Genomic DNA, 54829 nt, shown 5'->3' with positions numbered 1-54829 from the left:
GCCTGCTGTCCTCGCCCGAGACCAAGCCGACCGACCTCTCCCGTCCCGGCCACGTGGTGCCGCTGCGGGCCAAGGCCGGTGGCGTGCTGCGCCGCCCCGGGCACACCGAGGCCGCGATCGACCTGTCCGTGCTGGCCGGCCTGCGCCCCGCGGGCGTGCTGTGCGAGATGGTCAACGACGACGGCACCATGCAGCGCCGCCCCGACCTCGAGAAGTTCGCCGTCGAGCACGACCTGGCCCTGATCAGCATCACCGAGCTGATCGCCTACCGCCGGCACCAGGAGACCCAGGTCGAGCGGGTCGTCGAGACCCGGCTGCCGACCGAGCACGGCCTGTTCACCGCCGTCGGCTACCGCGCCCTGACCGATGACGGCGAGCACGTCGCGCTGGTCTACGGCGACCTCGGCGACGGCGAGGACGTGCTGGTCCGGGTCCACTCGGAGTGCCTGACCGGGGACGTCTTCGGCTCGCAGCGCTGCGACTGCGGCCCGCAGCTGGACGCCGCCCTGCAGAAGGTGGCCGAGGCGGGCCGGGGCGTCGTGCTCTACATGCGCGGGCACGAGGGCCGGGGGATCGGGCTGCTGCACAAGCTGCAGGCCTACCAGCTGCAGGATCGCGGCTTCGACACCGTCGACGCGAACCTCGAGCTGGGTCTGCCGGCCGACGCCCGCGACTACGGCACGGGTGCCCAGATCCTGTACGACCTGGGTGTGCGCTCGATGCGGCTGCTGACCAACAACCCGGCCAAGCGGGCCGGTCTGGAAGGCTACGGCCTGACGATCACGGGCCGCGAGGCGCTGCCGGTGCGGCTGCACCCCGAGAACGTGCACTACCTGCGGACCAAGCGCGACCGCATGGGCCACCTGTTCGAGGCGTTGGGCTGATTTTCCCGTGTGCCGCGGGTGATTATTGACTAAGAGGGGGCGACATGGCCGGTTTCGGTGATCCGAAGATGGAGACGGTCGACGCGGCCGGGCTGCGGCTCGGCATCGTCGGCGCGCGCTGGCACTCCGACCTGATCGACCACATGATCGACCGGGCTCGGGCCGCGGCCGAGGAATGCGGGGTCACGGACGTCGTGGTGACCCGCGTCGCGGGCTCGGTCGAGCTGCCCGTCGTGGCCCAGGCGCTGGCCCGGACGTGCGACGCCGTGGTCGCCCTGGGCGTGGTGATCAAGGGCGAGACCGACCACTACGCCTACGTGAACGAGTCGGTGACCTCGGGCCTGACCCGGGTCGCGCTCGACGAGCGGACCCCGGTCGGCCACGGTGTGCTGACGGTCCACAGCCTGGGGCAGGCCCGCGACCGGGCCGGCCTGGAGGACTCGGTGGAGGACAAGGGCTGGCAGGCCACGGTGGCCGTGCTCGACGCCGCCCTCGTCCTCCGCGAGCTCGCCAAGAACTAGCTGGTCAGCCGGACGTTCCGGTTGATGGGGGCGGCCCCGGTCACCACCATGGTGAGCCGGGCCGAGCCCCGCTCGAACGGCGCCCCGAGCACACTGGCGGTGACCCGGGTGATGTTGAGGATGCTGCCGTTGCGGCACGAGAACTCGTCGAACCCGGTGCCGCTCGCGGTCAGGCCGTCGTCGCGGGTCTGGGTGATCGCGACGGTGGCCGTGCCGTCGACGTCGACCGGGCAGGTTATGCCGAAGTTGACGTCGACCGCGGCCCCGCGGGCGGCGAGCGTCGTCCAGAACAGCTGGATCTCGGTCGAGGCGTCGGCCCGGGCGGGTGCGGGGCCCAGCGCGAGGATCAGGACGGCGGACAGGGCAGTGGCGATGATTTTGCGCATCAGCTGATCCGAATCGTCTCGTCGAACGAAATCACGTCGCAGTCGGTGTCGTCGCAGACCGTGCGCACGGTGGTCGCCGTGGCCTGGCCGACGATGAAGATCGCGCCGATCGGGTTGCGCTCGACGCGCAGCTCGACGGGCTGGGCGGCGCCGGTGCAGTCCACCTTCTTCTGGCGGCTGCCCTGGGCGATGCGGTCCTCGTTGGCCGCGGTCACCGTGACATCGACCTTGATGGTGGCGCCGGCCGGGCAGGTGGCGCTCAGCGTCACCACGACCCGCTCGCCCTGAGCGGCGCGGTCGCTGGTGACGATGCGGGTGGTGGACGGCCCGGTGTCGGCCTGCGCGCCCCCAGCGAGCAGGGCCGACCCGGTGATCAGAGCGGCCAGGACGGCCAGAAATGCGATAAAACGACGCATAACGGTCCTCTCAGCGATGCAAGAGGGCCGCCTCCCCGTTTCGGCGGTTCACCCCCGTGCCCGCCGTTGCACCATGTCATGTCGCATCGACGCCGCGCCACATCTTTCTATCTAAATGTCTCTACGTGCAGTCGAGCCAGTTCGCACGGCCGGTTCTCAGAGGCGGCCGGCTTCGATGATCCGGGCCAGGAACTGGCGGGTGCGGGGCTCCACGGGATCACCCAGGACCTGCGAAGGCGGGCCCTGTTCGAGCACGCGGCCCTTGTCGAGGAATGCCACCCGGTCGGCCACCTGACGCGCGAAGCCCATCTCGTGGGTGGCCAGCACCATGGTCATGCCCTCGCCCTTGAGCTCGCGGATCATGGTGAGCACCTCGCCCACCAGTTCCGGGTCGAGTGCGGAGGTCACCTCGTCCAGCAGCAGCAGACGCGGGCTGTTGACCAGGGCCCGCACGATCGCCACGCGCTGCTGCTGGCCGCCCGAGAGGTTGTCCGGATAGCTGCCCGCCTTGTCGGCCAGGCCGACCCGGTTCAGCCACTCCATCGCCTGGTCCCGCGCTTCGGCGGCCGGGCGCTTGTGGACCCGTACGGGAGCCAGGGTGATGTTGTCGAGAACGGTCATGTGCGGGAACAGGTTGTACGACTGGAAGACCAGGCCGATCTTCTGGCGTACGGAGTCGGGGTCGACCCGCGGGTCGGTGATGTCCTCGCCGTCGAGGCGGATCACGCCGTCGTCGATCTCGGCCAGCAGGTTCACGCAGCGCAGCAGCGTCGACTTGCCCGAACCGGAAGCGCCGATCAGCGCCACCACCTCGTGCTCGCCGACGTCGAGGGTGAGCCCGTCGAGCACCACGTGCGAGCCGAACGTCTTGCGGACGTCCGTGCAGGAAAGCACCATCTCAGGTCCCCGCGTTCTGCCGTCGGGCCGCCCGCAGCGTCACCCAGTCGGTGACGGCGATCAGCGGCAGGGCCAGTAGCACGAAGAGCACGCCGGCGACCACGTACGGGGTGAAGTTGGCGGTCTGGGCCACGCCGATCTGGGCCATCCGGATCGCGTCGATCGGCCCGGCCAGCGAGATCAGCCCGACGTCCTTCTGCAGGGCGACGGTGTCGTTCAGCAGCGGCGGAGCCACCCGGCGGACGGCCTGGGGCAGCACCACGAACCGCATCGACTGCCGATAGCTGAGCCCGAGCGAGCGCGCGGCCGCGATCTGGCTCGGATGCACCGACTCGATGCCGGCCCGGAACACCTCGGCCAGGTACGCGCCATAGGTGATCACGATGGCCGCCCCGCCGAGCACGGTGACGCTCGGCGTGCCCTCGAGCCGCAGACCCGGGATGCCGAAGGCCATCAGATAGATCACGATGATCAGCGGCAGACCCCGGAACGAGTACGTGTAGAGGGTCGCCAGCGCCCGCACCGGGAAGAACACCGGCCCCCGCAACGTGCGCAGCACGGCGATGAGCAGCCCCAGCGCCAGCGCCGCGAGCGCGCAGAACACGAGCATGCGCAGGTTGAGCCAGAGCCCCTCGAGGATCTCGGGCAGCCACTCGCGGGCGATCCGCGGGTCGAAGAACGACTGGCGCACCCGGTCCCACCCGGGAGCGCCGGTGACCAGCACGCCCAGCAGCGTGCCGACGATCGCGGTGGAGAGCGCGGCGAGCAGCACGGACCGGACCGCCTTCCGGCGGCGGAAGGTGATCCGGCCCTGCTGAATCGCGCTTGGTTCGTATTGCGAAGGGCTCACTGGAGTTCGGGGGCTCCGCCGCTGCCGGCCAGCCAGGTCTTCTCCAGCACGGCCAGGGTGCCGTCCTGCCGCAGCTGGTCGACCGCCGTGCTGACGCAACCGGTCAGCGCCGAGCCCTTGTCGAGCACCAGCCCGAACTGCTCGGGCACGCCCACCTGGGGCAGCTGGCCGACGATGACGCCGTTGTCGAGCTCGGCCCCGGTCATGTAGAACGCGGTCGGCAGGTCGACCACGATGCCGTCGACGGTGCCGTTGACCAGCGCCGCCTTGGCGTCGTCGTTGTTGTTGAAGACGGACGGCTGGGTGCTCGGCTTGATCAGGTCGGTGACCGCCTGATAGCTGGTCGTGCCGACCTGGGCCCCGAGCTTGGCGCTCTTGAGGTCGGCCAGCGACTTGGCGCCGGCGATCTTCGAGCCCTTGGTCGTGATCACCGTCTGCCGGACCAGGTAGTACGGCGACGAGAAGTCGACCGCGTTACGCCGTTCGGGGGTGATCGAGAACTGGTTGATGTCGAAGTCGTAGGCCTTCGGGCCGGGCGCGATGGCGTTGTTGAACGTCACAGAGGTCCAGATCACGTTGTCCTGCGAGTATCCCAGCCGTTGGGCGACCTGGTACGCGACGGCGGACTCGAAGCCCTTGCCGTTCTTCGGGTCGTTGTCGGAATACCACGGCTCGTAGGCCGGTGTGTCGGTGCCGATCGTCAACTTGCCGGCGGTCTTCGTGGCGAGGCCACCAGCAGGGCAAACGTCCCCGGACGCGCTCGCGGAGGCGGTGGGGGCGGCGATCTGGTCGACGGGCGAGCAGCCCACGAGGGCGGCGAGCGCGAGAACGGCGCCGCCGGTGGTGAGAAGGGTGAATCGGCTGACCATGCCCGGGAGCCTAGAACACGTCTCACCTGCTGGGGGCGTTCGTCGCCATCCCGTGACGAGTTGGCAAAATGCTCCCCGTGAAGACGTTCGAAGAGTTGTTCGCCGAGCTCCAGGCGAAGGCGGCGGAGGGAACCCCCGGTTCGTCCACCGTCGCGGCTTTGGAGCGCGGAGTCCACTTCATCGGGAAGAAGGTCGTCGAAGAGGCGGCCGAGTCCTGGATGGCCGCCGAGCACGAAGGCCCCGAGCGGGCCGCCGAGGAGATCTCCCAGCTGCTCTACCAGGCCCAGGTCCTGATGATCGCGACCGGGCTCGACCTCAAGGACGTCTATCGACATCTGTGACGTGCCACTCCGCTCTTGATCAAGCGACCAGAAGGAGCACGTCCGAGATGCTGCGCATCGCCGTCCCCAACAAAGGGACCCTGTCCCAGCCCGCCTCGCAGATGCTGCGCGACGCGGGTTACCGCCAGCGCACCGACCCCAAAGACCTGATCTGCCGCGACGAGGCCAACAACGTCGAGTTCTTCTACCTGCGGCCGCGCGACATCGCCACCTACGTGGGGTCGGGCGACCTCGACCTCGGCATCACCGGCCGCGACCTGCTGGTCGACTCCGGCGTCCCGGCGGCCGAGGTGCTCGACCTCAACTTCGGCGGGGCCACGTTCCGGTGGGCCGCGCCGTCCGGCTCGATCGCCTCGGCCGACGAGATCGGCGGCAAGCGCATCGCCACCGCGTACCCCGGGGTGGTCGAGCGTTACCTGGCCGAGCACGAGCTCAAGGCCGACGTCGTCCGGCTCGACGGCGCGGTCGAGAACGCGGTCCGCCTGGGCGTGGCCGACCTGATCGCCGACGTGGTCGAGACCGGCGCCACGCTGCGTCAGGCCGGCCTGGTCACGCTGGGCGAGCCGCTGCTGCGCTCGTCGGCCGTCCTGATCGGCCGGGCCGACCACGACAACGCGTTCGCGGCCCAGCTCGTCCGGCGGCTGCAGGGCGTGCTGGTGGCCCGCAGCTACGTGATGCTGGCCTACGACGTACGGGCCGATCTGCTCGACCAGGCCACCGGGCTGACCCCGGGCATCGAGTCGCCCACGGTCTCGCCGCTGCACCGCGAGGGCTGGGTGGCCGTGCAGGCCATGGTGCCGCGGGCCGATGTGCACAAGGTGATGGACGAGCTCTACGAGCTGGGCGCCCGCGCCATTCTGGTCACCGACATCGCGAATTGCCGGCTGTGAAGGGGGCGGGGAGCGTGAGTAGCCTGAAGGTCGTGGACGAGCAGACGGTGACGTACCGCCCCAAGAAGATCCGGTGGGTGGCGATCCCGGTCGCGGCCGCGGTCATGGTGCTGTTCACCGTGCTGAGCTTCGGCCTCACGGGGTCGGCCGGTTTCGGCAACTCCGGCTCGTTCCAGCGCGGCGACCAGGCCGCCATGATCGGTCTGGGCATCCTGATCGGGCTCGGGGTGCTGGCCTTCCTGCGGCCCCGGGTGATCGCCGACGCCGAGCACATCAGGGTCCGTAACGTCGTCGGCGGCTACGACCTGCCCTGGTCGGTGGTGCGCAAGGTGCGCTTCGACCGGAACTCGCCGTGGGCCCAGCTCGAGCTGCTCGACGACGAGCAGATCTCGGTGCACGCCCTGCAGGCAGCCGACAAGGACTACGCCGTCGACGGCGTGCGCACCCTGCGCAAGCTGCACGCCGAGGCCGTGGACGCTTGAACAATTACACCTGGTAGAGTTGACGCGTCGACCACGCCCGCATCTCGAATGCAGGCGCGAAAGAGGAGCCCGCTGGTTCCCACCCGAAGCCTTCGACACGAAGGCCGGGTCCGGTCACCTGGACGCCGAAGCGATTCGGCGTCCGGGGCGCGTCCTCACGGGCGTCGATGACCGGTCGAGCGGGCCTCAGCATGCGCTGGGGCCTTCTGCTTTCCCGGCGCCCAGTTGTCCTGGGGCGCGGGGCCGACCGACATTGGCAGCAAAGTAACCGTTCTGAGGAGGCCCCATCAGCGTCGAACCACGCGTTAACGAACAGATCCGTGCTCGTGAGGTCCGATTGGTCGGCCCTGAGGGTGAGCAGGTGGGCATCGTCCCGCTCGAGCGCGCCCTGCAGCTGGCCGCGGATGTCGATCTGGATCTGGTCGAGGTTGCTCCCATGGCGCGGCCGCCGGTGTGCAAGCTCATGGACTTCGGCAAGTTCAAGTACGAGAGCGCACTGAAGGCACGCGAAGCACGGCGCAACCAGCAGCAGACCGTCATCAAGGAAATGAAGCTCCGTCCGAAGATCGACCCGCACGACTACGAGACCAAAAAGGGTCACGTGGTGCGGTTCCTCAAGGCGGGCGACAAGGTCAAGGTGACGATCATGTTCCGCGGTCGCGAGCAGAGCCGCCCCGAGCTGGGATTCCGGCTCCTGCGCAGGCTCAGCGAAGAGATCTCGGAGCTGGGATTCGTGGAAGCCAGCCCGAAGCAGGACGGCCGAAACATGATCATGGTGCTGGCGCCGCACCGCGCGACCAAGGCCGCGGCCGTGGCCGCCGTCGCCACCAAGCCGGGCCGTGAGCCCCGCGAGGGCGAAGCCCCGGTCGAGGCCGAGGCACCCGCCACCACCACCGCAGAATAGACAGCTTTTCCGCATGCCTCGGGGGGCCGATGGGCCCCCTGACGTGCGCCAAAGTTCAGAAAGAGGCTCCAAGTGCCTAAGTTCAAGCCCCACACCGGCACCGGCAAGCGGGTGAAGGTCACCGGTAAGGGCAAGATCGTCCGCGAGAAGGCCGGCAAGCGCCACCTCCTCGAGGGCAAGTCCTCGCACGTCACTCGGCGCATGACCGGCACCACGGTCGTCTCCGAGGCCGACCTGCCGCGCGTGAAGAAGCTTCTCGGCCGCTGACGCCGCCACACCCGTTCCCCTGTTAGGAGTACCGAAATGGCACGCGTCAAGCGGGCAGTGAACGCCCAGAAGAAGCGTCGCACGTTGCTGGAGACCGCCAGCGGATACCGCGGTCAGCGCTCCCGCCTTTACCGCAAGGCCAAGGAGCAGGTGCTGCACTCGATGCAGTACTCGTACCGCGACCGCCGTGACCGCAAGGGCGACTTCCGCCAGCTGTGGATCACGCGCATCAACGCGGGCGCCCGGGCCAACGGCCTGACCTACAACCGTCTCATCCAGGGTCTTCGCCTGGCCGAGATCGAGGTCGACCGCAAGATCCTGGCCGACCTCGCGGTGAACGACGCGGCGGCTTTCGCCGCGATCGTCGAGGTGGCCAAGGCGGCGGTGGCTGCTGAGGGCACCGGCGGCGCTCCGAAGGCCGCGTAAGTAAGCACTTTCGGCAGGCGTCTCCCAGACTTGGGAGGCGCCTGCTGGCCTTTCTACCCCCAAGACTGGACCGGTTGATGACGTTCACCGCTCGTACCCCCCGAGTCGCTGCGGCCCGCAAATTGCAGCGGCGCCGGGACCGCGATCAGTCCGGCCGGTTTCTGGCTGAGGGGCCGCAGGCGGTGCGGGAGGCGCTCGCGGCGGGCGTGGTGCTCGAGCTGTTCGCGACCGCCGAGGCGATCGAGCGGCACGCCGACCTGGCCGCGCACGCCGAGGTCGTGTCCGAGATCAGCGAGGACGGCTTGGCCGCGCTCGCGGAGACCGTACAGCCGCAGGGGTTGGTGGCGGTGTGCGAGCAGATCGACGTGCCGTTGAAGGAGGCGCTGGCCAAGAAGCCGCGTCTGGTCGCGGTGGTGGCCGAGATCCGCGACCCCGGCAACGCGGGCACGATTCTGCGGACCGCCGACGCGGCCGGAGCGGGCGCGGTGATCTTCGCCGGGGACGCGGTTGACCCCTACAACGGGAAATGCGTCCGCGCGTCGGCCGGCTCGTTGTTTCATGTAGATGTGGTCCGTTCCCCGCTCGACGTCGTGACACCGCTGCGTGATGCCGGTCTGCAGGTGCTCGCCACCAGCGGCTACGGCGCCGACGACCTCGACTCCCTGGCCGACGACGGCGTGCTCGCCGCCCCCACCGCCTGGCTGTTCGGCTCGGAGGCCCACGGCCTGCCGGCCGCGCTGCTCGACGCGGCCGACCGGCCGGTGCGCGTGCCGATCTACGGCGGGGCCGAGAGCCTGAACCTGGCCGCGGCAGCCGCCGTCTGTCTCTACGCGTCGGCCCGGGCGCAGCGCTGATGCGGGCCATCGTCTACGACGCCGTCGGGGCGGCGCCGCGGGTCGCCGTGGTGCCCGAGCCGCACTGCCCGCCCGACGGCGCCGTGATCGAGGTGCGCGCGACCGGCCTGTGCCGCTCCGACTGGCACGCCTGGCGCGGGCACGACCCGGTGCCGCTGCCGCACATCCCGGGCCACGAGTTCGCCGGCGAGATCGTCGCCGTCGGCCCGTCCGTCCGCGGGTTCGGGCTGGGGGAGCGGGTGACCGCGCCCTTCGTCAACGGCTGCGGCCGCTGCGAGTTCTGCACGACCGGCCGGGCCCAGATCTGCCCCGACCAGACCCAGCCCGGCTTCACCCACCCCGGCTCGTTCGCCGAGCGGGTGGTCGTGCGGGCCGCCGACACCAACCTGGTCCGCCTGCCCGACAGCGTCAGCTTCGTGGCCGCGGCCGCGCTGGGCTGCCGGTTCGCCACCGCGTTCCGGGCCCTGACCGGGCACGGACCGGTGCCCGACGACGCTGTGATCGCGGTCTACGGCTGCGGCGGCGTCGGCCTGTCGGCGATCATGATCGCGACCGCGCTGGGCTTCAAGGTGCTCGCGGTCGACCCGTCGCCCGCGGCCAACTCGATGGCGGCCGCGCTGGGCGCGGTCATCGTGCACGAGATCGACCAGGAAGCGCACATCGCGATCGACGCCTACGGCTCGGCCGCCACCGCCGAGGCCTCGGTCCGCAGCCTGCGCCGGGGCGGCCGGCACGTGCAGGTCGGCCTGATGCTCGGCGTGGACGCCCACGCCCCGCTGCCCTGGGATCTGGTCGTCGCCCGCGAACTGCACGTGGTCGGCTCGCACGGCATGGCCGCGGCCGACTACCCGCCGATGATCGACCTGGTCGCCCGGGGCCGGCTCGACCCGGGCCGCCTGGTCGGCTCGGTGATCCCGCTCGAGGCGGCCGGCGTCGCGCTGACGACGATGGACTCGCCCATCCCGGGCCACGCCGGTATCACCGTCGCCGAGCGCCAGGCCTGACCGGTATGATTCGACCCGTGCCAGGACTTCCGAAGCTGTTTAGCCGGCCCGCTGGTCGCGGGCCGCGGGTCTGACACGTCCCGATCTCCCTGACCGGCGGGCTGCGGCTCAGCCGTGCCTCCGTAGACTGCCTTGGCATTCCAGGTGAGGGAGACCATGTCCTACCGCAACGATCCGTATGACCCCAAGCAGGCCGCCCTGCTCGACCCGGCCGCGCTCGAGGCCGCCGTCGACGCCGCCCGTCAGGCCTTCGACGCCGCGTCCGACCTGGACGAACTGGCCGCGCTGAAGTCGGCCCACCTCGGCGACCGCGGCCCCGTGTCGCTGGCCCGGCGCGAGATCGGCTCGCTGCCGCCGGCCGCCAAGTCCGACGCCGGCAAGCGGGTCAACCTGGCCCGCCAGTCCGTGCAGGGCGCCTACGACTCCCGTCAGGCCGAGCTCGAGATCGAGCGCGCGGCCCGGGTCCTTGTCGAGGAGCGCGTCGACGTCACCCTGCCGTGGAACCGGCGCCCGCGCGGCGCCCGCCACCCGCTGACCACGCTGATGGAGCACATGGGCGACCTGTTCGCCGGCATGGGCTACGACATCGTCGAGGGCCCCGAGCTCGAACTCGAGTGGGCCAACTTCGACGCGCTCAACATCGGGCCCGACAACGCGGTCCGCGGGTCCATGGACACGTTCTATGTCGACCTGCCCGGCCTGGTCATGCGGACGCACACCTCGCCCGGCCAGGTGCGCACGATGCTCACCCGGCAGCCACCGATCTATGTGGTCAGCCCGGGCCGGGCCTACCGCTCGGACGAGCTCGACGCGACCCACAGCCCGGTCTTCCACCAGATCGAGGGCCTGGTCGTCGACGAGGGCATCACGATGGCCCACCTGCGGGGCACGCTCGACCACTTCGCCAAGGCGATGTTCGGCCCCGACGCGCGTACCCGCTGGCGGCCGCACTACTTCCCGTTCACGGAACCGAGCGCCGAGTTCGACGTCTGGTTCGCCCAGCACCGCGACGGCCCGCGCTGGGTCGAGTGGGGCGGCTGCGGCATGGTCAACCCCAAGGTGCTGGTCGCGGCCGGCATCGACCCCGAGCGCTACTCGGGCTTCGCGTTCGGCATGGGCGTCGAGCGCACCCTGATGTTCCGCAACGGCGTCAGCGACATGCGCGACATGGTCGAGGGCGACGTGCGGTTCACCACGAACTTCGGAATGGCGGTCTGACAACCATGAAGACGTCTTTGTCATGGCTGCGGGAGTTCGTCGAGCTGCCGGCCGGCCTCACCACCGAGCAGCTCGACGACGCCCTGACCAACGCGGGCATGGAGGTCGAGTCGATCGTCGACCAGGCCGCCACTGTCCGCGGTGACCTCGTGGTGGGCCGGGTGCTGACCATCGAGGAGCTGACCGGGTTCAAGAAGCCGATCCGCTTCACCACGGTCGACGTGGGCCGGGCCGAACCGCAAGAGATCGTCTGTGGGGCCCGCAACTTCAGCGAGGGTGACCTGGTGGCGGTCATCCTGCCGGGTGGCGAGCTGCCCGGCGGCTTCAAGATCGGCGCTCGGAAGACGTACGGCCGCAATTCGAACGGCATGATCTGCTCGGCGGCCGAGCTGGGGCTGAGCGGCGACCACGACGGCATCATCGTGCTCGCGCCCGACACTGCGAAGCCGGGCGACGACGCACGCCCGGTCGTGGGTCTGGCCGACGTGCTGGTCGAGGTCGAGATCACGCCCGACCGCGGGTACGAGATGAGCCTGCGTGGCCTGGCCCGCGAGCTGTCGTACGCGTTCGACGCCGCCTACACCGACCCGGCCTCGATCGTCACGGCCCCCGGCGGCACGGCCGAGGTTCCGTACGAGGTGAAGCTCGAAGACACGGTCGGCTGCGACCGGTTCTCGGCCCGGGTGGTGCGCGGCATCGACCCGAACGCGGCCTCGCCACTGTGGATGCAGCAGCGCCTGGTCGCCGCGGGCATCCGCACGATCTCGCTGCCGGTCGACATCACCAACTACCTGATGCTCGAACTCGGTCAGCCGATGCACGTGTTCGACCTCAACCGGCTCAGCGGCGGCCTGGTCGTGCGCCGGGCCCGGCCGGGCGAGAAGCTGACCACGCTCGACGGCGTGGCCCGCGTGCTCGACGCCGAAGACATGGTCATCTGCGACGACACCGGCCCGATCTCGCTGGCCGCGGTCATGGGCGGCGAGACCAGCGAGTGGCAGCCGGACACGGTCGACGTGCTGCTCGAGGCCGCCCACTGGGATCCGGTGATGGTCGGCCGCACGGCCCGCCGCCACAAGCTGTTCAGCGAGGCCGCCAAGCGCTGGGAACGCGGCGTCGACCCGCAGCTCACCCTGGTCGCGCTCGAGCGGGCCGTCCAGATCCTGACCGAGCACGCCGGCGGCACGGCCGACGAGCGCGTGCTCGACCTCGACCACGTGGTCGCCCCGGCCTCGATCGCGCTCGACCCGGCCCTGCCCGCGCGCCGGATCGGCCTGGCCTACGACACCGAGCAGGTCACCGCGCTGCTCTCGCGGATCGGCGGCACGGTTACCGGCGTCGACCCGCTCGAGGTCACCCCGCCGTCCTGGCGGCCCGACCTGCTGGCCCCGATCGACCTGGTCGAAGAGGTGGCCCGGCTCGGCGGCTACAACGACATCCCGTCGCTGCTGCCCCCGGCCCGCGGCGGCAGCGGCATCACCCCGCAGCAGCGGCGCCGGCGCACGGTCGGCCGGGCCCTGGCCGAGAACGGCTACACCGAGGTGCTTTCGTACCCGTTCGTGGCGCCCGCGGCGGCCGACCAGCTCGGTTACCCGGCCGACGACCCGCGGCGCAGCGCCGTGCGGCTCACCAACCCGCTGTCGGAGCAGGAGCCGCTGTTGCGCACGTCGCTGCTGCCGACCCTGCTGGGCACGCTCAAGCGCAACCTGGGCCGCGGCCACCGCGACCTGGCGCTGTTCGAGACGGGCACGGTGTTCCTGCCCGGTCTGACCGAGATCGCCCCGCCGCCGATGGGTGTCGACCGCCGCCCGACCGACGAGGAGTGGGCCGCGGCCAACACGATCGTGCCCGCCCAGCCCTGGCACCTGGCCGTCGCCCTCACCGGCGACGCCGAGCCCGCCGGCTGGTGGGGCCCGGGCCGCGCGGCCTCGTGGGCCGACGCGGTCGAGGCGGCCCGCATCGCGCTGGCCGCGGCCGGCGTCACGCCCGACCGGATCACGGTCGGCGCCGACGAGCTGGCCCCGTGGCACCCCGGCCGCTGCGCCGCGATCTCGGTCGACGGCACGGTCGTGGGCCACGCGGGCGAGCTCCACCCGGCGGTGGTCTCGGCCTACGAGCTGCCCAAGCGCACCAGCGTGATGGAGCTCGACCTCGACGCGCTGCCGCTGCCCCCGGTCACCCAGGCCAAGCGGATCTCGTCGTTCCCGCCGGCGCTGATCGACGTGGCCCTGATCGTCAACCGGGCCACCTCGGCCGCCTCGGTCGAGGCCGCCCTGGCCGACGGCGCGGGCGAACTGCTCGAGTCGGTGTCCCTGTTCGACCTGTACGAGTCGGACCAGCTCGGCGAGGACAAGAAGTCCCTGGCCTACAAGCTGACCTTCCGCGCCCCCGACCGCACGCTGACCACGGAAGAGACGCTGGCGGCCCGTGACGCGGCGGTGGCGGCGGTGGCCGCCCGTTTCGGCGCCACCCTGCGCGGCGCCTGAGAGAGCGTGAGAGCGCCGGGCCGCGCAGGCCCGGCGCTCCTCAGGCCCAGGGCGCGTGGATGATCTTGTCGACCGCAATCGTCATGACGACCCGCACCTGGTCCCGGCCGCCGAACCACGGGTACGGGCCGCCGAGGTATTTCTGGGCGAGTTCCTCGATGTTCTCGGCGCCGCCCTTCGGGGTCACGTCGACCACCCGGCCCTTGACCGAGTAGTAGTCGGACACGTTCTTCGGGTTCGCGACGATGACGGAGACGCGCGGGTCCCGCTCGACGTTGCGGACCTTGCGGAAGCCCTCCACCGTGTTGATCACGATGTGCTCGCCGTCGGTGCCGACCCAGGTCTCGGTCAGCTGCGGCGACCCGTCCGGGTCGGTGGTCGCGATGAAGCAGGGGCTGGCCTCGCGCAGCAGTTCCAGCAGGCCATCAGGCAAGATCGTCACGCCGCCGACAGTACGCCGATCTTGTCCGCGCGCACCTCGACCGGCGTGCCGGCGGCGGGGTGGCCGAAGACCTCGGCGGCGCTGCCGCCGCGCAGGAGCAGCTCGTAGAACGGCTCGCCCCAGCCCGAGCTGCCCGGCGCGAACGACATGGCGTCGGCGGGCACGGCGAAGACGCCGTCACTGATCACGGCCTCGGCCGTGCGGGCGCCGATGCGTACGGAAACGGTTGTCCCTGATTGGGCCGGCGGCTCGTGCCACGAGGTTTTGAGGTTGCCGTAACCGTCGGTGTAGACGAGCGCGTTGCCCGGCGGCTCGGGCAGCGTGAGCTCCCCCGTAATCGGCCACCACCGTGATCAGCATGCCCGCAGATCAACCGGCTCAGTCAGTCGTGTACCCGCCATTGACGGTGATGCGCTCGCCGGTGATGAAGCGGGAGGCGTCGGAGGCCACGAAGGCGACCACGTCGGCGATCTCTTGCGGGGTGCCGATCCGGCGCAGCGGCACCCCGGCCACGTAGTCCGCGGTGTCGGCCTCGGTGAGCGGGCCGTGCCGTTCGACCGGGATCCAGCCCGGCGCGACCACATTGACCGTCACGTTGTGGACGCCCAGTTCACGGGCCCAGGTGCGGGCCAACGTGAGCTGGGCGCCCTTGGCCGCGTTGTAGGCCGAGAACTGCGGCAGCGCCCGCTCCACCATCTCGGAGCCGATGTGGATGAAACGCCCGCCGCCCAGCCGCCGCATGTGGGGGAGCGTGGCCTGCAGCAGCAGGGTCGGGCTCTTCACAAAGAACGTGAGCTGGTCGAGGTGGTCCTGCCAGGTGGTCTCCTCGGCCTTGACGGCCGGTTGCGGTCCGGTCGCATTGGCCACCACCACCTGTACGGGACCGAGCGTGCGCTCCACCTCGGCCGCGAGCTGCCGCACCTCGTCCTCGTCAGTGACGTCGGCCCGAAAAGCAAAAGCCTTCCCACCCGTACGCTCGATGTCGGCCACGACCTCGGCCGCGCCCTCAGCATCCGAGCGGTAGTTGACCGCCACCGCCCACCCGTCGCTCGCCAGGCGTCGCCCGATGTGCGCGCCGAGCCCGCGCGAGGCCCCCGTGACCAGGGCACTTCCCGAGATCGTCATGCGCCGACGGTACTGGAATGACTGCAACGTCACGCCCGCGGCGGCGATCATCCATGGCACGCTGTGAGGCGTGACATCGCGGCCTCTGCGGAAACTCGGGTTCCTGACCATCGGGCTGTTCGAGCGGGACGATCCGCGGGCGGGGCACGAGTCCACGCTCGAGATCATTCAGCTCGGGGAGCAGCTCGGCTTCGACAGTGCCTGGGTGCGTAACCGGCACCTGCAGTACGGCATCTCGTCGCCCGTGGCCGTGCTGGCCGCGGCCACGCAGCGTACGTCGAAGATCGAGCTCGGCACGGCGGTGATCCCGCTCGGCTGGGAGAACCCGCTGCGGCTCGCCGAGGATCTGGCCACCGTCGACATCCTGTCCGGCGGGCGGCTCAACCCGGGGCTCAGCGTGGGTCCGCCGATGAACTTCGACACGGTCAAAGAGGCGCTCTACCCCGACACGGCCGAGGCCGAGGACTTCAGCTACGCCCGGGTCGAGCGGCTGCTCGGGTTCATCCGGGGCGACCAGGCCAGCGACTTCAGCGGCAAGCAGGGCGTCGTCGAGGAGTTCTCCGAGCGGGTCGAACCGCACGCGCCCGGCCTGATCGACCGTATGTGGTACGGCGGGGCCAGCCTGCGGTCGGCCCAGTGGGCCGGCGCGCACGGCATGAACTTCCTGACCAGCAGTGTGGTCAAGGCCGAGGAGGCCGACGACTTCGCTGAGATCCAGCTGTCGCACATCCGGGCCTTCCGCGCGCATCACCCGCGAGGTGACCAGGCCCGGGTGTCCCAGGGCCTGGTCGTCATCCCCACCGATTCGGCCACGGCCGAGCAGAGGGCCAAATATCAGGCGTACGTCGAGAAGCGCACCCCCCGTACCCGGGAGCCACAAGGCCCGGCCCGGATGCTCTTCTCGCGCGACTACGTCGGCCGCTCGGCCGAGATCGCCGACCAGTTGCTGGCGCACGCCGCCTTCCGCGAGGTCGACGAGGTCGCGTTCGCCTTGCCGTTCAGCTTCGACCACCCCGACTACGTGCAGATCCTCACCGACATCGCGACCCACCTGAAGCCGCTTCTAGCTCAGGGCTGACACGCTCACCGGCTGCCCGTCGGTCAGCGCCGCCACCGGAATCACCGCGGCCGGTCCGCCGGCCATCAGCACCAGAGTGGTGTCCTCGCCTGCGAGCTGCCGCAGCTTGGGCACGTCGGCCGCGGCGACGGTCACTTTGCCGTCCTTGCGCGCGGCCGGCACCTGGCCGAGCGGGCCGTTGAGCACCAGGCACAGCTTCTTGTCGCCGTCCTGCGCGTAGTACGTGTCGGCGTCGCACATGCCCAGGGTGCGGCCCAGGAAGCCCGGCGGGTCCTGGGTCTCGCCCGAGATCTCCTCGTTCAACCCGTACACCTCGACCCGGTGGCTGCCGGGCATCGTGAGCGGGTCCTTCACCAGGAACAGGGTGACCGCCGCCGCCAGCACCAGCACGCCGCCCGTCCATGCAAGCTTTCGTCGCTTCGACATGGCTACGACCCTATGAACGGGCCGCCGTAGCGGGCCTGAGTAGCCGCACTCAACCCGGGAGGGGTGGTAGCACCACCTCGAACTGGGTGGTTCGCCGTAGCGACTCGGAACGGCCACGAAAATAGCGTTTACGGCATGACGACGATGACGATGGCCCCGCCCGCCGTGGCGCTGCACGGGGTCAGCCGGGTGTTCGGCCGGGGGCCGTCGGCGGTGCGGGCCGTCGACGGGGTGACGCTCGATTTCCCGCGCGGCAGCTGGACCGCGGTGATGGGCCCGTCCGGCTCGGGCAAGTCCACGCTGTTGCACTGCGCGGCCGGGCTGGAACGGGTCGACGCCGGGCAGGTGCTGCTGGGCGACACCGACCTGACCGTGGCCGGTGACGCCGAGCTGACCGCTCTGCGACGGACCCGGATCGGGTTCGTCTTCCAGAGCTTCAACCTCATCGGGGCGCTGACCGCCGAGCAGAACGTGGCGTTGCCCCTGCGGCTGGCCGGTAAGCGCCCGTCCCGGTCGGCCGTGCGGGCGACGCTGGACGCGGTGGGTCTGGCCGACCGGGCCCGGCACAAGCCGCGCGAGTTGTCCGGCGGCCAGCAGCAGCGGGTGGCGATCGCGCGGGCCATGGTGACGCGGCCCGAGGTGCTGTTCGCCGACGAGCCCACCGGCGCCCTCGATTCCACGGCGGCCCGTACTGTGCTCGATCTCTTGCGGGCCATGGCCGATGCCGGCCAGAGCATCGTGATGGTCACGCACGACCCCGGCGCCGCGGCCCGCGCCGACGCGGTCGTGTTCCTGCGTGACGGCCGCGTGGTCGACCGGCTGGCCGGGGCCGACGCGCGCGCGGTGGCCGACCGGCTCGCGGCCTGGGAGCGTTGACATGCTGGGGATGAGCCGGGCCGGCCTGGCCGAACGCTGGACGTTGTTCGTGGGTGCGCTGCTTTCCGTGGCTCTCGGGGTGGCGCTGGTGCAGTCCTCGTTGCTGCTGCTGATCTCGGCGGCCGGAGCGAATTCCGATGACGCCGCGGTGCCGATGCTGGGCATCACGCTGGGCGGGGCGACGTTCCTGGCCGGCTTCATCATCAGCTCGACGTTCGCCTTCACCGTCGACCAGCGCCGCCGCGACCTGGCCCTGTTGCGTCTGGTCGGTGGCAGCCGGGGTCAGGTGCGCCGGCTGCTGCTGGGCGAGGCGTTGCTGCTGGGCCTGGGCGGGGCCGCGATCGGCGTGCCGGCCGGGCTGGGCGTGATGTCGTTGCAGACGTGGCTGATGCGCCGGTTCGAGTTCGTGCCGCCCGATTTCGTGGGCGAGTGGCGCATGTGGATCCTCGGCGTCTCGATCGGCACGGGCGTGGTGCTCGCGCTGGCCGGGGTGTTGGTGGCCGCGCGGCGAGCGGCCCGGGTGCGGCCGTTGGAGGCGCTGCGCGAGAGTGGCGCGGCGGCCCGCCTGATGACGGCCGGGCGCTGGGTGGCCGGGCTGTTCTTCCTCGGCGGCGCGCTGGCCCTGGTCATCGTCGCCCCGCACGGCGGACCGGCCGGCGGTCAGGCGATGGCGATGAACGTGGCCATGCCGGCCGCGGTGACCGTGGTCGCGTTCGGGCCGCTGCTGGTGCCGGTGCTGGCCCGGCTGATGCCGTTCGGCGGCGGGGTGCTGGGCGCGCTGGCCCGGGCCAACGTCCGCGACGCCCGGCGCCGCTCGGCCTCGGTGGCGGCGCCCCTGATCGTGCTGATCGCGCTGGTCGTGGGCAACACGGGCGCGGGGGAGTCGTTCACGTCGAGCGGCATCGGCGAGGTGGCCCGCTCGACCCACGCCGACTTCGTGGTCGAGGCGCCCGTCCCGGCCCGCCCCGGCGTGGCCACGGTGTCTTCGGAGACCATGCTGCCGGCCGAGATCGTGACCGGCTCGGGCGAGGACCGGGAGACGACCGACGTCACCGCCTTGGCGATCAACCCCCGGGCGTACGCGGCGGTGCACGGCACCCCGGTCGAGCTGACCGGAAACGGGGTGGCCCGCGGCCCCGGCGGCGAGGTGCCGACCGACGGTTCGGTGCGCGTCCGTCTGCTCGGTCTTTCTCCCGGCTCGCCCGGGGCAGATCTCGGCGATCTGCCGGTGGTGGCGGCTGTGCCCGAGATGATGAGCGGCGGCGCGAGCCTGCTGATGCTGCCGGGCCAGGTGCCCGCGGCGCTGCTGGAGAAGGCACCGACCCGCTCGTTCGTGGCGCTGGAACCCGGCGCCGACGCTTCAGCCGTACGGGCCGATCTGGCTCGGTTCGGGCCGGTGTCCACCCTCGGGGAGTGGCTGAAGGCGGACGCCGAGGAACGCAACTCGACCAACGACAAGGTGATGCTGGTCGTGCTCGGCCTGGGCGGCCTCTACGCCCTGATCGGCGTGATCAACTCGATGGTCATCGGCGCCGCCACCCGCCGCCGCGAGTTCGCCGAGGCCCGCGTAACGGGTCTGACCCGAAGCCAGGTGATCCGCTCGGCCCTGCTCGAGGCCTACGCGGTGACCGGCGCCGCCCTGCTGCTGGGCGCACTGGCCGCGTCGGCCGCCTTCTTCGCCGTGCTGTCGACAACCTCAGCCGTGACCGGCACCGCCACCCTCGACCTGCCGTGGCCCTTGATCGCCGCGGTGGCCGCCGTAGCCCTGACCGTCACGGGCGTGACCAGCCTGATCACCTCGTGGTCGGCCACCCGCCACCCACCCGTGACCCTCCTGGCCGCCCGCGAGTAACCAGATTCACCGGGATCACCAACACCACCGGGGTGCCGGCCCGGCTGATGATGACTTCCTCACCTTGCTCGACAAGGTCGATGATCCGAGAGAAGTGCGTCGCCGCGTCGTCGACGTCGAACTGTGCACGAGATTCAGGCACGATGCCCCCTTGCTCAACGACTAGTCTGTCCGCTGGTTTCCCATACCTATGTATGGTGTTTGTATGGCTTCCAAGAAGGTCACCGTGACGCTCCCCGAAGATCTGGTCGAGGCGCTCGGCGCGGCGGCTCAAGAGGACGGTGTGCCCCTGTCGCGGCTGGTCGCCAACGCGGCCGAGAACGAACTGCGCCGGCGGCTCGGCCGGCACGTGGTGGCCGAGTGGCAGGCCGAGCACGGGGCCTTCACCGTTGAGGAACTGGCTGCGGCCCGCGCCGAGATGGCTGCCGCCGACGCAGAGGCATTCGGCGTCTCCCCGTCGGCTGCGGCGTGAGCATCCCGTATGTGTACGACGCCGGCGTTCTGCTCGCCGTCGACGGCAACGATCGCCGGATGTGGGTGATCCACCACCTCGCGCTGGAAGAGGGGCGCCGCCTTCTCGTCCCGGCCGTGGTCGTCGCTCAGGCGTGGCGTGACGCCCGGCGCCAGGTGCGCCTCGGCAAGTTCCTGCACAGCTGTGAGGTCGTCCCGGTCGGGCTCGAAACGGCGAAGGCCGCGGGCGTGCTGTGCGGCAAGGCGGGAACGCGGGACGTCGTCGATGCCACGGTGGTCACGGTTGCCTTGGCGAACGGCGCCATCGTCTTCACCAGCGACCCGGGCGACATCACGGCGCTGGGAACCGCCGCCGATGTCAAGCCCGGGCTGGTCGTACGCCGCGTCTAGCTGTTTGGCAGGCGGAGGACGTCGGCGATGACGGCGTCGTCCTCGGTCAGGCGGACGGCGGCAGGGCTGTCGTAGACGACCAAAAGGCGGCCGTCGCCGTAGTTGCTGAGGCCTTCCGCGTGGTCGTCGCCCTCGCCGTACGTCAGTTCGAGGACCCGGCTGATCAGGTCGCCGCGCACGATCGTCGGCTGTTCGGAGCGGCAGGCGTCGTGCCAGCGGTAGACGCGGACCGGGCCGTCCAGGTCCATCGTCGGACCGGCCAGGATCAGCAGGTCGTCGCCGTCGGGGCAGAGATCCCGGACGCCGAGCCCGTCCAGCTTCAGCACGTGCTTGCGGTACGTGAAGCCGTCGGCGAACTCGTGCAGCCGCAAGCGGGTCGGCTCGTCGGGGTCGATGTAGGGGCGCAGTTCGAGCACGAACGCCCAGCCCCGCAGCACCGGCCCCCGCAGCCCCAGGTAGATCCGGTCGCCGGCCACCGCGATGCCCTCGATGTCGAGCCCGTTGTCCTTGCCCGGGATGGCCAGGAACGGCGCCAGGTGCTCGTCCTTGCGCAGCAGCCGGCGCAGGTCGTCGGGCCCGCCCAGGGCGGCCGCGTAGTGTTTCTCGCCGTCGACCTCGATCTCCCGTACGGGCGTCGGCAGGCCGTCCACGTCCGCGATCGGCAGGCGGACGAGAATCTGGCGGTTCTCCTGCCCCTCGATGCGCGCCAGCCGCTTGAGCGCCTTGGCCCCCTCGTGCCTCTCCTTGATCTGCTTGCGGCGCAGGCTGTGCGAGCCGATCGCCCACAGGAACGGCCCGCTGCGGGCCAGCCCCTCGACGTCGGCCTCCTCCTCGATGTCGGTGCCGGGCAGGGTGATGAAATCGCCCAGGCGGTACGTCGTCTCGTCGCCGAACTCGGTGGGCCGGGCCGGGTCGTCGGCGACCAGCCGTTCCACGGTCGCCGTCTCGTCGCCCGCGATCCACAGCACGGGTCCGTCGAGGCGTACGGCGGAGAGGTTGGTGTGCGTCGCCGCGGCGCGCGACTTGTCCCCGAAGCGCAGCCGGACCGTGTGTTCCAAGGTCATGGTCATCATCGTCGCACCGGGGAGCCACCCCCGGGCCTCCGCTGACGAGATGACGAAATCAGCTGGACGGGCGAGGCGCGGCGGCCGGACTGCGGTGACCGTCGGTGTCCACGGCCCGTACGCCGAAAAAGACGTTGTCTTTGGAGAGGTCGATGGTGACCTCGTCGACCCGGCCCACGGACCGCGCGTGCTGCCAGTCGGGGGCGGTCGTCTCGCGCCAGACGACCTCGTAGCCGGCCAGGTCGGGTTCGGTTCCGGGCTGCCAGCGCAGGGTGGTCTCGTTGGTCAGCTGGGTGGTGTCGATGACCAGGCCTTTCGGCGTGCCCGGGGCCTGGGCGAGCGACCACAGCACGGAGGCGTTGGTGCGGGCGACCCGCGCGATGTACCCGAAGTCGCAGAATTCGATCAGATCGCCGTACTGGACACCGTTCTCGACCCGGACGTCCTGGTGCTCGTGGGCGAAGTTCTCGCGGGGCTCGGTGAAACGGGCCGCCGGATAGCCGCGGAGCAGGAACGAGATGTGGTCGCTGCCGCGCAGGTAGCGGTCGCGGCGCCAGATGACCCGGACGTCGAGGTCGGTCCGCAGATCCTCGACGAACCGCCCGAGCTGGCGCGACGGCCCGTCGTTCTCGCCGCCGACACTCTTGCGGATGCTCGCCTCGGCCGCCGTCTCCGAGGTGGGCACACCCTCGACGAACAGCCGCACCGACCGGTTGGCGGGCCGGGTGCCGTCGTGCGCGTCGCCGGTTCCGACAATGTCGTTGCTGAACATCGCCTGCACGTCGGCGTTCCGGTCTTTGTAGCTCTGGGCCAGGTGGTCGGAGCCGTAGAGGCCCTGCTCCTCGCCGGCCACGGCGGCGAACACGATGGTCGCCTCGGGCCGCCGGGTGGCCAGCACCCGGGCCAACTCCATGATCACGGCCACGCCGGACGCGTCGTCGTCGGCGCCGGGGGCGTCCTTGACCGCGTCCATCACGTCGGTCACCCGCGAGTCGTAGTGCCCGGTGACCACGTAGATCCGCTCGGGCGTGACACTGCCGCGCAGCGTCGCCACCACGTTGGTGATCGTGGTCGGCGCCGGGATCCGCGGCGACACCGGCTGCACGAACGACTGCAGCTCGACCGTCATCCGCCCACCGGACGCGGCGGCGTACCGCTGCAACTCGGCGAAGATCCAGTCGCGCGCGGCCCCGATCCCGCGCACCGGATCGTCCTGGCTCGACAGGGTGTGCCGGGTGCCGAACGAGACCAGCTTACGCACGATCGCCTCGACCCGACGGGGTTCGATCTCGCGCAGGATCGCCTTCAGCTCACCACCGGGCGCCGTCCCGGCCCGGGCCGCCGGGGCCGCGACCAGGGGTGCGGCCGCCGCGGCCGCGGACACCGTCAGAAACGTACGCCGACTCGACTGGGCCATGCCGTCCACTCTGGTCCTCGCTCGTCCAGATGTCCACGCTCATCTATGTCTTGGCACGCCCGGTCAGAGTCGGATCATGATGGTGCGTACGCGGTGGAGCGTCCCGCAGAGCCCGGCCGAGATGTGGCCCGCCCTGTGCGACTCGCGCGTCGAGCTGACCCCGCGCTGCCCGGTGTTCTATCTCGGGACGCCGCGCCCGACCGAGTGCCGGCTGCCCGAGGGCGCGGGTTCGGGCGAGGTCGGCGCCACGCGCCAGTGCGTCTCCGAACAGGGCACCATCCGCCAGCGCATCGACATCTGGGAGCCGCCGGCCCGGCTCGCCTTCCACATGGAGGAGACCGACCTCTGCTTCGACCGCTTCGTCGACCGTCTGGGCGACACGTTCGAGTTGACCCCGGAGGGCACGGGCACCCGGATCACCCGCACGACAACGGTTTCGGTACGCAATCGGTTCGCCGGGGTGCTTTATCCCGCGCTCTGGGTCGGCCTGAAGTCGGTGCACCGCTTCGTCTTCCGCAACTGGCAGCGTCAGGCGACATAGACCAACAGACCCTTTTCGGTACGGGCTAAGCGCAGGCCGACGCGTTCCGCGATCCGAATCGACGGCGCATTGCCGGGCCGGATCGTCGCCCACACCGGCCCGATTCCGGCCGCCCGGCATTCCTCCAGCACAGCGGCGGCTGCCTCGGAGGCGTAGCCGAGGCCGCGCCGAGAATGGTGGATCAGGTAGCCGATCTCGATGCCGGCCCGCCCGCGGAACAGACCGCAGTTGCCGATCAGCGTGCCCTTGTCATGGACGGCGTACCAGATCAGGCCGTGGTCCCGCTGGGCCGTGATGCGGTTGCGGATCCATTGTTCGGTCTGGGCCACGGTAGTGAACGGACCCGCGCCGATCGTGTGGGTCAAGGGGTCGGCGAGAAGGGCGTGCAGGTCGTCGACGTCATCGAGGGTGAACGGGCGTAGCGACAGCCTCGGCGTGGTCAGTTCGTTGCGCATGTCAGCGCATGCCGAACAAGAAGCGGGTGGCGGCGGTGCGGCGGACCAGCAGGTCGTAGACGGCGAACATGACGGCGAAGGAAAGTGCGACGATCACCAGGTATTTCACGAGCATCGGAGCGTTCCAGCGCACGGCGAAGTAGGCCACCGTCACGACGATCGGCTGGTGGAGGATGTAGAGCGGCAAGGCCGCGGTCGCCAGATAGGCGTAGATGCGTTGTTCTCGCACCGCAATCGATCGGCCGGGGCCGGCAGTTTCGGTCGGGTTGGCGGCCTTATGGGGGCCACGGTCCAGCAGGCCCAGAATGGCGACCAGCCAGCACCAACCGGCGGCGGCGAAGACGATGCGGGCGGCGATCGCGTGGGCCGTCATGTCGGTGAACGGTTCGCCGTCGGCCGAGCCGAGCAGGGCGCCGGAGGCGCCGAACAGCAGGAAACCGATGATGGCGGCCGGTTTGGCGTCGCGCCGCATTCCCGTACGGAAGCGGTCGTCACCGGCCAGAACGAAACCGTACAGAAACAGCAGCAGGTACGCCCATCGACTCCAGCCCGCGAACGATTCCTCCATGCCCAGCAACGCGCCGACGACGATCAGCGGAATGGCCGGGACCACGAGCAGCGCGCCCCGGCGGGAGACGAAGCCGAGCCGCGTGACCGGCAGCCATCGCACCACAGCGGCCAAGATCAGCGAGAACGTCAGCAACAGCACGACGAACCACAGGTGCCCGGTCTCGAAGTAGTCGCCCTGCACCAGGAACGGAAAGTCGGCCAAGCTCAGGTGTACGTCGAAATAGTGCAGCAGAAACCGCGCATACGACTCGTCGTAGCCCGGATCGGCCGCCCTCAACCGCAGCCATTGCGGCACCGGAACGATGGTCAGCGTTGCGAAGACCAACGGCACACCGAGGCGCAGCAACCGTTCCCGCACGAATCCGCCGCCGCCCCGCCGCCGCATCGAGTGCCACGCCCCGAAGCCCGCGATCAGGAACAGCGCCGGCATCGCCCACACCACGCCCAGCCCGGCCAGCCAGGTCACAGCCTCGGTCGTCTGCGGATTCTTGACGTAGAAGTCGTCCCGCTCGTCGAACACGAGCGCGCTGTGAAAGAACACCAGCCCCAGCACGACCACGAGGCGGATCGCATCCAGCTCGGGCCGTCGCGCATCGTCCCCCGCCATCGCGTGAAGCTACCGCGAGGCGTCAGGACGAGGCGAGGGCCTCCTGCACCGTGGTTTCCTGGCGGCCCAGGAAGACCGGGTCGCGGTGGGAGACGACGTCGGTGACGGCCTTGACGATGGCGCCGCGTTCGCGGACCACCGAGTTGCGCCACGGATCCTTGTAGATCTTCACCGAGTCGTCGCCGACGCCGGTGGCCTCGATGCCCTGGCTGCGGCACAGGGCGACCGCGCGGTCGAGGTGGTAGGTCTGGGTGACGACGATGGCCTGGCGGACCCCGAAGATCTTCTCGGCCCGCACGCACGAGTCGTAGGTGTCGAAGCCGGCGTAGTCGAGGGCGATCCGCGAGGCCGGCACGCCCCGGGCGACCAGGTAGACCTCGGACATGCCGGGCTCGTCGTACTCCCAGCGGCTGTGGTCGCCCGAGACCAGGATCGCCTTGACCTTGCCCGCCTCGAGCAGGCGCCGGGCGATGTCGAGCCGGGCGGCCAGGAAAGGCGAGGGCTGCCCGTCCGGGTACACCTCGGCCCCGAGAACGAGCGCGACCGGCGCTGCGGGCACGTCGGCCTCGCTGTAGACGTGGCCGTGGGCGGCGGCGCGGGTCCACAACTCGCCGCCCGCGGAGGTCAGCCCGCCCACGGCGACGGTGAGGACGACGGCGAGAACCGCGAGGCGCAGCAGGCGGCGACGGGAGATGATCGGCACCCGACCGACGATGCCAGCCGGTGTCAACGTCATGATGGGATCGTGCCCAGCATCGATGATCTTGCCGTCGCCACCGGGGACGACCCGTTCCTGCGATGGGCGGCGGACCGGCCCGGCGTACGGATCTGGATCGAGCCCGCCGCGGCCGCGGTCGCTGTCCCGGCCCTCTCCCGGCACGATCGGGTGGCGATCCACGGCGAGCCGCATGCCCTCGCGGGGCTGCTGCGCCGGGTGTTGCCCGAGGTCGGCCCGAACTACCGCCCGTTCGGCCCCGAGACCACGGTCGTCGAGACCGCGGAGCTGATGCCCGAGCTGTCAGTCGCGGGGCGTTTCGCGTGGATGGAGACGGCGACGGCACCCGCGGGAGGCAGCGGGGTCTGGCTCACCGACGACGATCTGCCCGAAGTCGAGGCGCTGCTGCAAAAGGACTTTCCCGACTCGTACGCCCGGCCCGGCGCCCCGGGCGTGACGAGGTGGGCGGCCCAGCGCGACGAGGCCGGCGCCCTGGCCGCGGTGGCCGCCGACGCCTGGTCGAGCCCGCGGGTCGGCCTGATGGGCGGCGTCGCCACCCGATCCGACCAGCGCGGTCGGGGACGGGCGGCGACGCTGTGCGCCTTCGTGACGGGCGAGTTGCTGACCGGGCGGGACCGGGTCGCGCTGTTCGCCGACTACTGGAACGTCGCGGCCGTGGCCACGTACCGCAAACTGGGTTTCGCCTTGAAGCCCCTGGCGGCCGCGCACCAGGTCACGGGCTGACGATCCGGAACGGCGCCCGCAGCAGGTCGCGCTCGCGCGAGCTCGGGCCGACCAGCAGCTCGAAGTCGCCCGGCTCGACGATGCGCCGCCCGTCCGCGGTGACCAGCGAGCACGCCGACGCCGGCACCTCGAGCTCGACGGTGACCGTCTCGCCCGCCGGCACCTCGACCTGGCGGTAGGCCTTCAACTCGCGGCCGGCCCAGGTCACCGAGGTGACCAGGTCACTGATGTACGCCTGGACGGTCTCGAGCGCAGGCCGGGCGCCACTGTTGGTGAGCGTGACCGTCGCCCGCACGATCTCGTCGGCCGGCACGGACGGCGTGGTCACCGTCAGATCGCCGTACGTCAAGGTCGTGTAGTTCAGGCCCTCGCCGAAGGCGAACAGCGGATCCTGCGTGAGGTCGGCGTAGCGGCTGCCGTGCTGCCCACGGATGGTGTTGTAGTAGACCGGCTGCTGACCGACGTGCCGCGCCACCGACAACGGCAGCCGCCCGCTGGGTTCGATGTGGCCGAGCACCAGCTCGGCGATCGCCCGGCCGCCCCGCATGCCCGGGTTGAAGGCCTGGATGATCGCGGCCGCGTTCAGCGCCGACGGCGGCAGAACGGTCGGCTTCGAGTTGACCAGCACGACGATCATCGGGGTCTTGGTCGCCGCCACCGCGTCGAGCAGCGCGATCTGGCCGCCCTGGAGCTCGAGCGTGGCCGTCGACTTGTGCTCGCCCGTCAGGTTGACAGTGTCGCCCACCACGACCACCGCGTAGTCGGCGCGGACCGCCTTGTCGCGGGCCACGTCGATCAGGTGGTGGTCGATCGGGGCGCCGACGGAGATCGGCGGCCGGGGCTGGCCGTCGGGGTAGGTGTGACCCTCGGGGTCGGGCACGAGACGCTCGATGTCGGCCCCACGGGCGTGCTCGATCACCCAGTTGGGCGGGGCGACCGCGCGGAAGCCGTCGAGGATCGTCTCGGTCAGCTCACGCGGGTGGCCGTCGGGCAGCCAGTCGACCTGGCCCGAGTCGCCGGCCCAGTCGCCGAGCTGGGCCGAGACGTTGTCGGCGTTGGGGCCGACGACGGCGATGCGCCGGAACTTGCCTTCCGGCTCGACCGGCAGCACGCCGTCGTTCTTGAGCAGCACCAGCGAGCGGCGGGCGACCTCGAGGTTGAGCTCGGCGTGCTCGGCCGCGCCGATCACGGCCCGCTGGCGCTCGGGGTCGGGCGCCCGCGGGTTCTCGAACAGGCCCAGCTCGAACTTCAGGCGCAGGATCCGGCGTACGGCCTGATCGATCTCGTCCTCGCGCAGGAGCCCCCGCTCGACCGCCTCCTGCGCGCCCTCGAAGAAGCCCGGGGTGACCATGACCAGGTCGTTCCCGGCCTTGACGGCGACCGCGGCGGCCTCGGCGTAGTCGGCGCAGACCTTCTGTTCCCACACCATGCGGCCGACGTTGTCCCAGTCGGTGACGAGGGTGCCGGTGAAGCCCCACTCCTCTTTCAGGACGTCGTTGAGCAGCCACTTGTTGGCGGTGATGGGCACGCCGTCCATCGACTGGTAGCCGAGCATGAAGACCCGGCAGCCCTCGCGGGCGACCCGCTCGAACGGCGGCAGGAACCAGGAGCGCAGCTTGCGCCGGCTGATGTCGGCCTCGCTGGCGTCGCGGCCGCCCTGGGTCTCGGAGTAGCCGGCGAAGTGCTTGGCCGTGGCCAGGATCGCCGTCGGGTCGTCGAGCCCGCCGCCCTGGTAACCACGGATCATGGCCGAGCCGAGCTCGCCGATCAGGAACGGGTCCTCGCCGAACGTCTCGTCGACCCGGCCCCAGCGCAGGTCGCGCGTGATGCACAGGACGGGCGAGAAGGTCCAGTGGATGCCGGTCGCCGCCACCTCGACGGCGGTGACCCGGGCGACCCTCTCGATCAGGTCGGCGTCCCAGCTCGCGGCCATGCCGAGCTGGGTCGGGAAGATCGTCGCCCCCGGCCAGAACGAGTGGCCGTGAATGCAGTCCTCCGCGGTGAGCAGCGGGATCTGCAGCCGGGTCTTGGCGACCAGGTCGATCGCCTCGAGCATCTTGGCCGGCGAGGTGTGCAGGATCGAGCCCGCCAGCTTCTCGCTGACGATCTCTTTCACGTCGCCCCGGGCATCCAGCTGGAGCATCTGACCCACCTTTTCGGGCAGAGTCATCCTGCTCAGCAGGTCGTCGACACGCTCGTCGACGGTGAGGGATTCATCCCGGTACGGGACGTCAGTGGGCACGTGTGCCTCCGGTCGTCACGACCGCGGTGGCACGGTCATCGAAACACGAACAACCCGGAGTCTTCCAGGACGGAACCGGTTACGGGAGCCCGCCCCGGTTCCGGAACTGTTCACTTAGTTGTCCGGATCGCTTTCGTCGATGCTCGGCACCTCGATGCCGGCCGCCTCGAGCGCGTCGAGCCGGGCCTCGGCCGCCTCTTTCTCCCGCTCGGCCAAGGTCGCGTACTCCACCAGCACCGACGGGTCGGAAGAATCCTCGAGGCGGTCGAAGAACCGCTGGGTGGTGCGGACCGCCTCGGCATAGGCCAGGGCAGCCTCGCGAAGCGCGATGATCGTCTTGTCAGCCATGGGCCAGTCTTACCACCAAATCCGGTTCAGGCCCGCGCGGCGGCGCGCAGGCGTTGCGGGTCCCACACGGTTATGCGGCCGTAACGGGTGCTGACGAGATGGGCGTCACGCAGCTCGCGCAGGGCCTTGTGGACCGACCCCTCGGCCGCGCCGCACAGGGTGGCCAGCTCGGGCTGGGTGAGGCGCACGCCCAGTTCGAGGGCGCCGTGGCCCAGCGGATGGCCGTGCTGCTCGGTCAGCTCGGTCAGGATCCGGGCCACCCGGACGCGGATCGGATAGACCGTGAAGTCGGTCTGCCGGCGGTTGGACCAGCGCAGACGGGTGGCGACCATGGTGGCCACGGCCAGCGCGGCGTCCGGATGGCGGCCCAGGAACGCGGTGAACCGCTCGGCCGGGATCATCACCACGCGGCCCGGGCCGGCCATGGTGATGGTGGCGCAGCGGGGTGAGCCGTCCAGCGCCGCCATCTCGCCGACCAGGTCGCCGGCGGCCCGGATCGAGATCAGCGACTTGCCGGTCGAGACCTTGGCCACGCCGCGCCGGATGACGACGACGTCGGACTCGGCGCTGCCCTCGCGCATCAGGATGCCGCCGGTCGGCATCGTTTGTTCCGGGCCCAGCCGCAGCAGGGCCCGGACGGTGGGTTCGGTGAGCCCGGCCAGCAGCGATCCCCGCGGCCACGTCTCGAGCGTGCTCATCTTGAGAGAACACCGCACCAGCGGTGCCCGCGCCAGCGCTCAGCGTCACGATGTGACCAGCGACTCGCGGCGTTACGTGGTTGCCCCCGTCGTGGGCGGCTTGATACGGTCCTCTGCATAGTCATGCGGAGGTTGGTATGGGAATTCGGGTCGCAGTCGCGGGGGCAAGTGGGTATGCCGGGGGCGAGTTGCTGCGCCTGCTGGCCGGGCACCCCGAGTTCGAGCTCGTGGCGGCCACGGCACACACGCAGGCCGGGTCGCACGTCACCGCCGTGCACCCCCAGCTGGCCGGTCTCGACCTCACGCTCACCGCGACCGACGCGGCGGCGCTGAGCGAGGCCGACCTGGTGTTTCTGGCCCTGCCCCACGGTCAGTCGGCCGCGCTCGCGGCCCAGCTGCCCGAGTCGGTCAAGGTGGTCGATCTGGGGGCCGACTTCCGACTCCAGGATTCCGCGCTGTGGGAGCGTTACTACGGCGGCGCGCACGCCGGCACGTGGACCTACGGTCTGCCCGAGCTGCCCGGCCGACGCGAGCTGATCGCCGCCTCCGACCGGGTGGCGAACACGGGGTGTTATGCGGCGACCATCACACTCGCGCTGGCCCCGCTGATCGCCTCCGGGCTGGCCGACCCGGCCGACGTGGTCGTGGTGGCGTCCTCCGGCACGTCCGGCGCGGGCCGCTCGGCCAAGGTGAACCTGCTGGCCAGCGAGATCATGGGCGACCTCTCGCCCTACAAGGTCGGCGCCCACCAGCACGTCCCCGAGATCAAGCAGGCGACCGGCGCGACGTCGCTGTCGATGACGCCGGTGCTCGCTCCGATGCCGCGCGGCATCCTGGCCACCGTCACAGCGCGTTTCGCGGCCGAGGGCAACCCGCGTGACGTTCTGGCCGCGGCCTATGCCGACGAGCCTTTCGTTCACGTCCTGCCGGAAGGTGCGTGGCCGCACACGGCCGCCACCGCCGGTTCCAACTCGTGCCACCTCCAGGCCACCGTCGACGTCGACTCCGGCCGCATCGTGGTGGTCAGCGCGCTCGACAACCTTGGCAAGGGCGCCGCCGGCCAGGCGGTGCAGTGCGCCAACCTCATGTCCGGCCTGCCCGAAACGATGGGCCTGTCCGTCTTCGGAGTCGCACCGTGACCGTCACCCACCCCAAGGGCTTCCGGGCCTCCGGCGTCGCCGCCGGGCTCAAGCCGTCCGGCCGCCTCGACGTCGCCCTGGTCGTCAACGACGGCCCCGATTTCACCGCCGCCGGCGTCTTCACCGGCAACCGCGTCAAGGCCGCGCCCGTGCTCTGGAGCCAGCAGGTGCTCAAGGGCGGCATCGTGCGGGCCGTGGTCCTCAACTCGGGCGGCGCCAACGCCTGCACCGGCTCGCAGGGTTTCCGCGACACGCACGCCACGGCCGAGCACACGGCGACGGTGCTGCGCAGCGCGCCCAAGCCCCAGCTGATCGGGGCCGGCGACGTGGCCGTCTGCTCCACCGGCCTGATCGGCGAGCTGCTCCCGATGGACAAATTGCTCCCCGGTGTCGCGGCGGCCGCCAAGGGGCTGAACGCCAGCGGTGGCCCGGCCGCGGCCGAGGCGATCATGACCACCGACACCGTGGCCAAGAACGCCGTGGTCCAGGGCGACGGCTGGTCGGTCGGCGGCATCGCCAAGGGCGCCGGCATGCTGGCCCCGGCCCTGGCCACGATGCTCGTCGTCATCACCACCGACGCCAGCGCGGGCAACGAGGTGCTCGACGCCGCCCTGCGCGAGGCGACCCGGCTGACCTTCGACCGGATCGACGCCGACGGCTGCATGTCCACCAACGACACGGTCCTGCTGCTGGCCAGCGGCGCCTCCGACGTGCAGCCCACGGCCGAAGAGCTGACGGCCGCCGTCACCGAGGTCTGCCACAACCTGGCCCAGCAGCTGATCGCCGACGCCGAGGGCGCCACCAAGCACGTCGCCATCGAGGTCAAGGGCGCGGCCAGCGAGGCCGACGCGGTCGAGGTGGGCCGCACGGTCGCCCGCAACAACCTGGTCAAGACGGCCCTGTTCGGCAACGACCCCAACTGGGGCCGCATCCTGGCCGCGGTCGGCACGACGGCGGCCCGCTTCGAGCCCGACCGGGTCGACGTGGCGATCAACGACGTGTGGATCTGCAAGGGCGGCGCGGCCGCGGAAGACCGGTCCAAGGTCGACCTGAGCGGGCGCGACGTCAAGATCACGGTCAACCTGCGCGAGGGCGAGATGGAGGCGACGATCTGGACCACGGATCTGTCGCACGCCTACGTGCACGAGAACTCGGCCTACTCGTCATGACCGACAGATCGCTTGTGAGTGGCCCGGTGCAAAAGGCCGAGGTCCTGATCGAGGCGCTGCCGTGGCTCGAGCGCTTCCACGGCTCGACCATCGTGATCAAGTACGGCGGCAACGCCATGATCAATCCCGAGCTCCAGCAGGCGTTCGCGGCCGACATGGCCTTCCTGCGCTACGCCGGCATCCGCCCGGTCGTCGTGCACGGCGGCGGCCCACAGATCAGCCGCATGCTCGACCGCTTCGGCATCGAGAGCGAGTTCCGCGGCGGGCTGCGGGTCACCACGCCCGAGGCCATGGAGGTCGTCCGCATGGTGCTGACCGGGCAGGTCGGCCGCGAGCTGGTCGGGCTGATCAACCGGCACGGCCCGCTCGCCGTCGGGCTCTCGGGCGAGGACGCCCACCTGTTCACCGCCGTCCGCCGAGGTGCCCTGATCGACGGCGAGATCGTCGACATCGGCCTGGTCGGCGATGTCGACCGGGTCGACACGTCGGCCGTCGACGACCTGATCGCGGCCGGCCGCATCCCGGTCATCGCCAGCGTCGCCCCCGACGCCGACGGCGTGGTGCACAACGTGAACGCCGACACCGCCGCGGCCGCGCTGGCCGAGGCGCTGGGCGCGCAGAAACTGGTCGTGCTGACCGACGTCCCCGGCCTCTACACCGACTGGCCCGACACATCGTCGCTGGTCACCGAGATCGATGCCGACGGGCTGGCCCAGCTGCTGCCCCGGCTCGAGAGCGGCATGGCACCCAAGATGGAGGCCTGCCTGCGCGCGGTCCGCGGGGGAGTGCCCGCGGCCCACGTGATCGACGGCCGCGTCGCCCATTCCACGCTGCTCGAAGTCTTCACCCCGGAAGGAATCGGAACAATGGTGGTCCCCTCGTGAGCTCGCTCATCGAACGCTGGTCGCAGGCGGGCATGAACAACTACGGCGCCCCGCAGGCCGCCCTGGTGCGCGGCGAGGGCGCGGTGCTGACCGCCGACGACGGCAAGCAGTACGTCGACTTCCTGGGCGGCATCGCGGTCAACGCGCTCGGCCACGCCCACCCGGCCGTCGTCGCCGCCGTCACCCAGCAGATCCAGCAGTTGGGCCACGTCTCCAACTTCTACGTCGCCGAGCCGCCGGTCGCCCTGGCCGAGCTGCTGCTGGCGCTGGCCGGCCGGGCGGGCCGGGTCGTCTTCACCAACTCGGGGGCCGAGGCCAACGAGGCCGCCTTCAAGATCTCCCGCCTGACCGGTCGCACCCACGTCGTCGCCACTCATGGTGCTTTTCACGGACGCACCATGGGCGCGCTCGCGCTGACCGGCCAGCCCTCAAAAGCGGATCCGTTCCGGCCGTTGCCCGGGTTGGTCGAGCACGTCGATTTTGGTGATTTGTCGGCTTTGGAGGACGCCGTCACCGACGAGACCGCCATGGTGATCCTCGAGCCCATCCAGGGCGAGAACGGCGTCGTCGTCCCGCCCGCCGGCTACCTGGCCGGCGCCCGCGAGATCTGCACGGCCAAGGGCGCGCTGCTCGTGCTGGACGAGGTGCAGACCGGCATCGGCCGCACCGGCCACTGGTTCCACCACCAGAGCGAGGGCGTCGAGCCCGACCTCATCACCCTGGCCAAGGGCCTCGGCGGCGGCCTGCCCATCGGCGCCTGCATCGCCTTCGGCCCGGCCGCCGACCTGCTCACCCCCGGCTCGCACGGCACCACGTTCGGCGGCAACCCGGTCTCGTGCGCGGCCGGTCTCGCGGTCGTCCGCACGATCGCCGGCGAGGGCCTGCTCGACCACGTCAAGCGGGTCGGCGAGCAGTTGCGCCACGGCATCGAAGGCCTTGACCACCCGCTGATCAACCACGTGCGCGGCGCCGGCCTGCTGCTCGGGATCGTGCTCAACGAGCCCGAGGCCAACCGCATCGCCGCCGCCCTGAAGGAGGCCGGGTTCCTCGTGAACGCCCCGCAGCCCGACGTCATCCGGCTCGCGCCGCCGCTGATCATCAGCACCGAGCAGGCCGACGCCCTCATCGCGGCCCTGGGTGGTGTGCTGTGACCCGTCACTTCCTGCGCGACGACGACCTGACGCCCGACGAGCAGAACGCCGTGCTCGACCTCGCGGCCGAGATGAAGGCCGACCGCTTCAAATACAAGCCGCTCGCGGGCCCGCGCTCGGTCGCCGTGTTCTTCGACAAGGTCAGCCTGCGCACCCGGCTCTCGTTCGAGGCGGGCATCGCCGAGCTGGGCGGTCAGCCGATGATCGTGGACACCCACGCCACCCACTTCGGCCGGGGCGAGTCGCTCAGCGACGCGGGCCGGGTCGTCTCGCGCTACGTGGCCGCGATGGTCTTCCGCACCACCGGTGACGAGCGCCTGACCGAGCTTGCGTCCGACGTCAACGTCCCGGTGATCAACGCCCTGACCGACGGCTTCCACCCCTGCCAGCTGCTGGCCGACCTGCTCACGATCCGCGAGCGGCTCGGCTCGCCCCGGGGCCGCAAGCTGGCCTATGTGGGCGACGCGGCCAACAACATGGCCCATTCGTATCTGCTGGCCGGCGCGACCGCGGGCATGCACGTGCGGGTGGCCGGCCCGTCCGGCTTCGACCCGGCGCCGCAGGTGGTGGCGCACGCGGCCGAGATCGCGGCCTGGACCGGCGGCTCGGTCGAGGTGCTGCGCGACCCGTTCGAGGCCGCCGACGGCGTCGACGTGCTGGCCACCGACACGTGGACCTCGATGGGCCAGGAGGACGACGGCCGCGACCGGCTCACCCCGTTCTGGCCCTACCAGGTCAACGGCAAGCTGCTGGGCGCCGCCGCGGACGACGCGATCGTGCTGCACTGCCTGCCCGCCCACCGCGGCGAGGAGATCACCGACGAGGTCATGGACGGCCCGCACAGCGCCGTCTTCGACCAGGCCGAAAACCGGCTGCACGCCCAGAAGGCGCTGCTGGCCTGGCTGCTGGGGGTGAACTCGCAGTGACCGGGCCGGTGACCCGCGCGGGCCGGCATGCCCGGATCGTCGAGCTGATCCGGGACAAGGCGATCCGCTCGCAGACCGAACTGGCCGATCTGCTGGCCGGCGAGGGCGTGCAGGTCACCCAGGCCACCCTGTCGCGCGACCTGGAAGAGCTGGGCGCGGTCAAGGTCAGCGGCGCCTACCTGATCCCCGAGGACGGCAAGCGCCCGCTGCGCGAGACCACCGAGCAGGGCCCGGCCCGGCTGCTGCGGCTGCTGCGCGAACTGCTCACCGGCGTCGACTCGAGCGGCAACATCGCCGTGCTGCGTACCCCGCCCGGCGCCGCCCACTTCCTGGCCAGCGCACTCGACCGGGCCGGCCTGACCGACGTCGTCGGCACCATCGCCGGCGACGACACGATCCTCGTCGTCGCCCGCGACGCCACCGGGGGCAAGGCGCTGGCCGGCAAGCTGGCCGACTGGGCCGGCCACCACTCCGACAAGCCGAACGCGGAATACCGTCACTTCTGAGAGGAGCCTCCCGTGAGCGAGCGGGTCGTTCTTGCCTATTCCGGGGGGCTCGACACCTCCGTCGCCATCCCGTATCTCGCCGACCAGATCGGCGGCGAGGTCATCGCCGTCGCCCTCGACGTCGGCCAGGGCGGCGAGAACATGGAGGTCATCCGGCAGCGCGCGCTCGACTGCGGGGCGGCCGAGAGCATCGTGGTCGACGCCCGCGACGAGTTCGCGGCCGACTTCTGCCTGCCCGCCCTGCGCGCCAACGCCCTCTACATGGACCGCTACCCCTTGGTCTCGGCGCTCAGCCGCCCGCTGATCGTGCGGCACCTGGTCGCGGCGGCCAAGCAGTACGGCGGCACGGTCGTCTCGCACGGCTGCACCGGTAAGGGCAACGACCAGGTGCGCTTCGAGGTCGGCATCGGCGCGCTGGCCCCCGGCCTCAAGGTCGTCGCCCCGGCCCGCGACTTCGCCTGGACCCGGGACAAGGCGATCGCGCTGGCCGAGGAGAAGGGCCTGCCGATCGACGTGTCGCACAAGTCGCCGTACTCGATCGACCAGAACCTGTGGGGCCGCGCGGTCGAGACCGGCTTCCTCGAGGACATCTGGAACCCGCCGATCGAGGACATCTACTCGTACACGCAGGATCCGGCCGTCACCCGCGACCCCGACGAGGTCGTCATCACCTTCGACCGGGGCAACCCGGTCGCCCTCGACGGCGAGACGGTCACCCCGTTCCAGGCCGTCACCGAGCTCAACCGCCGGGCCGGGGCCCAGGGTGTCGGCCGCCTCGACATGGTGGAGGACCGGCTGGTCGGCATCAAGAGCCGCGAGGTCTACGAGGCGCCGGGCGCGATCGCCCTGATCACGGCCCACCAGGAGCTCGAGAACGTCACCGTCGAGCGCGACCTGGCCCGCTTCAAACGCTCGGTCGACCAGCGCTGGGGCGAGCTGATCTACGACGGCCTCTGGTTCTCGCCGCTCAAGCAGGCGCTGGACGCCTTCATCGAGGACAGTCAGCAGCACGTCTCGGGCGAGGTGCGCCTGACCCTGCACGCGGGCCGGGCCACCGTCACCGGCCGGCGGTCCGAGGCCAGCCTGTACGACTTCGGCCTGGCTACCTACGACACCGGCGACACGTTCGACCAGTCCCTGGCCAAGGGATTCGTGCAGCTCTGGGGCTTGCCGTCGCGCATGGCGTCGGCCCGGAACCAGCGACTGGCAGACTGACCCCCGATGACTGAGAAGACTTCCCTGTGGGGCGGCCGGTTCGCCGGCGGCCCGGCGGACGCCCTGGCCCGCCTGTCCGTGAGCGTGCAGTTCGACTGGCGCCTGGCCCCGTACGACATCGCCGGCTCCCGGGCCCACGCCCGGGTGCTGGCCGCGGCCGGGCTGCTCGACCCCGACGAGCTGGGCCAGATGCTGGCCGCGCTCGACGACCTCGAGGCGGCCTGCGCGTCCGGCGAGTTCCGGCCGACCATAGACGACGAGGACGTGCACACCGCCCTCGAGCGGGGCCTGCTCGAACGGCTCGGCGCCCTCGGCGGCAAGCTGCGGGCCGGCCGCTCGCGCAACGACCAGGTCGCCACCGACCTGCGGCTCTACCTGCGCGACCACGCCCGCGGGCTGGCCGTGGCGCTGGTCGAGCTGGCCGACGCCCTGACCGAGCAGGCGGCCCGCAACGTCGACACGCCCGCCCCCGGCATGACCCACCTGCAGCACGCGCAGCCGGTCACGTTCGGGCACTGGCTGCTGGCCCACGTGCAGCCGCTGCTGCGCGACCTCGACCGGATGAGCGACTGGGACGTCCGCACAGCCGTCTCGCCGCTGGGCAGCGGCGCGCTGGCCGGTTCGTCGCTCCCGCTCGACCCGGCCGCCGTCGCGAAGGAGCTGGGCTTCACCGCGCCCGCGCCCAACTCGATGGACGCCGTGGCCGACCGCGACTTCGTGGCCGAGTTCCTGTTCATCACCGCGCTGATCGGCGTGCACCTCTCCCGGCTGGGCGAAGAGGTCGTGCTGTGGACGTCGACCGAGTTCGGCTGGGTCGAGCTCGACGACGCGTTCGCCACCGGGTCGTCGATCATGCCGCAGAAGAAGAACGCGGACATCGCCGAGCTGGCCCGGGGCAAGAGCGGCCGGCTCATCGGCGGCCTGGTCACCGTGCTGACCATGCTCAAGGGCCTGCCGCTGACCTACGACCGCGACATGCAGGAAGACAAAGAGCCCGTCTTCGACGCGATCGAGACCCTCGAACTGCTGCTGCCCGCACTGGCCGGCATGGTCTCGACCATGACCGTGCGGGTCGACCGGCTGGCCGCGTCCACCCCGGTCGGCTTCTCGCTGGCCACCGAGGTCGCCGACTGGCTGGTCCGCAAGAGCGTCCCGTTCCGCGAGGCCCACGAGATCACCGGCAAGCTGGTGGCGCTCTGCTCGGTGCGCGAGTGCGAGCTCGAGGACCTGACCGACGACGACCTCAAGACGGTCAGCGAACACCTCGACCCGTCGGTGCGCCAGGTCCTCACGGTCGAGTCGGCCCTGGCCTCGCGCACCACACCCGGCTCGACCGGCCCCGGCCCGGTCGCCGACCAGCTGGCCCAGGTGCAGCACCGCCTCGACACCTGGCGCCAGTGGGCGGTCGAAAAGGTCGTGCCCCGCTAACCGAATCGCTAGGAGATGACGAGGTCGTGAGCGCGTCCCGGCGCCAGGAAGGCGAGCAGGGCCGCGCTCTCGGCCTCGACGTCGTTGCGCTCGCTCGCGGTCAGGCGGCGGAACGGGCGGATCGTGAGGCGGTCGCCGGTCAGTTTCCAGGTGGCGGCGACGAAACCGTCGACCAGCAGTGAGCTCGGCTGCACGTTCGAGTCGTAGCTGAAGCCCTGGGTGGTGTAGTCGACGTCGACCACGCGGGTGCGGTCGTCGTGCGACAGCAGCAGGTTGTCGAAGCCGTACAGAAAACGCACGGGGGCCGGGATCTCCGGGTCGGGGCGGGGCGCATCGGGCAGGTCGAACAGTTCGCGGCCTTGCTCGTCGCGGAACGTCACCAGCTGGGGGCGCAGCCGGTCGGCGACCTCGCCCAGTTTGGTCAGGCCCGACCACTGCCGGCAGTCGGCCACGGTCGCCGGCCCGAACGCGGCCAGGTAGCGCAGGAACAACCGCTCCGGCGTCGACTCCGGCGCGTCATCCGAGGGCGGGGCCATGCTCAACCATTCGTCGAGGGGCAGGTGCAGGGCGCGGCCCGAGCGGCGCCACTGGCCGCGGGGTGGGAGTTGGGCCAGGGGCAGCCAGGCGCGGGCCACGTAGCCGAGCGAAGCCGGGTCGCGGCCCGGGAAGTGCTTCTCGAGGGCCCGGCCGAGTTCGGCGAACTGCATCGGCCGTTCGGCGAGGATCTGCCGGGCCGCGGCCACCAGGTCGGCGCGGTCGACGCCGGTGACGCCGCGGCGGAAGGCGCCCATCGTGCTGCGCTCGATGACCGGGTCGACCAGGGGGCGCAGCCATCGCGCGTCGTTGGCGGTGACCAGGTGGATCGTGTTGCGCATCAGGCCGACTCGCACGATCGCCGCGTCGCCCAGCAATTGCGACGTCTCGGTCGGGTCGTACGAGGCGAGGCGGCTCCACAAGCCGACGTACCAGCTCTGCGCCTCTTGCGCCTGCAGCCCGGCTACTTGCCGCAGGGCCTCCGTCGTGCCCACCGGTGCCCGCTGGAGCAGCATCTGCCGCTCCAGCGTGGCCCGGTTGAGGTGCCGTCGAGTGAGCATGCCCCGACGCTACGGTCCATTGAGGCCAGTTTCCGGCCTCAACCCACGACCCGAGTCTTCTCCGTGTCGCCCGGCAGACCACCCGAGTCCGTCTCGAACGGTGGCACGGGCGTACTACCCATGATCGACCCATTTTTCCCGTAGGCGGTGACTCGCGCCTCGGCCGAGCCGGGGACCGCGGCCGTGCCCGCGCCCGTCCCGTCGAGCGCCACCGCGACCGGTGCCGCCCCGCCGATCTGCAGCTCGACCCGCTCCGCCCCGACCGGCGCGGTCACGATGACCCGGTCGGTGCGGTCGTCCTTGCCCTCGGCCCGCATCCGCCACGCGATGGGCCGCTCGGCCACCCCCGGCACCGGCAGCAGCAGCCGCAGATCCTGGCGGTACGAGGTCTCGACCCCGTGGATCGCGTAGGCCAGCACACCACCGCCCCTGGGCTGGATGGTGAACAGCGCCGCGGGTTGCCCGTTGACCGTGCCCGTCCAGCGCACGGTGACTGCCGTACCGTCCGGACCCAGCCGAGCGTCCGACAGGGCGTGATTCACCCAGCTGCGCAGGATCGCGCGGTCGAGGTCCCGGTCGCCCAGCGCCGCCGCGAGGGTCGCGTCGCTCAACTCGGGCAATCCGGTGGGGGAGTTGCCCGCCCACCCGAGATTGGCGTTTCCGTCGTAAATGGTGTCCGGGCCCGAAGTGACGGTGACCTTCATTTCGACCGGCGTGGGCGACGGCGGCACCGTCAGCTCGGCCAGCCCGGTGCCGGCCGGCTGCACCTGAGCCGGGCCGTGCTCGACCGTGCCCTCGGGCGTGTACCGGAAACCCTGGCTCACCGAGACCGTCGACCCGCGCGGGCCGACCACGACCAGGGTGCCCGGCCGATCCGCCGTAGTGCCGCCGTAGGTCACCACGGAGTCGCCGCCGTCGGTGCGACCGCTCTCGGTCAGTTTCGAGGCCGGGGCTCCCGCCTCGCCGGTGTACCAGATCAGCGAGTTGTCCTCGAGGAAGCCGAACCGCAGCGGCACGAGCGCGAGCACCAGCCGCTCGTTGCCCACGTCGGCCGCGTACACGAATTTGATCGCCTCGCGGTCGGCGACCCGCCAGGTCTCGTCCGGGTCCTCGACGTCCTTGATCTCTTGCCGCACGCCTTCGAGCAGCGCCTTGTCGCCGGCCAGTGATCCGCGTACCGGCCCCTCGGCCAGCGCGGCGTTGAACCCGGCGACCTGGATCCCCGGCGCCCAACCCGGCAGCGGCACGAGCCCGGCCTGCACTCCGCCCGCCGCGGCCAGCGCGACAACGACTCCGGCCGCCACTGCGCGCCGCCGGCGCTTGTGGTTGCGTTCGCGCCGTTCGAAGCCCGACCACGGGTCGTCGGTCACGTCGAGCATCCCGGCCTCGGCCTCGAGCACGTTCTTCAGCGTCGATTCGGTGTTCCCGGTCATGCGCGAGTCCTTTCCGGTACGGGGTCGAGGTGCGCACGGAGCCGGTCGAGTCCGCGTGAGGCCTGGCTCTTGACGGTGCCGACCGAGCAGCCGAGCAGGTCGGCCACCTCCGCCTCGCCGAGGTCGGCGAAGTAGCGCAGCACCAGCACCGCCCGCATCCGGGGCGGCAGGGTGCGCAACGCGGCGACCACCTGTTGCCGCTGCTCGATCGACCCGTACGCGTCGACCGCGGGCGAGTCGGTGACCAGCAGCGGCACCTCGCTGACCCGCCGGCGGCGGCGCCACGAGGTCGCGGTGTTCACCATCGCCTTGCGGACATATGCCACCGGAGCATCCATCCGCGAGACTCGCCCCCATTTGCGGTGAGTCTTCTCCAGGGCGGCCTGGACCAGGTCCTCGGCGTGACCGCGGTCGCCGGTCAGCAGATAGGCGACCCGCACGAGCGGCCCCCACTGCTGCTCGACGAAGGCGCGGAAGCCGTCGTCCGCCGGTGAGTGTGTTGACATGATGCGCTCAACGCCTCCCGGGCCGGAAAAGGTTGAGTCCTCTTAGGAGGAAGGCCGTGCGGCTCGGCGGAACCGGTGTACTTGGGTCGTTTGATCGGACAGCCCGGTATCCGTTATGTGACGAAGGCGTTACGGTGGGGAAGCGCTGGGGAGCGGGTGCCCGGTGGCACAGACAGGCGGTGACCTGCCTGGTTCGAAGTTTCCGAAGATTTTCGCGTCTGCGACCCATCCGGGATCGTGGATGCTCCGAATAGACACGCAGGAGTACACAGGTAAGAGCTTTCCTGGGTGCCTGCCGGATCACCGATCCGGGCACGGGTGCTGGCGTCCATCGGCGAGGTGATGTGGTGATCCGGGTTGCGGTGGCCAGAGACGAGGGATACTTCGGTGTCCCCGTGCGTGCCCTGCTCGAATCGAACCCCGATATGCATTTCATCGGCACGCTCCCGTTCGGCCTCGACCTGCCGCGGGTCGCGGCCGAGATGTGGCCCGGCGTGATCGTGATCGACACGCAGTACATGGTGAGCCAGGTGCTGCCGGTAGCCAATGCCGTGCGCTCGTCGAATCCGTCGTGCGCGCTGCTGCTGCTCTGCGATCCCAGCAAAAGGGGCATGCTGCCGCCCCGCCACCGGTCCGGCCCGCTCAACTTCCTGCCCCAGGACGCCTCGGCCGCGCTGCTGGCCGACTCGGTCCGGCGGCTGGCGGGCGGCGAACGGGTGGTCTCCGCGCGGTTGCAGACCGCTTCCCTGCTCACCGACAAGGGCCTGACCACGCGCGAACTCGAGGTGCTCGGGCTCGCGGCCGAGGGCGAGCCGGTGAAAGAGATCGCCAAGCGGCTCTTCCTCTCCGGCGGCACGGTCCGCAACTATCTCTCGGCGATCATCGCGAAGACCGGCGCGCGCAACCGGCTCGACGCGATCCGGATCGCCCGCAAGGACGGTTGGCTCCGATAGCCGTAGGCGAAGTATGGCCGGCGCGCGGGCCGGGGGTGGGTGGCCGGACGTAGTGTTGGTCCGGTGCCCACCGGTCAGATCGAGGTTCCCGCGTTGCCCGTCATGATCCCGCTCGGGGTCGTTCTGATGGTTGTCGCGGTGCTCGTGCTCCGGCGCCGCGGCGAGCTGACCTGGAACCGGATCGTCGCGTGGTGGCTGTCCGGTTGGTACGCGGTGGCCGTCCTGGGCGCGACGATGCTGCCGCTGCGGCTGGCCTGGGGCCCCGAGGCCGGCGGGCCCGAACTCTACCGGTTCCTGCCGGTGCCGATCGTCACCATGCGACCGGGCGACTTTGTGCTCAACGTCCTCATGCTGGTGCCGCTGGCTGCCGCGCTGCGAGCCGTCTTCGGTGTGCGCGACCGCCGCCGGGTGGTGTGGATCGGTTTCGTGATCAGCCTCGCCATCGAGACGACCCAATTGCTGATGCTGCTGTTCCTGCACGGCACCCGCTGGGCCGATTCGAACGACCTGATCGCGAACACGCTGGGTGCCTGGCTGGGCTGGGTGGTCCTGCAGCGCATCCTGCGCCATCAGCCCGAACCCGCCGTACGCTCCTAGCCCGCCAAAACGGCCGGCCTCATTCCGTACGCTCGTAGAGCGCCCCGACCTCGGCCGCCATCCGCTCGGCGTCGTACCGGGAACCGGCCGACCTCGCCGCGAGCCGCCCGCCCGACCGCTCGGCCAGGCAGAGCACTTCCGCCCGCAGCCCCCGCGGCAGCGACTCCGGATCGTGCGCGGTCAGCCGGCGCGCGCCGTCGACGACGACCCCCTCCAGCGGCGCGCACGCGGCATACAGAGCGGGCAGCCCCGCCGCGATAGCCTCGAGCACGGCCAACCCGAACGTCTCGCGCCCCGGTGACGCGAAGACGTCCATCGCGCACAACATCTCGCGCGCATGCTGCACCGTCCCCGCGAAGTGCACCCGGTCGGCGATGCCCTCGATGGCCGCGAGCCGTTCCAGCGCGTGCCGGGCCGAGCCGTCCCCGACCAGCAGCAGCACCGCGCCCGGCACCTCACCGACCGCCCGGATCAGCACGTCGAACCGTTGACGGGGTTCGAGCCGCCCGAGCCCGCCGATCACCGGTGTGTCCGGCGCGATGCGCAGCCGGGCCCGGGCCGCGGCCCGCAGGCCGGGGTCGAAGCGGAACTCCGCGGGGTCGAGGCTCTTGGGCACCACGGCCAGCCGCTCGTCGGGCACGCCCCGTCGGCGCAACCGGTCGGCGATCACCGCCGATACCGCGATCGTGACCTGCCCGAGGCGTTCGCCGGCTCGGTGGATGGCGCCCGCCCGCCGGACGTCGTCGAGGTGGTACTCCGTGGCCACGATCCGCGTGACACCGGCCAGCCAGGCCGCGATGCGTCCCTGCATGCTCGCCCGGAACAGGTGGGTGTGCACGACGTCGAAGCGCCCGCGGTGGGCCAGCCGCCGCAGGCGGCGGATCGCGGCCAGGTCGACGTCGTGGGTGCTGACGAGTTGGTGCACGACCGTGCCGTCGGCCCGCATCGCGGCGAGCACCGGCCCGGGCGGGGACAACGTGACCACCTCGCTCGGCTGCGGAAGATGGCGGATCAGCAGTCGCAGCTGGTGTTCGGCGCCGTCGCCGGCCCGGGCGCTGATCACATGCAGCACCCGCGCCATTCTTCCACTCCCGTGGTGTCATTGTCGGCATTACGATTGCGCGCTCTGGAATGGACGTTCGCAGATCTTATCGACCGTCGGACAGTTGCAAATGTCATGCGTAACAAGAGGGGTATTCACGTTCGTGCGTGAATGATCGCGCAGCTCAAAGTGCATGTCATGGCAAACATGAGAACTTCTCACAAGGCGCATGACAATAGGCACTGTATTCACTCCAACGCTCCTGGCACGCTCAATGCCGCAGGCGAATCAAACATATCTCGCCACTTTCCTGATGCCCATTCCCAACCCTGAGGAACTGCCGGGTGTCGCCGCGCAAGGAGGAAAGCATGCAGCTGAGGAGTGCGGCGCCGCCCGGGAGCGCCGACGACGCGGGGGCTCGATGGCCGGGCGTACGGCTGACCCACTCGATCCTGTTCGGCCGTTCGGCCCGGGCCGGTGTCGACGCGCTCGCGCTCGCCCTCGCCCTGCTGATCGCCGCGGTGCTGCGTCACGACGGTGACGTGGCCGAGGTCTCGCTGAGTGGCGTGCTGGTCCTCTCGGCGGTCGGCGCCGTCGTCCACACGCTGGTCGGGCTCCGCCTCGGGCTCTACACCGGGCGATGGGCGTACGGCTGCTTCGAGGAGATCGCGGCGCTGGCCAAGACCGCGGCGATCACCACACCGGTGCTGTTCGTTCTCGACACGCTGCTGGGCCGGCTGGTGCCGCGGTCGGCCATCATCGCGGCCGGGCTCATCGCGCTCGTGCTCGCGGCGGGCGTGCGTTATTCCGTACGGCTGACCCGCGACCAACGGCTGCGGCCGTCGCCGGCCCAGGGCGGGCGCGTGGTCGTGATGGGCGCCGGGGAAGGCGCGACCCAGGTCGTCCGCGCGATGCTGCGCGACCCGGCCAGCCCGTACGTCCCGGTTGCCCTGCTCGACGACGACCCCGGCAAACGCACCCTGCAGATCATGGGCGTGCCGGTGGCCGGCACCCGGCGGGCGCTGGTCGACGTGGTGCGCCGCTTCGAGGCCGACGTCGTGCTCATCGCCATTCCCAGCGCCGGCGCCGACCTGGTGCGCGAGCTGACCGACCTGGCCGAGCTGGCCGACGTCGAGGTCAAGGTCGTGCCGCCGGTGGTCGAGCTGTTCGGCCGCACGGTCAGCGTGGGCGACATCCGCCCGGTCAGCCACGCCGACCTGCTGGGCCGGCGCGAGATCGGCATCGACCTGGCCGCGATCGCCGGCTACCTGACCGGTCGCCGGGTCCTGGTCACCGGGGCGGGCGGGTCGATCGGCTCGGAGCTGTGCCGCCAGCTGAGCCGCTTCGACCCGGCCGCCCTGGTCATGCTGGACCGCGACGAGTCCGGTCTGCACGCCGTCCAGCTCTCGATGGACGGCCGGGGCCTGCTCGACGACCGCAACCTGGTCGTGGCCGACATCCGCGACCAGCAGCGCCTCGACGAGGTCTTCGCCGAGCACCGCCCGCAGGTCGTGTTTCACGCGGCCGCCCTCAAACACCTGCCGCTGCTCGAGATGCACCCGTCCGAGGCCCTGAAAACCAACATCATCGGCACCTACCAGATCCTGCAGACCGCGCTCCGGCACGGCGTCGAGCGGCTGGTCAACATCTCGACCGACAAGGCGGCCGACCCCGGCAGCGTGCTCGGCTACTCCAAGCGCATCACCGAACGGCTCACCGCCGCGGCCGACGAGGCCGGCGAGGGCACATTCTGTTCCGTCCGCTTCGGCAACGTGCTGGGCAGCCGCGGCTCGGTGCTGACCGCGTTCGCCGCGCAGGTCGAGTCGGGCGGCCCGATCACCGTGACCGACCCCGAGGTGTCCCGCTACTTCATGACCGTCCAGGAGGCCGTACGCCTGGTCGTGCAGGCCGGCGCGCTCGACAGTCACGGCGAGGTGCTGGTGCTCGACATGGGCGAGCCGGTGCGCATCGCCGACGTGGCCCGCCGCCTGGCCGCCGCCGCCGAACGGCCCGTCCCGATCGTCTTCACCGGTCTGCGACCCGGCGAGAAGATGCACGAGAGCCTGTTCGGCGCGCACGAACCCGACCGCCGCCCGAACCATCCGCTCATCTCGCAGGTGCCCGTGCCACCGCTCGACGGGGCCGCGCTCTCCCTGCTCATCCCGACGGCGCAACGGCAAGAGCTGATCGCTGTCATGCGCTGGCTCGCCGAGAGCCCGGCGCTGTCCGTCGCCCGTCAGTTCTTGAAAGCCAGCTGAGGAGCCGCAATGCGGGTTGTCATCGTCGGTCAGGGTTACGTCGGATTGCCGCTGGCCGTTCGCGCGGCGCAGGTCGGGCACAGTGTTGTCGGCTTCGACGTCGACGACGAACGGATCAAGCGGCTCACCGCGGGCGAGTCCTACGTGGACGACATCACGTCGCCCGAACTGCGCGAGGTGCTCGAAGCGGGCACCTTCCAGCCCTCGGCCGACCCACGGTCGTGCGCCGGTTTCGACATCGCGGTCATCGCCGTGCCGACGCCGCTGCGCGAGGGCACGCCCGACCTGAAGTACATCGAGGAGTCGGCCCGCACGCTCGCCCGTTACCTGCGCCCCGGCGCGACGGTGGCGCTCGAGTCGACCACCTATCCGGGCACCACCAAGGATCTGGTGGCGCCGCTGCTCGAAGAGGGTTCGGGCCTGATCGCGGGGGCCGACTTCCACCTCGGTTACAGCCCCGAACGCATCGACCCCGGCAACCGCGAATGGTCGCTGGCCACCACGCCCAAGGTGGTGTCGGGCATCAACCCGGCGTCGCTCGAGCGCATCGACGCCTTCTACTCGTCGGTGGTCGACAAGACCGTGCCGGTCTCCGATCCCGCCGTGGCCGAACTGGCCAAGCTGCTCGAGAACACGTTCCGCCACGTGAACATCGCGCTCGTCAACGAACTGGCGGTGTTCGCGCACGACCTCGGCATCGACGTGTGGGAAGCGATCGACGCCGCGTCGTCCAAGCCGTTCGGCTACCTGCGCTTCGTGCCCGGACCCGGGGTCGGCGGCCACTGCCTGCCCATCGACCCGTCCTACCTGTCATGGCGGGTGCAGCGCACGCTCGGGCAGAGCTTCCGCTTCGTCGAGCTGGCCAACGACATCAACAACCACATGCCCGACTACGTCGTACGCCGTCTGGTGGCGGCCCTCAACGAGCGGCGCAAACCGGTCAACGGCTCGACGATCCTGCTGCTCGGCCTCGCGTACAAGAAGAACAGCGGCGACGCCCGCGAGTCCCCGGCCCGCCGGGTCGCGTCCCTGCTGCTCGACATGGGCGCCGACGTCCGCGCGGCTGACCCCCACGTCGTCGAGGACGCGCAAGTCGACCGCCGGGTCGTGCGCGTCTCGCTCACCGCGGAGGAACTCGCCGCGGCCGACGCGGTGGTGCTGCTGGCCGACCACGACCTCTTCGATCTCGACCTGGTCGTCGGCGCCGCCGAATACGTGCTCGACACGCGCCACCGCTTGACCGGGCCCACCGTGGAGTCGCTGTGAAGCCGGTCGCGGCTCGTCCCGCGCGTCCTGGATACCTGTCGTCGCTTGACCGGAATCTCCGTGGAGTCGCTGTGAAGCTTGTCTGGGGCTTTCTGAATCAGCTGGTCGCCGCCGTCGCGCTGATCCTGCTGTCACCGGTGATCCTGGGCGTCGCGCTCTGGATCCGCTTCGCCGACGGGCCCGGCGTGTTGTTCGCGCAGGACCGGGCCGGGTTGCGGGGCCGACCGTTCCGGATGCTCAAGTTCCGCTCGATGGTGCACGATTCTGTCGCATTGAGCGCTTCGCTGGGCATCGACGACCCGTTCGGCCTTGTGGAGAACGACCCGCGCATCACCCGCTGCGGCCGCTTCCTCCGCCGCACCTCGCTCGACGAGCTGCCCCAGCTGCTCAACGTGCTGACCGGCCAGATGCTGCTGGTCGGCCCCCGCCCCGACGTGCTGCCCCAGGTGGCGAACTACTCACCCCTGGACGCCCGCCGCCTCGAGGTGAAGCCCGGCATCACCGGCTGGGCCCAGGTCAACGGCCGCGACGACATCGACTGGCCGCAACGCTTCATCCTCGACCGCTGGTACGTCGACAACTGGTCACCGCTGCTCGACCTGCGCATCATCGCCCGCACATTCACCGACTTACGCCGCGGCGAACCCCCAGTCCACGTCGACACCCTCAACATCGACCGCGCCCGCCCCGACCCCCTGACCGTCCCCACCCCACGCACCCCCGAACGAGCCCAGGACAGTCAGCGTGCAGCCTGACCCAGCCCCTCCCACCCAGAACGAAACGAACCAGATCGGGTCGGAGTTTCATTGGGACCCGGCCGTTCTGCTCAATGGCGAGCAGGGCGGCCGCTCGTTCGAGTTCGCGAGTGGGCACCAGTTGTTCGCGACCGGCTGCGGGGCCATGAGCGTGCTGTTGCGGCGGCTGGGGCGTCCCGGTCGGCTGCACGTTCCGTCGTTCTTCTGCATGGGTGTGGCCGAGGCGCTCGGCCAGGACATGCCGCTGTCCTGGTATCGCCACCTGCCCGACGACCGCGGCCCACGCTGGCCAACGCTGCGAGCCGAACCCGGCGACGTCGTGCTGGCGCAGAACCTGTTCGGCCGCGAGGACGGCGCCGCCTGGCGTGACTGGATCGACGCGCACCCGGACGTGACCGTGCTCGAGGACCACTCGCACGATCCCTTCGGCCCGTGGGCTCGGAACAGCACAGCCTCGTACGCCGTGGCCTCGCTCCGGAAGACCCTGCCTGTCCCCGACGGCGCTGTGCTGTGGTCGCCGCGCGGCTTCGAGGTGCCGGCCCCGTCCGGTCCCGTGAACGAGGGCAGCCACCTGAAGCTGACCGCGATGCTGCTCAAGGCCGCCTGGCTCGACGGTCACCCGATCCCGAAAGACCGGTTCCGCGCTCTTCAGCAACGGGGCGAACAGGCTCTCCTCGGTAGTGACGCCGCACCCAGCGCCTTCACCACAGCCGTGCTGCCGCTGCTCGACATCGACGGGATCCGCGCGGCGTGCACCCGCAACGTCCGGGCCGTGGAGACTCTCCTCCGGAATCCGCCGGCAACCGGCGGCGCGGAAACGGCGCCATTCCGGGTGCAGGTCGTTTGCTCTTCCGAGCAGTCACGGGATGCGCTGCTGGCTCACCTGGCGGCGCGCGGGATCTTCGCCCCCGTGCATTGGCGGCAGGACCGCGACGGCTTCTGGAGCGGGGACGGCGAGGCCGCCGACCTCGCCGACCGCATCCTGACCCTGCCGGTCGACCACCGCTGCGGCCCGGCCGAGGTGCACCGGATCGCCGAGGCCGTGTCGACCGCCGCTGGAGCCCATGTGTGAAGATCGGGAGCGGCTACGGAGGGAGCTCTCGATGTCCGACCTGGACGGCAGACCCACGACCGAGAACTCATCGGTCACGTGGCGCTGTTCGGCGTCAAGCCGCGCACCCGCATCGCCACCCTGGCCATCATCCTCGGCGCCCCGCACACGAGCCGCGGCTACGGCACCGACGCGGTCAAGGCAGCCGTCCGCTACGCGTTCGACGAGATGGCCGTGAACAAGGGCGAGCTGCAGGTCTGGTCGTTCAACCCCCGGGCCCAGCGGGCGTACGAGAAGGCCGGCTTCATCCAGGAAGGCCGCCGTCGCGCCGCCACCTTCCACCGCGGCGCCTTCCACGACGAGATCCTGATGGGCATCCTCCGCGACGACTACGAGTGCCTCACCGCCGAAGGCTGAGCTCCAGCGCGAGGCCGGTGGCGCAGAGCAGTTCCTCGCCGTTCAGGGGCCCGACGAGTTGCAGGCTGACCGGCACCGGCCCGTCCGACGGCACCGGCATCGCCAGGGCGGGCACCCCGGCCAGGTTGAACGGTGCGGTCAGCAGGGTGAGCGGGAATCGCGTGAAGTCGCTCAATGGCGGGGGATCGGCCACCAGGGTCGGCAGCGCCAGCACGTCCACCTCGCGCAGCAGGGCGCTCACTTCGGCCTGCCAGGCTGCGCGGTAGGCCAGCGCGTCGCGCAACCGGCGGGGCGTGACGTCCCGTCCGGCGTGCAGCGCGCCGTTGACGAACTCGCCTACGCCGTCCGCGTCCAGCAGTGCGTGGTGGGCCTGCCACAGCTCGCCCAAAATGATCGCGTCGAGCGCCTCGTAGGTGTCGTCCCACCCCGGCAGCCATACCTCACGAACTTCCAGCCCTTTCAACGCCTGGTCGATCGCCTTCTCCACGGCGTCCTCGACGCCCTCGATCCGCAGCCGTCCGACCACCCGGGCCGGGGCCGGCAGCTCGGCCCAGTCCGGGGCGAGCAACCGCATCCCCTCGACCACCCCGGACACGTCCCGAGCGATCGGGCCGACGACGTCCAGGCTCGGCGCCAGGGGCCAGACCCCGCCGAGCGGCACCCGGCCCCAGGTCGTCTTCAGGCCCACGACTCCGCAGCAGGCGGCCGGGATCCGCACCGAACCGCCGGTGTCGGTGCCCAGCCCCAGATCCACCTCGCCGGTGGCCACAGCGACCGCCGACCCGCTCGACGAACCACCAGGGATCAGCGAGGGAGCAAGCGGATTGACCGGCGTGCCGAAGACCGCGTTGTCACCCACCGGGCTGACGCACATCTCAGTCAGCGTGGTCTTGCCGACGATGACTGCCCCGGCCGCCCGCACCCCGGACAGGCACGCGGCGTCGGCCGTCGCCGTTTCGGAACGAGCGCGAACGGGAGCACTTCCGGCTGTAGTGACGACCCCGGCCACGTCGATGGCGTCTTTCACCGCGACCAGCAGTCCCCCAGGTGCGGAAGAGGACAAGCGGGTGATCCAAACGGACATCCGGCGACCATACGTGGTCATTCGCCGCGCGGCGGAACGGCGAGGCTGAGAGGACGTCATTCCATCGGCTTGGGTACCCGCATCTCCGGAAGGGGCTGGTCGGTCTGGGCGACCTGGGTCAGCTTGGCCGTGAGGGGCACCAGCAGCCGGGACATGAGCACTTTGTCGGCCACGCCCCGCACGGCCAGGCCGAAACGGGTCTGCGGGTAGGCGAAGCGTTCGATCCCGGGCGGCAGTTTCTGCACGTCGTCCACGAGCGGCCGCATCCATTTCTCGTAGGCGTCGAGGCCCCCGTCGCCGGCCAGCTGGGCGGCGAGGACGTAGCCGCTGGTGAGGGCCAGCGACGCGCCGCCACCACCCATAGGGGTGACGCACCACGCGGCATCGCCGGCCAGCACGACCCGGCCGCGGTGCCAGGAGTCCATCCGGATCTGGGTCAACCGGTCGAGGTAGACGTCGTCGGAGGTGTCGAACCCGTCCAGGATGCGCGGCGCCTCCCAGCCGGCGTCGCGGTAGCGCTCCCGCACCACGGCCAGTGCGGCGGCGCGGTCGAGCTGGGTCAGATCCTCGCCCCGGGCGTAGGAGAGGATCGCGCGGATCGTGCCCCGGTTGTCGGGTCGCAGGTGGATCTGCCGGCCGCCGACGGCGTTGTGCCAGCGCCACCGGTCGTCGTCCGCCGGCGTCCGGGCGATGGTGCCGAACACCATGGTGATGCCCAGGTCGCGGCGGTTCACCCGGTCACCGAAGACGAGGTCGCGTGTCGTCGACCGCACGCCTTCGGCGATGACCAGCAGGTCGGCGTCGAGCCTGCGCCCGGAGGTCAGGGTGACTACAACGGCGTCGGGTCCGTCCGCCACGTCGTCGATCTGGTCGCCGTAGACGAACTCGACCCCGGCCGGCAGATCGTCGAGGATCGTGCGAGCCAGGTCGCCGCGCAACACCTCCAACTCGGCCGTGGCGGCGTCCGGCCCGTCCGAGGGCAGCTCGACCCGTACGTTGCCCGACCCGTCGACCAGGACCGTGCCGGTCTCGGTGGTGTTCTGGGCCTTGACCGCGTCGAACAACCCCATTCGGGCGAGCACCTCGCGGGCGACGCCGCGGACGTCGACGTTCTGGCCGCCGTCGCGGAAGGACGGTGCGCGTTCCACGACGGTCACCTCCCAACCCGTCCGCCGGAGCCAGTAGGCGGCCGACAGCCCGGCGATGCTGGCCCCCGATATCACGGCACGCGCTGAGTCCATGTGATGCTCCGTTTCTCCGGATCGCCGAGATAGCTTTACAGTGAAGTTACTTCACCCTGAAGGATGATGCACGATGGCAGTGGATCCGCTCACTGACGACTGGTCGCCCGAGCAGACCGCCGCGATGCAGCGGCTCCGCGACTGGGCGGTCAGCTTCGTCGAGCTGAACCAGCACCTGGCGACGTGGATGGGCCTGCCGACGTCCGACGCCAACGCGCTCGGCCACATCGTCTGGGCCGCCGAGGACGGTCATCCGCTGTCGCCGGCCGACCTCTCCCGGCAGATCGGCATGACCTCCGGCGCCACGACTGTGCTGCTCAACCGGCTCGAGACGGCCGGCCACATCCGCCGTACGCGCGACCACGCCGATCGGCGCCGCGTCAGCCTGCACCCGGAGCCGGCGGCCCGGGAGCAGGCCCGGCAGTTCATCGCCGCGGCTGGGGCTGAGATAGCGGAGGTTATGCACACCAGCAGTGCCGAGGAGCTGCGCCACGTCATCGCCTTCGTGTCGCGGCTCACCGCGGCCAGTACGGCGGCCAACAAGCGCCTGCAGCACGGAGCGCCCGCCGGCTCGGGGCGGAGCCGGCGGGCGGTGGGAACCGCCAGGGATCAGCGGTAGGGCGGGAAACGGCCGGTCAGGGATTCGGGGGTGGGGGTGCCGGCCAGCTTCTCGTACGCCCGCGGGTCGGTGATGACCCGCCAGGTGTGGAACGGCTGGCGGCCGGCGGCGAACTGGGACTTGTAGCGGAACAGCGAGTCGGCCGAGCCCCCGACGCCGCCGCCGAGGTGGTAGACCGTGTTGCCGCGGGCGCGGCCCCACGTGCGTACCTCGTGGTAGAGCAGTTTGTCGGCGTAGTGGATGGGTGCTTCGGCGGTGGACTGCAGGTGGGTGTGCATCATGCCGCCGTACTCGAAGAAGAGGTTTCCCCCGAGCACCCGGCCGTCGAGCATGGCCACCGCCAGGTGGGCGTGGTCGCGCAGGACGGTGCGCAACTGGTCGAAGAAGGAGGGACTGAAGAAGTAGAACTCGGACGCGTTCACCCGCTGCATGGTGGCGTGGTAGGTCTCGATCCAGGCCCCGAACAGCGACCAGTCGTCGAAGACGATCTTGACGCCGGCCCGCTTGGCCTTGTTGATCTGGTTGCGGTGGCTGCGGTGGGTCTGCGACCAGAGCTCGTCCAGGCTGAGCGTCAGGTCGATCGACACCGTGTCACCGTGGTTGACCACCGTGCCCGCCGTTTCCAGCGCCGCCGGGAACAGCGGCAGCAGCGGGTGCAGTCGGGTGAAGACCGTCACCACGCCCTGGGTGCAGAGCAGCTCGGTCATCGCGCCCGCGGCGCGCGACCAGAAGGCAGCGTCGTTGCTGCCGACGGGGCCGGGATATCCGTACGGTGAGGTCGCGTCCTGCAGGTCGGTGTCGGGCACCGGCCTGAGCAGGAGGGGAACCAGAAGGACGCGTCCCGCCTCGGAGTATCGGAAAGCCACCGGTGTGCCGCCGGTCAGGCCGGCGTCGAGCCGCACGTACTCGGGAACGTGGTAGATGTCGTGCCGGACCCGGTCGAGTGCCTCCGTCCATGCCGGGTCCTGGGGTGACAGCAGTGCGGCATCGGCCATAGTCAACCTCCCGTGGGTAGGGGCGCCGCCCGGGCGGCCGGCGCGGTCGGGGCGACGCCGGGGCGGCGGCGGGCCCTGGTCCATCGGCGTGCGCTCAGCGCCCAGCGGAGCAGGGCGCGCGGCACCGCATGCTGGGTACCACGGTGCAGCAGGTAACGCCACAGTGGATACTCACCGCGGCGGTCGGAAAGCGCGTACGAGAACCGGGTCGACGGCAGCCCGGCGTAGTCGGGCATTCGCTCGAACCATTCGCTGCTGGCCAGCGCCGCCCGTTGCAGCGGGGCCAGCGCGGCCCGGCGGCGGTGCTCGTACTTCTCGAGCGCGGGGGCCAGCGCGCCCCCGGCGGCGAGCGCGTCGGCCAGGGCCATCGCGTCCTGCATGGCCAGTTTGGTGCCCGAGCCGATGGCGAAGTGGGTGGTGTGGGCGGCGTCGCCCATCAGCACCACGTTGCCGTTGTCCCAGCGCTCGTTGGTGACCCGGCGGAAGTTCATCCAGCCGGTGCCGCCGGACTCGGCCCGGTGGTCGACCAGCCGCTGCCCGTCCAGGTGGGCGGCGAAGATCGACTCGAGGCGGGCGCAGCCGGCGGCGGCGTCGAGCCGGTCGAGCCCGAGGCCGGACCAGGTCGCCGGGGTGCACTCGACGATGAACGTGCTGGTCGCATCGTCGAACGGGTAGGCGTGGAACCAGATCCAGCCGGCCGGGGTGCGCTCGAAGCCGAACGTGAAGGTACGAAAGACGTGCGGCGTGCCCAGCCAGATGTATTTATTTCCACCCATGACCACAGAGGTGCCGAAATGTTTGGAATCCAAAGCCCGCAAGGTACTCCCGGCGCCATCGGCCGCCACGATCAAGTCCGACGAAGGAATGTCCGAAATGTCACAAGACCACCGCACGTCCACGCCCAGCGAGACAGCCCGCGCCTCCAAGATCGACAGCAGCTTGTGCCGTCCCAAGCTGAAACCGTAACCCGCCAGGTGGGTCACGGATTTGCCGGTAGCCCGCACCTCGTACTCGTCCCACTGACAGGCCGCATCTGAGATCTGCCGCGCACTCACCGGATCGTACGAGAAGAGATCGTCGAGCAGGTCGTCCCAGAACACCACCCCCCACCCGTACGTGACCCCGCGCGGATTGCGTTCGAGCACGGTGACCTCGTGCGCGGGGCCGGCCAGCTTCGCCAGCACCGCGAAGTACAGCCCGGCGGGCCCGCCGCCGACACAAGTGATCCGCATGGCGTTGCTCCTAACGGTAGGGCGGGAAGGTGCCGGACTCGTCGGGTTGACGGCCGGTGGCGGAGACCAGGTCCTCGTACGCCATCCGGTCGCTCACCACGCGCCAGGTGTG

The 54829-nt window shown here is 70.8% G+C and carries 61 protein-coding genes and 1 pseudogene (2 of these 62 only partly in view); 35 read left to right on the top strand and 27 right to left on the bottom strand.

The window, feature by feature from the left end; genetic code table 11:
* Both M1L60_RS39310 and ribH read left to right on the top strand, forming a co-directional pair.
* Window positions 1-884, top strand: the 3' portion of a protein-coding gene (locus M1L60_RS39310) for a bifunctional 3,4-dihydroxy-2-butanone-4-phosphate synthase/GTP cyclohydrolase II (protein ID WP_253242665.1). The gene continues 331 nt to the left of window position 1, outside the view; 884 of the gene's 1215 nt are visible here — the last part of the coding sequence; the start codon falls outside the window, past its left edge; it ends in the stop codon at window positions 882-884.
* Window positions 885-928: 44 nt separating this feature from the next.
* The gene (gene ribH, locus M1L60_RS39305) at window positions 929-1405 is read left to right on the top strand and encodes a 6,7-dimethyl-8-ribityllumazine synthase (RefSeq protein WP_253242664.1); all 477 of its coding nucleotides are present in this window, start codon (window positions 929-931) and stop codon (window positions 1403-1405) included.
* Here ribH and M1L60_RS39300 read toward each other — a convergent pair.
* The 5 genes from M1L60_RS39300 to M1L60_RS39280 form a co-directional block, all read right to left on the bottom strand.
* Window positions 1402-1791: a hypothetical protein gene (locus M1L60_RS39300; protein WP_253242663.1), complete on the bottom strand. Its 390-nt coding sequence runs from the start codon at window positions 1789-1791 to the stop codon at window positions 1402-1404. The two genes, ribH and M1L60_RS39300, sit on opposite strands and share 4 nt — an antisense overlap.
* Complete coding sequence (locus M1L60_RS39295) at window positions 1791-2207, bottom strand: hypothetical protein (protein WP_253242662.1); 417 nt, start codon at window positions 2205-2207, stop codon at window positions 1791-1793. The genes M1L60_RS39300 and M1L60_RS39295 overlap by 1 nt, the downstream gene beginning before the upstream one ends.
* 156 nt (window positions 2208-2363) lie before the next feature.
* Window positions 2364-3104, bottom strand: a complete 741-nt coding sequence (locus M1L60_RS39290) for an amino acid ABC transporter ATP-binding protein (protein ID WP_253242661.1) — start codon at window positions 3102-3104, stop codon at window positions 2364-2366.
* Between the two features lies 1 nt (window position 3105).
* Window positions 3106-3954: an amino acid ABC transporter permease gene (locus M1L60_RS39285; RefSeq protein ID WP_253242660.1), complete on the bottom strand. Its 849-nt coding sequence runs from the start codon at window positions 3952-3954 to the stop codon at window positions 3106-3108.
* Window positions 3951-4823 (bottom strand): ABC transporter substrate-binding protein, encoded by an 873-nt coding sequence (locus M1L60_RS39280; RefSeq protein WP_253242659.1) that lies wholly within the window; start codon window positions 4821-4823, stop codon window positions 3951-3953. The genes M1L60_RS39285 and M1L60_RS39280 overlap by 4 nt, the downstream gene beginning before the upstream one ends.
* Window positions 4824-4900: 77 nt before the next feature.
* On the opposite strand from M1L60_RS39280, the gene M1L60_RS39275 reads away from it, so the two are divergent.
* The 10 genes from M1L60_RS39275 to pheT all read left to right on the top strand — a co-directional run bounded on the left by M1L60_RS39275 (window position 4901) and on the right by pheT (window position 13695).
* On the top strand, window positions 4901-5164 hold the full coding sequence (locus M1L60_RS39275) for a phosphoribosyl-ATP diphosphatase (RefSeq protein ID WP_250007792.1): 264 nt from the start codon (window positions 4901-4903) through the stop codon (window positions 5162-5164).
* Window positions 5165-5211: 47 nt separating this feature from the next.
* Window positions 5212-6054 (top strand): ATP phosphoribosyltransferase, encoded by an 843-nt coding sequence (hisG, locus tag M1L60_RS39270; protein WP_253242658.1) that lies wholly within the window; start codon window positions 5212-5214, stop codon window positions 6052-6054.
* A 23-nt stretch (window positions 6055-6077) separates the two neighbouring features.
* A complete protein-coding gene (locus M1L60_RS39265) occupies window positions 6078-6536 on the top strand; it encodes a PH domain-containing protein (protein ID WP_253242681.1) in 459 nt (152 codons plus the stop codon).
* Window positions 6537-6822: 286 nt separating this feature from the next.
* The gene (gene infC, locus M1L60_RS39260; protein WP_253242680.1) at window positions 6823-7440 is read left to right on the top strand and encodes a translation initiation factor IF-3; all 618 of its coding nucleotides are present in this window, start codon (window positions 6823-6825) and stop codon (window positions 7438-7440) included.
* Window positions 7441-7512: 72 nt separating this feature from the next.
* Entirely contained in the window at window positions 7513-7707 is a 195-nt protein-coding gene (rpmI, locus tag M1L60_RS39255; protein ID WP_253242657.1) for a 50S ribosomal protein L35, read from the top strand.
* 36 nt (window positions 7708-7743) lie between these two features.
* Window positions 7744-8133, top strand: a complete 390-nt coding sequence (rplT, locus tag M1L60_RS39250; RefSeq protein WP_215790608.1) for a 50S ribosomal protein L20 — start codon at window positions 7744-7746, stop codon at window positions 8131-8133.
* 77 nt (window positions 8134-8210) lie between these two features.
* The gene (locus tag M1L60_RS39245; protein WP_253242656.1) at window positions 8211-8987 is read left to right on the top strand and encodes a TrmH family RNA methyltransferase; all 777 of its coding nucleotides are present in this window, start codon (window positions 8211-8213) and stop codon (window positions 8985-8987) included.
* Entirely contained in the window at window positions 8987-9991 is a 1005-nt protein-coding gene (locus M1L60_RS39240) for an alcohol dehydrogenase catalytic domain-containing protein (protein ID WP_253242655.1), read from the top strand. The genes M1L60_RS39245 and M1L60_RS39240 overlap by 1 nt, the downstream gene beginning before the upstream one ends.
* A 156-nt stretch (window positions 9992-10147) precedes the next feature.
* Window positions 10148-11209 carry a phenylalanine--tRNA ligase subunit alpha gene (gene pheS, locus M1L60_RS39235; protein WP_253242654.1) on the top strand — a complete coding sequence of 354 codons (1062 nt, stop codon included), beginning with the start codon at window positions 10148-10150 and terminating at the stop codon, window positions 11207-11209.
* A 5-nt stretch (window positions 11210-11214) separates the two neighbouring features.
* Window positions 11215-13695, top strand: coding sequence for a phenylalanine--tRNA ligase subunit beta (gene pheT, locus M1L60_RS39230; protein ID WP_253242653.1), 2481 nt, complete (start codon window positions 11215-11217; stop codon window positions 13693-13695).
* A 40-nt stretch (window positions 13696-13735) separates the two neighbouring features.
* Here the strand turns inward: pheT and M1L60_RS39225 are convergent, their stop codons facing one another.
* The 3 genes from M1L60_RS39225 to M1L60_RS39215 form a co-directional block, all read right to left on the bottom strand.
* A complete protein-coding gene (locus M1L60_RS39225) occupies window positions 13736-14137 on the bottom strand; it encodes a TIGR03618 family F420-dependent PPOX class oxidoreductase (RefSeq protein WP_253242652.1) in 402 nt (133 codons plus the stop codon).
* Window positions 14134-14325 (bottom strand): hypothetical protein, encoded by a 192-nt coding sequence (locus tag M1L60_RS39220; RefSeq protein ID WP_253242651.1) that lies wholly within the window; start codon window positions 14323-14325, stop codon window positions 14134-14136. Before M1L60_RS39220 ends, M1L60_RS39225 begins: the two co-directional genes overlap by 4 nt.
* A 190-nt stretch (window positions 14326-14515) precedes the next feature.
* Entirely contained in the window at window positions 14516-15262 is a 747-nt protein-coding gene (locus M1L60_RS39215) for an SDR family oxidoreductase (protein ID WP_253242650.1), read from the bottom strand.
* A 70-nt stretch (window positions 15263-15332) separates the two neighbouring features.
* Here M1L60_RS39215 and M1L60_RS39210 point away from each other — a divergent pair, with 70 nt between their 5' ends.
* Window positions 15333-16340, top strand: coding sequence for an LLM class flavin-dependent oxidoreductase (locus M1L60_RS39210; RefSeq protein ID WP_253242649.1), 1008 nt, complete (start codon window positions 15333-15335; stop codon window positions 16338-16340).
* On the opposite strand, the gene M1L60_RS39205 is transcribed toward M1L60_RS39210, so the two are convergent.
* Window positions 16326-16766 carry a hypothetical protein gene (locus M1L60_RS39205; protein ID WP_253242648.1) on the bottom strand — a complete coding sequence of 147 codons (441 nt, stop codon included), beginning with the start codon at window positions 16764-16766 and terminating at the stop codon, window positions 16326-16328. The two genes, M1L60_RS39210 and M1L60_RS39205, sit on opposite strands and share 15 nt — an antisense overlap.
* A 144-nt stretch (window positions 16767-16910) precedes the next feature.
* Between M1L60_RS39205 and M1L60_RS39200 the strand changes: the two genes are divergently transcribed.
* Together M1L60_RS39200 and M1L60_RS39195 are read left to right on the top strand one after the other, a co-directional pair.
* Window positions 16911-17642 carry an ABC transporter ATP-binding protein gene (locus M1L60_RS39200; protein WP_253242679.1) on the top strand — a complete coding sequence of 244 codons (732 nt, stop codon included), beginning with the start codon at window positions 16911-16913 and terminating at the stop codon, window positions 17640-17642.
* A 1-nt stretch (window position 17643) separates the two neighbouring features.
* Window positions 17644-19494, top strand: a complete 1851-nt coding sequence (locus M1L60_RS39195) for an FtsX-like permease family protein (RefSeq protein ID WP_253242647.1) — start codon at window positions 17644-17646, stop codon at window positions 19492-19494.
* On the opposite strand, the gene M1L60_RS39190 is transcribed toward M1L60_RS39195, so the two are convergent.
* The gene (locus tag M1L60_RS39190) at window positions 19436-19636 is read right to left on the bottom strand and encodes a type II toxin-antitoxin system Phd/YefM family antitoxin (RefSeq protein WP_438862203.1); all 201 of its coding nucleotides are present in this window, start codon (window positions 19634-19636) and stop codon (window positions 19436-19438) included. The two genes, M1L60_RS39195 and M1L60_RS39190, sit on opposite strands and share 59 nt — an antisense overlap.
* Before the next feature lie 63 nt (window positions 19637-19699).
* Between M1L60_RS39190 and M1L60_RS39185 the strand changes: the two genes are divergently transcribed.
* On the top strand, window positions 19700-19966 hold the full coding sequence (locus tag M1L60_RS39185; RefSeq protein ID WP_253242646.1) for a ribbon-helix-helix domain-containing protein: 267 nt from the start codon (window positions 19700-19702) through the stop codon (window positions 19964-19966).
* Window positions 19963-20355, top strand: coding sequence for a PIN domain-containing protein (locus tag M1L60_RS39180; protein ID WP_253242645.1), 393 nt, complete (start codon window positions 19963-19965; stop codon window positions 20353-20355). Before M1L60_RS39185 ends, M1L60_RS39180 begins: the two co-directional genes overlap by 4 nt.
* Here M1L60_RS39180 and M1L60_RS39175 read toward each other — a convergent pair.
* Window positions 20352-21419, bottom strand: a complete 1068-nt coding sequence (locus M1L60_RS39175) for a DUF3616 domain-containing protein (RefSeq protein ID WP_253242644.1) — start codon at window positions 21417-21419, stop codon at window positions 20352-20354. The two genes, M1L60_RS39180 and M1L60_RS39175, sit on opposite strands and share 4 nt — an antisense overlap.
* A gap of 58 nt (window positions 21420-21477) precedes the next feature.
* The gene (locus M1L60_RS39170; protein ID WP_253242643.1) at window positions 21478-22836 is read right to left on the bottom strand and encodes a M20/M25/M40 family metallo-hydrolase; all 1359 of its coding nucleotides are present in this window, start codon (window positions 22834-22836) and stop codon (window positions 21478-21480) included.
* A gap of 76 nt (window positions 22837-22912) precedes the next feature.
* Here M1L60_RS39170 and M1L60_RS39165 point away from each other — a divergent pair, with 76 nt between their 5' ends.
* Entirely contained in the window at window positions 22913-23377 is a 465-nt protein-coding gene (locus tag M1L60_RS39165) for an SRPBCC family protein (protein WP_253242642.1), read from the top strand.
* Here M1L60_RS39165 and M1L60_RS39160 read toward each other — a convergent pair.
* From M1L60_RS39160 to M1L60_RS39150, 3 genes are read right to left on the bottom strand one after another with little or no spacing between them, the layout of a single operon-like run.
* Window positions 23365-23832 carry a GNAT family N-acetyltransferase gene (locus M1L60_RS39160; protein WP_253242641.1) on the bottom strand — a complete coding sequence of 156 codons (468 nt, stop codon included), beginning with the start codon at window positions 23830-23832 and terminating at the stop codon, window positions 23365-23367. The genes M1L60_RS39165 and M1L60_RS39160 overlap by 13 nt on opposite strands.
* 1 nt (window position 23833) lies before the next feature.
* Complete coding sequence (locus tag M1L60_RS39155; RefSeq protein ID WP_253242640.1) at window positions 23834-25009, bottom strand: acyltransferase family protein; 1176 nt, start codon at window positions 25007-25009, stop codon at window positions 23834-23836.
* A gap of 22 nt (window positions 25010-25031) precedes the next feature.
* Complete coding sequence (locus tag M1L60_RS39150) at window positions 25032-25745, bottom strand: SanA/YdcF family protein (RefSeq protein ID WP_253242639.1); 714 nt, start codon at window positions 25743-25745, stop codon at window positions 25032-25034.
* Window positions 25746-25754: 9 nt separating this feature from the next.
* Here M1L60_RS39150 and M1L60_RS39145 point away from each other — a divergent pair, with 9 nt between their 5' ends.
* A complete protein-coding gene (locus tag M1L60_RS39145) occupies window positions 25755-26468 on the top strand; it encodes a GNAT family N-acetyltransferase (protein WP_253242638.1) in 714 nt (237 codons plus the stop codon).
* Here the strand turns inward: M1L60_RS39145 and M1L60_RS39140 are convergent.
* The 3 genes from M1L60_RS39140 to M1L60_RS39130 form a co-directional block, all read right to left on the bottom strand.
* Window positions 26458-28710, bottom strand: a complete 2253-nt coding sequence (locus M1L60_RS39140; protein WP_253242637.1) for an exo-beta-d-1,3/1,6-glucosidase — start codon at window positions 28708-28710, stop codon at window positions 26458-26460. The genes M1L60_RS39145 and M1L60_RS39140 overlap by 11 nt on opposite strands.
* Window positions 28711-28824: 114 nt before the next feature.
* The gene (locus tag M1L60_RS39135) at window positions 28825-29058 is read right to left on the bottom strand and encodes a hypothetical protein (protein ID WP_253242636.1); all 234 of its coding nucleotides are present in this window, start codon (window positions 29056-29058) and stop codon (window positions 28825-28827) included.
* A gap of 26 nt (window positions 29059-29084) precedes the next feature.
* Complete coding sequence (locus M1L60_RS39130; RefSeq protein ID WP_253242635.1) at window positions 29085-29756, bottom strand: Crp/Fnr family transcriptional regulator; 672 nt, start codon at window positions 29754-29756, stop codon at window positions 29085-29087.
* Between the two features lie 137 nt (window positions 29757-29893).
* Between M1L60_RS39130 and argC the strand changes: the two genes are divergently transcribed.
* The 8 genes from argC to argH are packed head-to-tail and all read left to right on the top strand — an operon-like array spanning window position 29894 to window position 38174.
* A complete protein-coding gene (argC, locus tag M1L60_RS39125; protein WP_253242634.1) occupies window positions 29894-30895 on the top strand; it encodes an N-acetyl-gamma-glutamyl-phosphate reductase in 1002 nt (333 codons plus the stop codon).
* Window positions 30892-32064, top strand: a complete 1173-nt coding sequence (argJ, locus tag M1L60_RS39120) for a bifunctional glutamate N-acetyltransferase/amino-acid acetyltransferase ArgJ (RefSeq protein WP_253242633.1) — start codon at window positions 30892-30894, stop codon at window positions 32062-32064. The genes argC and argJ overlap by 4 nt, the downstream gene beginning before the upstream one ends.
* Window positions 32061-32948, top strand: coding sequence for an acetylglutamate kinase (gene argB, locus M1L60_RS39115; RefSeq protein ID WP_438862202.1), 888 nt, complete (start codon window positions 32061-32063; stop codon window positions 32946-32948). Before argJ ends, argB begins: the two co-directional genes overlap by 4 nt.
* Window positions 32945-34099, top strand: coding sequence for an acetylornithine transaminase (locus M1L60_RS39110; RefSeq protein ID WP_253242631.1), 1155 nt, complete (start codon window positions 32945-32947; stop codon window positions 34097-34099). Before argB ends, M1L60_RS39110 begins: the two co-directional genes overlap by 4 nt.
* On the top strand, window positions 34096-35025 hold the full coding sequence (gene argF / locus M1L60_RS39105; RefSeq protein ID WP_253242630.1) for an ornithine carbamoyltransferase: 930 nt from the start codon (window positions 34096-34098) through the stop codon (window positions 35023-35025). Before M1L60_RS39110 ends, argF begins: the two co-directional genes overlap by 4 nt.
* Window positions 35022-35531, top strand: a complete 510-nt coding sequence (locus M1L60_RS39100) for an arginine repressor (RefSeq protein WP_253242629.1) — start codon at window positions 35022-35024, stop codon at window positions 35529-35531. The genes argF and M1L60_RS39100 overlap by 4 nt, the downstream gene beginning before the upstream one ends.
* A gap of 12 nt (window positions 35532-35543) precedes the next feature.
* Entirely contained in the window at window positions 35544-36746 is a 1203-nt protein-coding gene (locus M1L60_RS39095; protein WP_253242628.1) for an argininosuccinate synthase, read from the top strand.
* A gap of 6 nt (window positions 36747-36752) precedes the next feature.
* The gene (gene argH, locus M1L60_RS39090) at window positions 36753-38174 is read left to right on the top strand and encodes an argininosuccinate lyase (RefSeq protein ID WP_253242627.1); all 1422 of its coding nucleotides are present in this window, start codon (window positions 36753-36755) and stop codon (window positions 38172-38174) included.
* Between the two features lie 8 nt (window positions 38175-38182).
* Here argH and M1L60_RS39085 read toward each other — a convergent pair whose 3' ends face one another.
* Genes M1L60_RS39085 through M1L60_RS39075 form a run of 3 tightly spaced genes read right to left on the bottom strand, consistent with a single transcriptional unit; the run spans window position 38183 to window position 41207 of the window.
* Window positions 38183-39268: a winged helix DNA-binding domain-containing protein gene (locus M1L60_RS39085; RefSeq protein ID WP_253242626.1), complete on the bottom strand. Its 1086-nt coding sequence runs from the start codon at window positions 39266-39268 to the stop codon at window positions 38183-38185.
* Window positions 39269-39306: 38 nt separating this feature from the next.
* Window positions 39307-40701, bottom strand: a complete 1395-nt coding sequence (locus M1L60_RS39080; protein WP_253242625.1) for a hypothetical protein — start codon at window positions 40699-40701, stop codon at window positions 39307-39309.
* Complete coding sequence (locus M1L60_RS39075; protein ID WP_253242624.1) at window positions 40698-41207, bottom strand: SigE family RNA polymerase sigma factor; 510 nt, start codon at window positions 41205-41207, stop codon at window positions 40698-40700. Before M1L60_RS39075 ends, M1L60_RS39080 begins: the two co-directional genes overlap by 4 nt.
* Before the next feature lie 395 nt (window positions 41208-41602).
* On the opposite strand from M1L60_RS39075, the gene M1L60_RS39070 reads away from it, so the two are divergent.
* Both M1L60_RS39070 and M1L60_RS39065 read left to right on the top strand, forming a co-directional pair.
* Entirely contained in the window at window positions 41603-42160 is a 558-nt protein-coding gene (locus tag M1L60_RS39070) for a helix-turn-helix transcriptional regulator (protein WP_253242623.1), read from the top strand.
* A 63-nt stretch (window positions 42161-42223) separates the two neighbouring features.
* On the top strand, window positions 42224-42757 hold the full coding sequence (locus M1L60_RS39065; RefSeq protein WP_253242622.1) for a VanZ family protein: 534 nt from the start codon (window positions 42224-42226) through the stop codon (window positions 42755-42757).
* Window positions 42758-42776: 19 nt separating this feature from the next.
* On the opposite strand, the gene M1L60_RS39060 is transcribed toward M1L60_RS39065, so the two are convergent.
* A complete protein-coding gene (locus M1L60_RS39060) occupies window positions 42777-43838 on the bottom strand; it encodes a glycosyltransferase (RefSeq protein ID WP_253242621.1) in 1062 nt (353 codons plus the stop codon).
* Between the two features lie 329 nt (window positions 43839-44167).
* On the opposite strand from M1L60_RS39060, the gene M1L60_RS39055 reads away from it, so the two are divergent.
* The 5 genes and pseudogenes from M1L60_RS39055 to M1L60_RS39035 form a co-directional block, all read left to right on the top strand.
* A complete protein-coding gene (locus M1L60_RS39055; protein WP_253242620.1) occupies window positions 44168-46057 on the top strand; it encodes a nucleoside-diphosphate sugar epimerase/dehydratase in 1890 nt (629 codons plus the stop codon).
* A gap of 9 nt (window positions 46058-46066) precedes the next feature.
* Window positions 46067-47323, top strand: coding sequence for a nucleotide sugar dehydrogenase (locus M1L60_RS39050; protein WP_253242619.1), 1257 nt, complete (start codon window positions 46067-46069; stop codon window positions 47321-47323).
* A gap of 71 nt (window positions 47324-47394) precedes the next feature.
* Entirely contained in the window at window positions 47395-48078 is a 684-nt protein-coding gene (locus M1L60_RS39045) for a sugar transferase (protein ID WP_253242618.1), read from the top strand.
* Window positions 48068-49150, top strand: a complete 1083-nt coding sequence (locus M1L60_RS39040) for an aspartate aminotransferase family protein (protein ID WP_253242617.1) — start codon at window positions 48068-48070, stop codon at window positions 49148-49150. The genes M1L60_RS39045 and M1L60_RS39040 overlap by 11 nt, the downstream gene beginning before the upstream one ends.
* 66 nt (window positions 49151-49216) lie before the next feature.
* Window positions 49217-49546 (top strand): annotated as a pseudogene (locus tag M1L60_RS39035) (GNAT family N-acetyltransferase); the annotation flags it as partial.
* Here M1L60_RS39035 and M1L60_RS39030 read toward each other — a convergent pair.
* Complete coding sequence (locus tag M1L60_RS39030) at window positions 49530-50630, bottom strand: amidase (protein ID WP_253242615.1); 1101 nt, start codon at window positions 50628-50630, stop codon at window positions 49530-49532. The pseudogene M1L60_RS39035 and the gene M1L60_RS39030 overlap by 17 nt on opposite strands.
* Before the next feature lie 56 nt (window positions 50631-50686).
* Window positions 50687-51871, bottom strand: coding sequence for an FAD-dependent monooxygenase (locus tag M1L60_RS39025; protein WP_253242614.1), 1185 nt, complete (start codon window positions 51869-51871; stop codon window positions 50687-50689).
* A gap of 73 nt (window positions 51872-51944) precedes the next feature.
* Between M1L60_RS39025 and M1L60_RS39020 the strand changes: the two genes are divergently transcribed.
* Window positions 51945-52490, top strand: coding sequence for a MarR family winged helix-turn-helix transcriptional regulator (locus M1L60_RS39020; RefSeq protein WP_253242613.1), 546 nt, complete (start codon window positions 51945-51947; stop codon window positions 52488-52490).
* Here M1L60_RS39020 and M1L60_RS39015 read toward each other — a convergent pair.
* The 3 genes in view from M1L60_RS39015 to M1L60_RS39005 are tightly spaced (at most 10 nt apart) and all read right to left on the bottom strand, a layout consistent with a single transcriptional unit that may run on beyond the window.
* Window positions 52481-53485 (bottom strand): GNAT family N-acetyltransferase, encoded by a 1005-nt coding sequence (locus tag M1L60_RS39015; protein WP_253242612.1) that lies wholly within the window; start codon window positions 53483-53485, stop codon window positions 52481-52483. The two genes, M1L60_RS39020 and M1L60_RS39015, sit on opposite strands and share 10 nt — an antisense overlap.
* Window positions 53486-53487: 2 nt before the next feature.
* Window positions 53488-54717: an FAD-dependent monooxygenase gene (locus M1L60_RS39010; protein ID WP_253242611.1), complete on the bottom strand. Its 1230-nt coding sequence runs from the start codon at window positions 54715-54717 to the stop codon at window positions 53488-53490.
* 10 nt (window positions 54718-54727) lie between these two features.
* On the bottom strand, window positions 54728-54829 hold the end of the coding sequence (locus tag M1L60_RS39005; RefSeq protein WP_253242610.1) for a GNAT family N-acetyltransferase. The gene runs 912 nt beyond the window's last position; 102 of the gene's 1014 nt are visible here — the last part of the coding sequence; the start codon falls outside the window, past its right edge; its stop codon occupies window positions 54728-54730.

The organism is Paractinoplanes aksuensis, from assembly GCF_024137025.1.
GTDB lineage: Bacteria > Actinomycetota > Actinomycetes > Mycobacteriales > Micromonosporaceae > Actinoplanes > Actinoplanes aksuensis.
Note: the sequence above shows the minus strand (reverse complement) of the source record. Positions and strands in the feature narration are given on the sequence as shown.

Bases quoted from the DNA above. Each gene is read 5' to 3' on its own strand.
- M1L60_RS39155 (WP_253242640.1), bottom strand. From the start codon at position 25,009: ATGGCGGGGGACGATGCGCGACGGCCCGAGCTGGATGCGATCCGCCTC.
- pheS (WP_253242654.1), top strand. From the start codon at position 10,148: ATGTCCTACCGCAACGATCCGTATGACCCCAAGCAGGCCGCCCTGCTC.
- M1L60_RS39295 (WP_253242662.1), bottom strand. From the start codon at position 2,207: ATGCGTCGTTTTATCGCATTTCTGGCCGTCCTGGCCGCTCTGATCACC.
- M1L60_RS39050 (WP_253242619.1), top strand. From the start codon at position 46,067: ATGCGGGTTGTCATCGTCGGTCAGGGTTACGTCGGATTGCCGCTGGCC.
- M1L60_RS39185 (WP_253242646.1), top strand. From the start codon at position 19,700: ATGGCTTCCAAGAAGGTCACCGTGACGCTCCCCGAAGATCTGGTCGAG.
- M1L60_RS39135 (WP_253242636.1), bottom strand. From the start codon at position 29,058: ATGGCTGACAAGACGATCATCGCGCTTCGCGAGGCTGCCCTGGCCTAT.
- M1L60_RS39175 (WP_253242644.1), bottom strand. From the start codon at position 21,419: ATGACCTTGGAACACACGGTCCGGCTGCGCTTCGGGGACAAGTCGCGC.
- M1L60_RS39085 (WP_253242626.1), bottom strand. From the start codon at position 39,268: ATGCTCACTCGACGGCACCTCAACCGGGCCACGCTGGAGCGGCAGATG.
- M1L60_RS39205 (WP_253242648.1), bottom strand. From the start codon at position 16,766: ATGTCGAAGCGACGAAAGCTTGCATGGACGGGCGGCGTGCTGGTGCTG.
- M1L60_RS39015 (WP_253242612.1), bottom strand. From the start codon at position 53,485: ATGGCCGATGCCGCACTGCTGTCACCCCAGGACCCGGCATGGACGGAG.
- ribH (WP_253242664.1), top strand. From the start codon at position 929: ATGGCCGGTTTCGGTGATCCGAAGATGGAGACGGTCGACGCGGCCGGG.
- M1L60_RS39130 (WP_253242635.1), bottom strand. From the start codon at position 29,756: ATGAGCACGCTCGAGACGTGGCCGCGGGGATCGCTGCTGGCCGGGCTC.
- M1L60_RS39195 (WP_253242647.1), top strand. From the start codon at position 17,644: ATGCTGGGGATGAGCCGGGCCGGCCTGGCCGAACGCTGGACGTTGTTC.
- argC (WP_253242634.1), top strand. From the start codon at position 29,894: ATGGGAATTCGGGTCGCAGTCGCGGGGGCAAGTGGGTATGCCGGGGGC.
- M1L60_RS39020 (WP_253242613.1), top strand. From the start codon at position 51,945: ATGGCAGTGGATCCGCTCACTGACGACTGGTCGCCCGAGCAGACCGCC.
- M1L60_RS39300 (WP_253242663.1), bottom strand. From the start codon at position 1,791: ATGCGCAAAATCATCGCCACTGCCCTGTCCGCCGTCCTGATCCTCGCG.
- M1L60_RS39060 (WP_253242621.1), bottom strand. From the start codon at position 43,838: ATGGCGCGGGTGCTGCATGTGATCAGCGCCCGGGCCGGCGACGGCGCC.
- pheT (WP_253242653.1), top strand. From the start codon at position 11,215: ATGAAGACGTCTTTGTCATGGCTGCGGGAGTTCGTCGAGCTGCCGGCC.
- rplT (WP_215790608.1), top strand. From the start codon at position 7,744: ATGGCACGCGTCAAGCGGGCAGTGAACGCCCAGAAGAAGCGTCGCACG.
- M1L60_RS39150 (WP_253242639.1), bottom strand. From the start codon at position 25,745: ATGACGTTGACACCGGCTGGCATCGTCGGTCGGGTGCCGATCATCTCC.
- M1L60_RS39215 (WP_253242650.1), bottom strand. From the start codon at position 15,262: ATGACGATCTCGGGAAGTGCCCTGGTCACGGGGGCCTCGCGCGGGCTC.
- argB (WP_438862202.1), top strand. From the start codon at position 32,061: ATGACCGACAGATCGCTTGTGAGTGGCCCGGTGCAAAAGGCCGAGGTC.
- M1L60_RS39290 (WP_253242661.1), bottom strand. From the start codon at position 3,104: ATGGTGCTTTCCTGCACGGACGTCCGCAAGACGTTCGGCTCGCACGTG.
- M1L60_RS39240 (WP_253242655.1), top strand. From the start codon at position 8,987: ATGCGGGCCATCGTCTACGACGCCGTCGGGGCGGCGCCGCGGGTCGCC.
- hisG (WP_253242658.1), top strand. From the start codon at position 5,212: ATGCTGCGCATCGCCGTCCCCAACAAAGGGACCCTGTCCCAGCCCGCC.
- M1L60_RS39200 (WP_253242679.1), top strand. From the start codon at position 16,911: ATGACGATGGCCCCGCCCGCCGTGGCGCTGCACGGGGTCAGCCGGGTG.
- M1L60_RS39170 (WP_253242643.1), bottom strand. From the start codon at position 22,836: ATGGCCCAGTCGAGTCGGCGTACGTTTCTGACGGTGTCCGCGGCCGCG.
- M1L60_RS39030 (WP_253242615.1), bottom strand. From the start codon at position 50,630: ATGTCCGTTTGGATCACCCGCTTGTCCTCTTCCGCACCTGGGGGACTG.
- M1L60_RS39025 (WP_253242614.1), bottom strand. From the start codon at position 51,871: ATGGACTCAGCGCGTGCCGTGATATCGGGGGCCAGCATCGCCGGGCTG.
- M1L60_RS39075 (WP_253242624.1), bottom strand. From the start codon at position 41,207: ATGTCAACACACTCACCGGCGGACGACGGCTTCCGCGCCTTCGTCGAG.
- argH (WP_253242627.1), top strand. From the start codon at position 36,753: ATGACTGAGAAGACTTCCCTGTGGGGCGGCCGGTTCGCCGGCGGCCCG.
- M1L60_RS39245 (WP_253242656.1), top strand. From the start codon at position 8,211: ATGACGTTCACCGCTCGTACCCCCCGAGTCGCTGCGGCCCGCAAATTG.
- M1L60_RS39080 (WP_253242625.1), bottom strand. From the start codon at position 40,701: ATGACCGGGAACACCGAATCGACGCTGAAGAACGTGCTCGAGGCCGAG.
- M1L60_RS39055 (WP_253242620.1), top strand. From the start codon at position 44,168: ATGCAGCTGAGGAGTGCGGCGCCGCCCGGGAGCGCCGACGACGCGGGG.
- M1L60_RS39165 (WP_253242642.1), top strand. From the start codon at position 22,913: ATGATGGTGCGTACGCGGTGGAGCGTCCCGCAGAGCCCGGCCGAGATG.
- M1L60_RS39010 (WP_253242611.1), bottom strand. From the start codon at position 54,717: ATGCGGATCACTTGTGTCGGCGGCGGGCCCGCCGGGCTGTACTTCGCG.
- M1L60_RS39280 (WP_253242659.1), bottom strand. From the start codon at position 4,823: ATGGTCAGCCGATTCACCCTTCTCACCACCGGCGGCGCCGTTCTCGCG.
- M1L60_RS39160 (WP_253242641.1), bottom strand. From the start codon at position 23,832: ATGCGCAACGAACTGACCACGCCGAGGCTGTCGCTACGCCCGTTCACC.